The 50,183-nt window shown below is 74.0% G+C and carries 45 protein-coding genes; 15 read left to right on the forward strand and 30 right to left on the reverse strand.

Annotated features, from left to right (window positions below):
- Positions 1 to 123: 123 nt before the first annotated feature.
- The 6 genes from ACFXHB_RS07720 to ACFXHB_RS07745 all read right to left on the reverse strand — a co-directional run bounded on the left by ACFXHB_RS07720 (position 124) and on the right by ACFXHB_RS07745 (position 5,493).
- Positions 124 to 726 carry a hypothetical protein gene (locus ACFXHB_RS07720; RefSeq protein ID WP_380572912.1) on the reverse strand — a complete coding sequence of 201 codons (603 nt, stop codon included), beginning with the start codon at positions 724 to 726 and terminating at the stop codon, positions 124 to 126.
- Positions 723 to 2,000, reverse strand: coding sequence for a hypothetical protein (locus ACFXHB_RS07725; RefSeq protein WP_380572913.1), 1,278 nt, complete (start codon positions 1,998 to 2,000; stop codon positions 723 to 725). Before ACFXHB_RS07725 ends, ACFXHB_RS07720 begins: the two co-directional genes overlap by 4 nt.
- Before the next feature lies 1 nt (position 2,001).
- Positions 2,002 to 2,736: an ATP-binding cassette domain-containing protein gene (locus ACFXHB_RS07730; protein WP_380572914.1), complete on the reverse strand. Its 735-nt coding sequence runs from the start codon at positions 2,734 to 2,736 to the stop codon at positions 2,002 to 2,004.
- 137 nt (positions 2,737 to 2,873) lie between these two features.
- Positions 2,874 to 3,275 carry a hypothetical protein gene (locus tag ACFXHB_RS07735; protein WP_380572915.1) on the reverse strand — a complete coding sequence of 134 codons (402 nt, stop codon included), beginning with the start codon at positions 3,273 to 3,275 and terminating at the stop codon, positions 2,874 to 2,876.
- A gap of 290 nt (positions 3,276 to 3,565) precedes the next feature.
- Entirely contained in the window at positions 3,566 to 4,360 is a 795-nt protein-coding gene (locus ACFXHB_RS07740) for a tyrosine-protein phosphatase (RefSeq protein WP_380572916.1), read from the reverse strand.
- Between the two features lie 80 nt (positions 4,361 to 4,440).
- Entirely contained in the window at positions 4,441 to 5,493 is a 1,053-nt protein-coding gene (locus tag ACFXHB_RS07745; RefSeq protein WP_380572917.1) for a Scr1 family TA system antitoxin-like transcriptional regulator, read from the reverse strand.
- A 171-nt stretch (positions 5,494 to 5,664) separates the two neighbouring features.
- On the opposite strand from ACFXHB_RS07745, the gene ACFXHB_RS07750 reads away from it, so the two are divergent.
- The 3 genes from ACFXHB_RS07750 to ACFXHB_RS07760 are packed head-to-tail and all read left to right on the forward strand — an operon-like array spanning position 5,665 to position 6,745.
- Entirely contained in the window at positions 5,665 to 5,787 is a 123-nt protein-coding gene (locus ACFXHB_RS07750; RefSeq protein ID WP_380572918.1) for a hypothetical protein, read from the forward strand.
- A gap of 27 nt (positions 5,788 to 5,814) precedes the next feature.
- Positions 5,815 to 6,099 (forward strand): hypothetical protein, encoded by a 285-nt coding sequence (locus ACFXHB_RS07755; protein ID WP_380572919.1) that lies wholly within the window; start codon positions 5,815 to 5,817, stop codon positions 6,097 to 6,099.
- A gap of 10 nt (positions 6,100 to 6,109) precedes the next feature.
- The gene (locus ACFXHB_RS07760; RefSeq protein ID WP_380572920.1) at positions 6,110 to 6,745 is read left to right on the forward strand and encodes a tetratricopeptide repeat protein; all 636 of its coding nucleotides are present in this window, start codon (positions 6,110 to 6,112) and stop codon (positions 6,743 to 6,745) included.
- A gap of 40 nt (positions 6,746 to 6,785) precedes the next feature.
- Here ACFXHB_RS07760 and ACFXHB_RS07765 read toward each other — a convergent pair whose 3' ends face one another.
- Together ACFXHB_RS07765 and ACFXHB_RS07770 are read right to left on the reverse strand one after the other, a co-directional pair.
- On the reverse strand, positions 6,786 to 7,931 hold the full coding sequence (locus ACFXHB_RS07765) for a PP2C family protein-serine/threonine phosphatase (RefSeq protein WP_380572921.1): 1,146 nt from the start codon (positions 7,929 to 7,931) through the stop codon (positions 6,786 to 6,788).
- Positions 7,932 to 8,324: 393 nt separating this feature from the next.
- Positions 8,325 to 9,233 (reverse strand): aminoglycoside phosphotransferase family protein, encoded by a 909-nt coding sequence (locus tag ACFXHB_RS07770; RefSeq protein ID WP_380572922.1) that lies wholly within the window; start codon positions 9,231 to 9,233, stop codon positions 8,325 to 8,327.
- A 63-nt stretch (positions 9,234 to 9,296) separates the two neighbouring features.
- On the opposite strand from ACFXHB_RS07770, the gene ACFXHB_RS07775 reads away from it, so the two are divergent.
- Together ACFXHB_RS07775 and ACFXHB_RS07780 are read left to right on the forward strand one after the other, a co-directional pair.
- Positions 9,297 to 9,872, forward strand: coding sequence for a hypothetical protein (locus ACFXHB_RS07775; protein ID WP_380572923.1), 576 nt, complete (start codon positions 9,297 to 9,299; stop codon positions 9,870 to 9,872).
- Between the two features lie 124 nt (positions 9,873 to 9,996).
- The gene (locus ACFXHB_RS07780) at positions 9,997 to 12,474 is read left to right on the forward strand and encodes a Tex family protein (protein ID WP_380572924.1); all 2,478 of its coding nucleotides are present in this window, start codon (positions 9,997 to 9,999) and stop codon (positions 12,472 to 12,474) included.
- A gap of 156 nt (positions 12,475 to 12,630) precedes the next feature.
- Here ACFXHB_RS07780 and ACFXHB_RS07785 read toward each other — a convergent pair whose 3' ends face one another.
- From ACFXHB_RS07785 to ACFXHB_RS07795, 3 genes are all read right to left on the reverse strand, one after another.
- Positions 12,631 to 13,215: an NUDIX hydrolase gene (locus tag ACFXHB_RS07785; protein WP_380572925.1), complete on the reverse strand. Its 585-nt coding sequence runs from the start codon at positions 13,213 to 13,215 to the stop codon at positions 12,631 to 12,633.
- On the reverse strand, positions 13,212 to 14,372 hold the full coding sequence (locus tag ACFXHB_RS07790; protein WP_380572926.1) for a type III polyketide synthase: 1,161 nt from the start codon (positions 14,370 to 14,372) through the stop codon (positions 13,212 to 13,214). The genes ACFXHB_RS07785 and ACFXHB_RS07790 overlap by 4 nt, the downstream gene beginning before the upstream one ends.
- Positions 14,373 to 14,443: 71 nt before the next feature.
- Complete coding sequence (locus tag ACFXHB_RS07795; RefSeq protein ID WP_380572927.1) at positions 14,444 to 15,649, reverse strand: cytochrome P450; 1,206 nt, start codon at positions 15,647 to 15,649, stop codon at positions 14,444 to 14,446.
- Positions 15,650 to 15,918: 269 nt separating this feature from the next.
- Here ACFXHB_RS07795 and ACFXHB_RS07800 point away from each other — a divergent pair, with 269 nt between their 5' ends.
- Positions 15,919 to 16,470, forward strand: a complete 552-nt coding sequence (locus ACFXHB_RS07800; protein ID WP_380572928.1) for a VanZ family protein — start codon at positions 15,919 to 15,921, stop codon at positions 16,468 to 16,470.
- A 155-nt stretch (positions 16,471 to 16,625) separates the two neighbouring features.
- Here ACFXHB_RS07800 and ACFXHB_RS07805 read toward each other — a convergent pair whose 3' ends face one another.
- The gene (locus ACFXHB_RS07805) at positions 16,626 to 18,155 is read right to left on the reverse strand and encodes a carbohydrate binding domain-containing protein (protein ID WP_380572929.1); all 1,530 of its coding nucleotides are present in this window, start codon (positions 18,153 to 18,155) and stop codon (positions 16,626 to 16,628) included.
- A gap of 273 nt (positions 18,156 to 18,428) precedes the next feature.
- The gene (locus ACFXHB_RS07810) at positions 18,429 to 19,058 is read right to left on the reverse strand and encodes a choice-of-anchor C family protein (protein ID WP_380572930.1); all 630 of its coding nucleotides are present in this window, start codon (positions 19,056 to 19,058) and stop codon (positions 18,429 to 18,431) included.
- 440 nt (positions 19,059 to 19,498) lie between these two features.
- Between ACFXHB_RS07810 and ACFXHB_RS07815 the strand changes: the two genes are divergently transcribed.
- A complete protein-coding gene (locus tag ACFXHB_RS07815; RefSeq protein WP_380572931.1) occupies positions 19,499 to 20,119 on the forward strand; it encodes a GDSL-type esterase/lipase family protein in 621 nt (206 codons plus the stop codon).
- A gap of 64 nt (positions 20,120 to 20,183) precedes the next feature.
- Positions 20,184 to 21,140, forward strand: a complete 957-nt coding sequence (locus ACFXHB_RS07820; protein ID WP_380572932.1) for an aldo/keto reductase — start codon at positions 20,184 to 20,186, stop codon at positions 21,138 to 21,140.
- Positions 21,141 to 21,229: 89 nt separating this feature from the next.
- On the opposite strand, the gene ACFXHB_RS07825 is transcribed toward ACFXHB_RS07820, so the two are convergent.
- From ACFXHB_RS07825 to ACFXHB_RS07840, 4 genes are all read right to left on the reverse strand, one after another.
- Complete coding sequence (locus ACFXHB_RS07825) at positions 21,230 to 21,865, reverse strand: GNAT family N-acetyltransferase (protein WP_380572933.1); 636 nt, start codon at positions 21,863 to 21,865, stop codon at positions 21,230 to 21,232.
- Positions 21,866 to 21,941: 76 nt separating this feature from the next.
- A complete protein-coding gene (locus ACFXHB_RS07830; RefSeq protein ID WP_380572934.1) occupies positions 21,942 to 22,616 on the reverse strand; it encodes a nitroreductase family protein in 675 nt (224 codons plus the stop codon).
- Positions 22,617 to 22,683: 67 nt separating this feature from the next.
- On the reverse strand, positions 22,684 to 24,321 hold the full coding sequence (locus tag ACFXHB_RS07835) for an ABC-F family ATP-binding cassette domain-containing protein (protein ID WP_380572935.1): 1,638 nt from the start codon (positions 24,319 to 24,321) through the stop codon (positions 22,684 to 22,686).
- Between the two features lie 133 nt (positions 24,322 to 24,454).
- A complete protein-coding gene (locus tag ACFXHB_RS07840) occupies positions 24,455 to 25,654 on the reverse strand; it encodes a hypothetical protein (protein ID WP_380572936.1) in 1,200 nt (399 codons plus the stop codon).
- 442 nt (positions 25,655 to 26,096) lie between these two features.
- Here ACFXHB_RS07840 and ACFXHB_RS07845 point away from each other — a divergent pair, with 442 nt between their 5' ends.
- Entirely contained in the window at positions 26,097 to 27,704 is a 1,608-nt protein-coding gene (locus ACFXHB_RS07845) for an ABC-F family ATP-binding cassette domain-containing protein (RefSeq protein ID WP_380572937.1), read from the forward strand.
- A gap of 39 nt (positions 27,705 to 27,743) precedes the next feature.
- Here the strand turns inward: ACFXHB_RS07845 and ACFXHB_RS07850 are convergent, their stop codons facing one another.
- The 6 genes from ACFXHB_RS07850 to ACFXHB_RS07875 form a co-directional block, all read right to left on the reverse strand.
- A complete protein-coding gene (locus ACFXHB_RS07850; protein ID WP_380572938.1) occupies positions 27,744 to 28,403 on the reverse strand; it encodes a Pr6Pr family membrane protein in 660 nt (219 codons plus the stop codon).
- A gap of 192 nt (positions 28,404 to 28,595) precedes the next feature.
- A complete protein-coding gene (locus ACFXHB_RS07855; protein WP_380572939.1) occupies positions 28,596 to 29,273 on the reverse strand; it encodes a response regulator in 678 nt (225 codons plus the stop codon).
- The gene (locus tag ACFXHB_RS07860) at positions 29,270 to 30,727 is read right to left on the reverse strand and encodes a sensor histidine kinase (protein ID WP_380572940.1); all 1,458 of its coding nucleotides are present in this window, start codon (positions 30,725 to 30,727) and stop codon (positions 29,270 to 29,272) included. The genes ACFXHB_RS07855 and ACFXHB_RS07860 overlap by 4 nt, the downstream gene beginning before the upstream one ends.
- 125 nt (positions 30,728 to 30,852) lie before the next feature.
- The gene (locus tag ACFXHB_RS07865) at positions 30,853 to 31,941 is read right to left on the reverse strand and encodes a hypothetical protein (protein ID WP_380572941.1); all 1,089 of its coding nucleotides are present in this window, start codon (positions 31,939 to 31,941) and stop codon (positions 30,853 to 30,855) included.
- Positions 31,942 to 31,948: 7 nt separating this feature from the next.
- Positions 31,949 to 34,081, reverse strand: a complete 2,133-nt coding sequence (locus tag ACFXHB_RS07870) for a hypothetical protein (protein WP_380572942.1) — start codon at positions 34,079 to 34,081, stop codon at positions 31,949 to 31,951.
- A gap of 46 nt (positions 34,082 to 34,127) precedes the next feature.
- Positions 34,128 to 34,598, reverse strand: a complete 471-nt coding sequence (locus ACFXHB_RS07875) for a hypothetical protein (protein ID WP_380572943.1) — start codon at positions 34,596 to 34,598, stop codon at positions 34,128 to 34,130.
- 229 nt (positions 34,599 to 34,827) lie between these two features.
- Here ACFXHB_RS07875 and ACFXHB_RS07880 point away from each other — a divergent pair, with 229 nt between their 5' ends.
- The 4 genes from ACFXHB_RS07880 (at position 34,828) to ACFXHB_RS07895 (ending at position 40,781) form a co-directional block, all read left to right on the forward strand.
- The gene (locus ACFXHB_RS07880) at positions 34,828 to 36,054 is read left to right on the forward strand and encodes a CaiB/BaiF CoA transferase family protein (protein WP_380572944.1); all 1,227 of its coding nucleotides are present in this window, start codon (positions 34,828 to 34,830) and stop codon (positions 36,052 to 36,054) included.
- A 10-nt stretch (positions 36,055 to 36,064) separates the two neighbouring features.
- Entirely contained in the window at positions 36,065 to 37,207 is a 1,143-nt protein-coding gene (locus tag ACFXHB_RS07885; protein WP_380572945.1) for an acyl-CoA dehydrogenase family protein, read from the forward strand.
- Positions 37,208 to 37,306: 99 nt separating this feature from the next.
- Complete coding sequence (locus ACFXHB_RS07890; protein WP_380572946.1) at positions 37,307 to 38,521, forward strand: acetyl-CoA C-acetyltransferase; 1,215 nt, start codon at positions 37,307 to 37,309, stop codon at positions 38,519 to 38,521.
- Between the two features lie 88 nt (positions 38,522 to 38,609).
- A complete protein-coding gene (locus tag ACFXHB_RS07895) occupies positions 38,610 to 40,781 on the forward strand; it encodes a 3-hydroxyacyl-CoA dehydrogenase NAD-binding domain-containing protein (RefSeq protein ID WP_380572947.1) in 2,172 nt (723 codons plus the stop codon).
- Here ACFXHB_RS07895 and ACFXHB_RS07900 read toward each other — a convergent pair.
- From ACFXHB_RS07900 to ACFXHB_RS07910, 3 genes are all read right to left on the reverse strand, one after another.
- Positions 40,771 to 41,541, reverse strand: a complete 771-nt coding sequence (locus tag ACFXHB_RS07900) for a MerR family transcriptional regulator (RefSeq protein WP_380572948.1) — start codon at positions 41,539 to 41,541, stop codon at positions 40,771 to 40,773. The two genes, ACFXHB_RS07895 and ACFXHB_RS07900, sit on opposite strands and share 11 nt — an antisense overlap.
- Positions 41,542 to 41,681: 140 nt before the next feature.
- Complete coding sequence (locus ACFXHB_RS07905) at positions 41,682 to 42,734, reverse strand: isopenicillin N synthase family dioxygenase (protein WP_380572949.1); 1,053 nt, start codon at positions 42,732 to 42,734, stop codon at positions 41,682 to 41,684.
- A gap of 350 nt (positions 42,735 to 43,084) precedes the next feature.
- Positions 43,085 to 43,846 (reverse strand): MerR family transcriptional regulator, encoded by a 762-nt coding sequence (locus ACFXHB_RS07910; protein ID WP_380572950.1) that lies wholly within the window; start codon positions 43,844 to 43,846, stop codon positions 43,085 to 43,087.
- A gap of 215 nt (positions 43,847 to 44,061) precedes the next feature.
- On the opposite strand from ACFXHB_RS07910, the gene ACFXHB_RS07915 reads away from it, so the two are divergent.
- Positions 44,062 to 44,574, forward strand: coding sequence for an SgcJ/EcaC family oxidoreductase (locus ACFXHB_RS07915; protein ID WP_380572951.1), 513 nt, complete (start codon positions 44,062 to 44,064; stop codon positions 44,572 to 44,574).
- Between the two features lie 59 nt (positions 44,575 to 44,633).
- On the opposite strand, the gene ACFXHB_RS07920 is transcribed toward ACFXHB_RS07915, so the two are convergent.
- From ACFXHB_RS07920 to ACFXHB_RS07930, 3 genes are all read right to left on the reverse strand, one after another.
- Positions 44,634 to 46,133 (reverse strand): ATP-binding protein, encoded by a 1,500-nt coding sequence (locus ACFXHB_RS07920; RefSeq protein ID WP_380572952.1) that lies wholly within the window; start codon positions 46,131 to 46,133, stop codon positions 44,634 to 44,636.
- A complete protein-coding gene (locus ACFXHB_RS07925; protein WP_380572953.1) occupies positions 46,130 to 46,879 on the reverse strand; it encodes a response regulator transcription factor in 750 nt (249 codons plus the stop codon). Before ACFXHB_RS07925 ends, ACFXHB_RS07920 begins: the two co-directional genes overlap by 4 nt.
- Before the next feature lie 95 nt (positions 46,880 to 46,974).
- The gene (locus ACFXHB_RS07930) at positions 46,975 to 47,910 is read right to left on the reverse strand and encodes a LysR family transcriptional regulator (RefSeq protein ID WP_380572954.1); all 936 of its coding nucleotides are present in this window, start codon (positions 47,908 to 47,910) and stop codon (positions 46,975 to 46,977) included.
- 123 nt (positions 47,911 to 48,033) lie between these two features.
- Between ACFXHB_RS07930 and ACFXHB_RS07935 the strand changes: the two genes are divergently transcribed.
- A complete protein-coding gene (locus tag ACFXHB_RS07935) occupies positions 48,034 to 48,981 on the forward strand; it encodes a DMT family transporter (protein WP_380573044.1) in 948 nt (315 codons plus the stop codon).
- A 146-nt stretch (positions 48,982 to 49,127) separates the two neighbouring features.
- Here ACFXHB_RS07935 and ACFXHB_RS07940 read toward each other — a convergent pair whose 3' ends face one another.
- Entirely contained in the window at positions 49,128 to 50,048 is a 921-nt protein-coding gene (locus ACFXHB_RS07940) for an oxygenase MpaB family protein (protein WP_380572955.1), read from the reverse strand.
- Between the last annotated feature and the right edge of the window lie 135 nt (positions 50,049 to 50,183).

A 50,183-nucleotide genomic window follows, 5' to 3' on the forward strand; every position in this document is an offset into this window, starting at 1 on the left:
CCGCGTGCGTGCTTCTGCGCTCGGGGGGGCGGGGGGCGGGCGGCCGGGCGCTGCCCGGCCGGCGGGTGTGGGGGGGGGGGGGGGGGGGGCCGGGGGCCCCCCCCCCCCCCCCCGCCGGGGTGGTCAGGCCAGGATGGGCAGGTCCACCGGTGGGCGGTGGCGGAGGAGGGCGCAGGTGGTGCCGGCGAGGAGGGTGAGGGCCACGGCGGTGAGGGCGGGTGGGGAGGCCGCAGGGTGGAGGGGCCAGGCCCAGGGTTGGGGGCGGCCGTCGGGGTGCCACCCGGCTGCCGAGCAGAGCAGCGGGACGGCAGCGATCACGGCGGCGGCCGGGCGGTGGCCGATCAGGGGGTGGAGCAACAGCGCCGTACCGAGGTAGCCGGCGATGTTGCGGGCGAGGACGAGGGCGAGGTCGCTCTGGCCGGTCGCGTGGGCGAGCAGACCCGCCGCGATGCCCACCGCGGCGACGGCCCAGACGAGTGCGGCGTCCAGCCCGCGCAGGAACCGCCCGGCGACCGCCTCCGACCGCAGGTCGCCCCGGCCGAGGCCGTGCAGCAGGCACACCGCGGGGAGCAGCGTGACGACGTGTGCCACCAGGAAGTGGCCGGCGTGCCCGCGCAGTGCGGGCACCGGTAGTTCGCCGTCGCCGATGAGCAGGCCCAGCGCGAAGGTCGCGACGAGGACGGCGAGGACGGCGGGCACCGCGCGGGCCTTGCACCACCAGATCACCGGGCACCGCCCGTGGGAGGCAGTGGTGCGACGGTGTCGCAGTGGCGCAGGGCCTCGGTCACGGCCCGGTACCAGTCGAGTTGGGCCTCCCGGGGAAGCCGCAGCACCTGCTCGGCGAGCGCCGTGTCCTCGGCGCCGAATCTCCCGGCGGCGCCGGGTGGCGCCCCGGCCGGCGAGGCCTGCGCGGTGAGCCAGGCGGTCACCGGCCCGGTGGCGGCGCCCGCCGGGTAGGGGGCGCCGGAGCGGGCGCAGTCCGGGGTGCGGGGGAGCAGTCCGGAGACCACGCCGGGTGTCACGTCCCGCACGCGGGCCGTGGTGGGGATGCCCAGCTTGGCCTCGCCCGGCCCCGGTCGGGCCGCCATGGTGAGGGTCGCCGGGACCGGAACGCCGTTCCCGGCGAGGGTGTTGAGGACCCGCCCGGCCTCCTCGCGGATCAGGCCGGCGCGGGTGGTCCCCAGCTCCGGCCAGAGGCAGACCGTCGGCCGGCCGTGGTCGCAGACCAGTGCCGTGGCGGCCCGGTCCACCACCGGCTCCGGGCCGAGCCCCCGGGCCGGCAGGGCGGCGAGCGCCACGCCACCGGCCGTGACCGCCAGCCCGGCGGCGAGCGCGGCCGGCGCGCCCCGGTAGCGGATCACCAGGACGGCTGCGGCGCACACCGCGCCGGAGAACACCAGGGCGCTCAGAACGGCCCGGTGGTCCAGGACCTGGTCCACGGCGCAGCAGTCGGAGAGTCCGCCGCCGACCAGGTGCCGAAGCCAGTAGGTGTCGAAGGAGGCCGGGTAGGCGTTGAGGACGAAGCTGCTGACCAGGGCCAGCGGCACCGCGACCACCGGTGCCAGGACCCGCCCGACGACGGAGCCGACCAGGGTGTTGGCGAGCAGCAGCCCGGCCCAGACGGCGAACACGCCCGGCTGCGGAACACCGCTCACCGTGCCGCCGGCCAGCGTGGTGACACCGAGGGCGGTGACCATGCCGAGCCCGCCCATCACCGCCACCGGGAGCAGGACGGGCGCGGTGATCGCCAGCGGCGACCGCACCGGTGAGCGGTCGAAGACCCGGCCCCGGTGCAGTCGGGCGCCCTCCCAGGCTCCGGCGGCCGCGCAGGCGGCGCAGACGAACGGCAGCGCGAGGCCGGCGTGCCCGGCGGCGGAGAGGCCGTAGGCGGGGGTGACCCAGGCGGTGAGCTCGTCGCCGAGCGCGACCAGGACGAAGCCGAGCAGGAACGGCAGGGCCCGCGGACCGGCGGAGGTGCGCAGGACGGTGCGCAGCAGCACGTCAGGCCTCCCGCTCGACGAGGCGCGAGTAAGCGGCCTCGGCGCCGGCGCCCGGATCGGCGGCGACGGCGTGGAACTCCTCGATGCCGCCCTGGAAACGGACTCGGCCCCGGTCCAGCACCACCACGTGCCGGTAGGTCGCGGCGAGGTCCTCGGTCTGGTGGGTGGAGACGATCACGCTCACCTCGCCGGCCAGGTCCTCGACGAGGGTGCGGAACATGCCGCGCTGCGCCGGGTCGAGCCCGGCGGTCGGCTCGTCCATCAGGATCAGTTCGCTGCGGTGGGCCAGGCAGCCGGCGATGCCCAGCCGGCGCAGCTGACCGCCGGAGAGCCGGTGGCTCCGGCGGTCGGCGAGCGGGGCCAGTCCGACCCGTGCCAGCGCGCCGGCCGATGCCTGCCAGGCCTCGGTGCGCGACATGCCCTTCAACCACCCGCAGTAGGCGACCTGTTCGCGCACGCTGAGCCCCGGCACCGGGGTGACCTGTTGCGGCAGCCAGGCCACCGCCCGCCGGTAGGCCGCCCGGCCGCCCGGCCCGGCGGGGGTGCGCCCCCGCCAGGAGACCGAGCCCTGGCGCGGGGCGAGCTGGGAGGCCGCCAGCGCCATCAGGGTGGACTTTCCGGCGCCGTTGGGGCCGAGCAGGACGGTGGCCGGATTGTCGATCCGCAGACCGAAGCCGGCGAAGAGCCCGGCTTTCCGGGTGTACTGGAAATCGATGCCGTGGAATTCAAGGGTCATGGCGGGGTCGACGCATTTCGCTCGGTGGGTGCGGGGGCGATGCGGGGGAGAAGGCGGTGGGGAGGGGAGCGGTGTGCCGGGGCGGGGGCCTCCGGCACACCGGGAACGCCGGGTGCGGGCCGGTGAACGGGCCGGGCTCAGTACTGGGTGGTCACCGAGTCGACCCAGAGCTTTCCGCCGGAGCGCACGCCCTCCAGCGCGAAGTAGTACTGGCCGGAGCTCTGGTCGCCCCAGACCGAGGTGTCGCACCGGTTCAGCCGGTAGCCGTAGGACTTGTCGGGGCCGAAGACGTCCTTGTAGAGCTGGAGATCGGCGTTCTTGAAGTCGTTGGTGTCGGTGGTGCAGCCCTTGAAGGACACCGCCGTCACGGTGTCGTCGCGGTCGTTGTCCGCCCACCGGCGGGACTCCGAGCCGGGGCCCCAGTTGTTGATGTGGGAGGTCCAGGAGCCCTCCGCGAGGGCCGGCGTCGCGCCGGCGAATCCGAGCAGTGCGGCGGCCACCAGAATGCCGCGCACGAGCGTGCGGTGCTTTGCGTGCATATCCCGTCCGATCTTTTCGGTGACGCCGCGCGGGCGTCATGCAGGCAAAAAGAAACGAGCGGAGGTTCGACTACCATCGGCCATGATCACCCGATCGGACGAGCCGCCGCGGGAATGACCTTAGCGTGCACGAACAGCCCGCCAGCACTATTGATTCCGGCCATTCGGCGGGTGGTGTGGTGGGGCGATGGCTTGGCAAGCCGGTGATTCCAAGTGGTCAATCATTTACGCGATCGAAGGAGTGTCGGCCCAGACCTTTCGCAGATGTCCATTGATGACCGGTGAACTGTTCAGATCCGATTCAGTGGGATAGTCGGTCCGGTGAGGCCTGGCCGATTTCCTTCGTTGGGCGACCAGTTGGTGAGCAGCCGGGCGCGCAGCGAGCCGATCAACTCCTCGTCGACGCCGAGTGTGCCGGTGGCATAGGCACGCACCGAGCCGTGGGCGGCGGTGAGGTCGGCGAGCACGTGCCGGATCACGTCCTCCGGCGCACGCCCGTACCCGGGCCACCGGAGCGTGCGCCCGGGGTTGGCGGTGCGCCAGTCGGCGACGAGCTGCGGGGTGGCCAGCTCGGTGAGCGCGAAGTCGGCCGCGATGTCGTCCTCGGAGGCCCCGAGCAGGGTGAGGACGAGTGCCGCGATCAGCCCGGTGCGGTCCTTGCCGGACGCGCAGTGGAAGACCACCGGCCGGTCCGCCGTCGCGATGAGACCGAGCACCTGGCGGATCTCCGCGACCCCGTCCTCGGCCACCTCGGCGAACCGGTCGGCGAGGTGGCGCCAGGGGTCGACGTCCGGGTCGATCTCCGCCTGGTCGTACGGCCGGTGCTCGATCGAGAGGTTGTGGTGGGCCACCCCGTCGATCTGGGGTATCCGCCCCTTGGCGGCGATCTCCCAGGGGTGGCGCAGGTCGATCACGGTGCCGATGTCGAGCTCCCGGAACCGTTCGAGGTCGGCGGGCGAGGAGAGCTTGCCGAGCGAGTCGGACCGGTAGAGCCGGTGCCACCGGACCGACTGTCCGTCAGCGGTCCGGTAACCGCCCAGGTCACGGAAGTTGTGCAGGGCGTCGAAGGTGAGGTGCCGTGTCATGGACGCACCCTGGCGAGCGCCGGAGGTCGCACGACGATCCCCTCCCCGGTCGGCCGGGGAGGGGATTCGGGGGTGGCGGTTCAGCAGCCGGGGGTCGGAAAGGTGTCGGCGCGGACGGCGTCGACGAAGGCCTGCCAGGCATCGGCGGGGAAGGCGAGGGCGGGGCCCTCCGGGTCCTTGGAGTCGCGGACCAGGCGGCCGGTGCGGTCGCCGGCCACCTCGACGCAGTTGCCGCCGTTGTTGCCGCTGTAGCTGGACTTTCGCCACGGAGCGGTCGGTTCGGTGGGCATGATGTTGAGAAGTCCTTCCCTCACGCTGCGGATCAGAGCGGCGCTCTCGCGACGGGAGAGCGCATCCGCCTGGAGCAGATCATAGGCCCGCTGCCTGCGTTGGACGTCTCTCGGATCCTCGACGAAATGACCCTGATCCAGGCTCTCGGAGTAGATCCTTGTCTTGCCGTCAGGTGAGGTGACCAGCGAGACGATGGTGTCGAAGGGCACGCGCTCTCCGAGGCTGAACGGGGCGACCTGGAGGACGATGTTGGGGAGCTGTCCCATCGTCAGCAGATGGCCGAGCTGCTCGTGCATGACCGCGGGGCTCCCCACCAGGGAGCGGAGCGCGCCCTCGGAGTGGACGACCTTGAAGAGCGGGCCGTCGGGCGCGGCCAGCCGGTGTTGGCGGGCAAGCCGGGAGGCGACGCGTTCCTCGATCAGGGCGGTGTTTCCCGCGGCGTCACCTGAGGAGAGGAGCGCTCGCGCGTACGCCTCGGTCTGCAGGAGCCCGGAGATGTGAGCGATCTGGAACTCGCAGATCGTCGAGGCCCGGTCCTCGAAACCCGCGTAGCGCCGGAACCAGTCCGGATGCTCCACCCGCGCGTACCAGTCGATCTCCTTCCAGAGGTCCATCAGCTGTCCGCCGGTGTCCAGCAGCCGGTCGGCCGCCAGGACGAAGTCCTCCTGCGGATTGCGTGTTCCCGCCTCGATGCGGGAGACGTGCGGGCGGCTGCACGGGACGAGCGAGGCGAGTTCGCCCTGCGAGATGCCCTTCGCGTCGCGGAATCGCCGCAGTACGGCGCCGAACACCGCACCCGCGCTCGATCGGAGATTCGGGCTGACGGACTTCCTGCGTGTCATGGTTCAGGCCCCCCTGTGTCAAGACGTTCCCTGGAACCGGCTGATGGCTCGTCACCGGATTCGGAACCGTCGATGCTCAATCGTGGAACGGAAGAGACGCTCGCACCAGTGAGTGCACGAAGCGTCGTGCCCGCGCACGGAACTCCCCATGCATCAGAAGGTGGCCCAGCCATGCCCGAACCGCTTGACAGCACCCCGACCGACCAGCTCTGCTCGCTCCCGCGTCATCCTTCCTCCGCCATCGCCGCGCGGGTGGTCCTCCGGGGGTTCCTGTCCGACCTCAAGGGCGGCTAACGCTGCGCCGCCGCAGCCGAGTTGGTCGTGACCGAGCTGGTCGCGCACACCGTGCGGCGTCCGCGCGTGCCCGAACACCTGCTCATCGACGTGCTGTTCGAGCACGCCGTGCTCTCGGGGCTGTGGATCGAGGTGCGCGACATCGGGCGTGCCGACCCGGACCGGTGCCCAAGGGGCGGCGCGGAGGCGGGAACGGGCCTCGGGCTGGTCCGGGAGTTCTCCTCCTCCTGGGGCGAGCAGGTGAGCGAGGGCGAAGTCACCACCAGCCTCGTCCGGGCGCAGCTCGACCCGCCGCCGGGCGTCACCGCATAGGGTCATGTCCATGGACGAACGAATCGAGCACGCGCGACGTCTCTGCCACCAGGCGGTGTTCGGGGGCGAGACGGACGTCCTGCCCGTCGCCGACGGCGAGTTGGACGCCGTCGAGGCCGACCTCACGTTGATCCGCGGCCGGGTCCTGCACGCCCGCTTCCTGGAGCAGCGCATCCCGGACGAGCGCGAGCTGGAGCTCTTCCGGCACGCGGCCCACCTCTACCGGAGCCTCGGCGACGGGCGCGGCGAGGCCGAGGCGCAGTTCTGGATCGGCACCTACCACCAGGTGGTCCGGGGCGACGACGACGCCGCGCTGCCCGCCCTCCAGCGCTCCCGCGAACTCGCCACCGCGGCCGGCGACGACCTCACGCTCTCCTATGCCCTGCGCCACCTCGGCATCGCCGAGCACAAGGCGGGCCGGCTGCCCGCCGCCCGCGCGCTGCTGGAGGAGTCGACCCGGCTGCGCCGGGCACTCGCCTTCCCGGACGGCGTGGCCGCCAACCTGGTCGGCCTCGGGTACATCGCCGTCGCGGAGGGCCGCTCCGACGACGCGCGCGGATTGCTCGACGAGGCCGCCGAGCTGGCCGCGTCCGCCGGGGCGAAGGCCGTCCTGGACTCGGTCGACGAGGCGCGCGCCGCGCTCTGAGCCGACCCCGTGGTCGGACCCCGGCCGCCCCGGGGCGGGGCTAGGCGCCGACCTGGGTCGGGCCGGGATCCTCCGCCGGCCGGGCGGGCGGCTCCGCGCCCGGGGTCTCGGCCGGCGTGGGCGCCAGGCGGAGCAGCAGCATCGCGGCGTCGTCGTCCAGGGTGCCTCCGGTGTGGGCGGTGAGGGCGGCGCGCAGGTCGGTCAATGCGCTCGGCAGGTCCGGGTGGTCGAGCAGGTGTCCGTGGTCCTGGAGGGGGAAGAACTCGCCCGCGGCGTCGCGGGCCTCGGCCGTTCCGTCGGTGTAGAGGAGCATCCGGTCACCGGGCCCCAGCCGGACGGTGCAGGTCCCGGGGCCTTCGGAGTCGGTGAACGGCAGGCCCAGCGGAAGGCCGGGCGTGTCCGGTTCGGCGGAGCGGGTGGTCCCGTCGGCGCCGCGGACCAGCGGCGGCGGGTGGCCGAAGTTGAGCACCGTGACCTGCCCGGCTCCGCTGCAGTCGGCGAGCACGGCCGTGACGAACTCGTCCCGCTCGCCGCGTTGTTCCAGGCCGCGTTCGATGTGGTCGGCGACGATCCGCAGGTCTGCCGTGCCCGGGGCGGCCTCGCGGAAGGCCCGCAGCACGGTGACGGCGGTGGTGACGGCGGCCAGGCCCTTGCCCTGGACGTCGCCGACGATGACGCGGATCCCGTCGGCGGTCGGGATCGCCTCGTAGAGGTCCCCGCCGATCCTCGCCCCGGCGGCCGCCGAGGTGTAGGAGACGGCGAGGTCGAGGGAGCCGCTGCGCTGGGGCACGGGGCCGAGGATGAAGCCCTGGGCGACATCGGCCACGGCCTGGACGTCGACGAGACGCCGTTCCGCGCGCAGGCGGCGTTCCTCCGCGCGGGCGCGCTCCGCCGAGGCGTAGGCGGCCGCCGCCGTGACCGCCGTGATCGCGCTGTAGGCCACGGCGCTGCGGGACGTGGTCGGGATGCCGTTGACGGTGGCCGCCGCGACGCAGGAGAGCAGCGCGAGGCCCCCGATCAGGACCACCTCACGGGCCCGGCCGCGCGCGGCGGCGAGGGCCGGCGGCGCGGCCAGCAGGGCGAGCAGGATCGCGGACCTGGCCAGCACGTCGACGACGGTCACCACGGCGATCAGGGCTAAGGGCAGCACGAGCGCGGAGTGCGCGCGGGGGGTGGTGGTGTTCACGAGGTGCTCCCGGTCCGTTGGCTGCGTCGACGGCCGGACAGCTCCTGCCGAGGGGCTGCCGGCGGTCTGCTGCCAGGCCCCCCTTTGCCCACAGGGTAGACAGTGTGCGGACGAGACGGAAGCGACCGCTCCGCCCGTGCGGTCGTCCGGGGCGCCCGGTGCTCCCGCGGCGGCCGGTCATCGTGCCGGGTGGCTGGGCAGGGGGGCCGGGCTGTCGGCCGGCTCGTTCCCACCGGACCCGACGGGACGCGCGCGCCCGCCCGCCCGGACGTCCCGGTGACCGGGGCCGGAGCTTCGGTGACGACGAGTGACGGCGAGTGATGGCGAGTGACGGAAGCGGAGCCGGATTCCGGTCCGTCGCGGCAGTCCGGCCGCCCGGCCGGCGAGGGGGCGTCACACGCCGCGGTCGGCGAGGACCTCGCGGATCACATGGCGGGCGTTGGCGGCCAGGGCCGGATTGGTCGTGCGGTAGTAGGGGAGTTGGATCAGCGCGATGGACAGCGCCCAGGCGCGGCCGCGCTCCCAGGCGGCGTCGTCGGCGGCGAGGGCGGCCCGGAAGACCGGGCGGGCGGCGGCCGGGAGCAGGTTCCAGGCCACGATCAGGTCGACGGTCGGGTCGCCGACGCCCATCAGGCCGAAGTCGATCACAGCGGTGAGATGTTGACGCCTCATCAAAACATTGCCGGGGGAGAGGTCGCCGTGCATCCAGGTGGGTCTTCCGGCGTGCTCCGGCAGTCGAAGGGCCTTCTCCCACAGAGCCGTTGCCGCCCCGGTGTCGATCACCCCGCGCAGCCGGCCGATCGCCGCCCGGGTGGAGGCGTCGCGCGCGGCCAGCGGCACGCCCCGGGGGGCCGGCGGGCCGTCGGCGGGATCGAGCTCGCGCAGCGCGGTCACGAACCCGGCCAGGTCCTGGGCGAGTTGGAAGGGTGCGGTGGTCGCTCCGACGATCGGGTTGGCGCCGTCCAGCCAGCGCAGCACCGACCACTCCCACGGGTAGCCGGCGGTCGGCCGGCCCAGGGCGAGCGGGACGGGAACGGGTAGCGGCAGCCGCGGGGCCAGCCGCGGCAGCCACCGGTGCTCGCGCCCGACGCTCTCGGCCGCCCAGCCCACCCGGGGCAGCCGGACGGCGAGTTCGGGCCCGAGCCGGAACATCGTGTTGTCCGTCCCCGCCGAGGCGACGCGTTCGAGGGGCAGCCCCCTCCACTGCGGGAACTGGCCCGCGAGCAGCCGCCGTACCAGGGCGGTGTCGATGTCCGGTTCGTCGTCGGGCAGGCGGTCGTGCATCCGAGCGGCAGCGCACATGCCCGGCACTGTACTCCCGGGCTCCCCGGCCGTTCGCGGTATTTCGAACACTAGGGTGGGGCCATGGTGGACAGGTGGGGACGTTGGGTCATGTGGGGGGCGCTCGGGGGCGCGACCGCGTTGGTGGGCGCCGCCCTGGTGGGCCGGTTCCACCGGCGGTCGGGTGGACTGCTGGTGGTGCGGGAGTGGTTCGACCAACCACTGCTGTTCGCGACGTCGGCGCTGCCCCTGCTCATCGTCGCGCTGGTGTTCTCGCGGTGGCCGACCTGGGTGCGCGGGGGGCTCGGCTGCGCCGTGGTCGTGCTGGGGGTGGGCACCGTGCCGTTCTGGATCCTGTCCTCGGACGGCCCTCGGACGACGCGCATCGAGGCGGCGCCCGGCCGTTCGGACCGTGTCCTGGTGGTTCGGCAGGACACGGCCGGGTTCGGGCCCGACCCGGTCTCCTGGGTCTACGTCGACGACGGTTCCGGCCTCACCGCCCGCCGCTGGCAGGTCGCCTACGTCGGCGAGCACGACGGCCTCGGCGAGGTCGGGTGGGACGGGCCGGACCGGCTGCGCCTGGTGACGGGCGACGGGACCAGGTGGGTCCGGCTCGGCACCGACGGCCGGCCGGGCCCGGTGACCCCCGACCGGCCCTGACGGAACCCGCCGCCGGGGCCCCGCGCCACGCCCGGCCGCGCCGGGGCCAGCCGGGAGGTGTCGCCGGTCAGTGCCAGAATGCGGGGGTACGGGGAAAGCAACTCTGGAGAAGGTGACCGGCTTCGTGAGCACGCCAGACGAACAGGTGGCCCAGCAGGCCCAGCAGGCCATCGAGCGGAAGATCGCCGAGGAACTGGGCGTCCGCGGCGCGCAGGTGAAGGCCGCCGTCGACCTGCTCGACGGCGGCGCGACCGTGCCGTTCGTGGCCCGCTACCGCAAGGAGGCCACCGGCTCGCTCGACGACACCCAGCTGCGCACCCTGGAGGAGCGGCTGCGCTACCTGCGGGAGTTGGAGGAGCGGCGCACGGCCGTCCTGGAGTCGATCGAGGCGCAGGGCAAGCTGGACGACGCGCTGCGCGGGCAGATCCTCGCCGCCGACTCCAAGGCGCGCCTGGAGGACATCTACCTCCCCTACAAGCCGAAGCGCCGCACCAAGGCGCAGATCGCCCGTGAGGCCGGCCTGGAGCCGCTCGCCGACACCCTGCTCGCCGACCCGACCCGGGACCCGGCGACCGTGGCCGACGCCTACCTGAACGAGACGGTGGCCGACCGGACCGCCGCGCTGGAGGGCGCGCGGGCCATCCTGGTCGAGCGCTTCGGCGAGGACGCCGACCTGGTGGGCTCGCTGCGCGAGCGGATGTGGACGCGGGGCCGGCTGGTCGCGACCGTCCGCTCGGGCAAGGAGCAGGACGGCGCCAAGTTCGCCGACTACTTCGACTTCGCCGAGCCGTACACCAAGCTCCCCTCGCACCGGATCCTGGCGATGCTGCGCGGCGAGAAGGAGGAGGTGCTGGACCTCGACCTCTCCCCGTTCGACGGCGAGGAGGGCGGCGACCTCCCCGGCGAGAGCGACTACGAGCAGCGGATCGCCGCCCGCTTCGGCATCGCCGACCACGGTCGCCCGGGCGACAAGTGGCTCGGCGACACCGTCCGCTGGGCCTGGCGCACCCGCGTCCTGGTACGGCTCGGCATCGACCTGCGCGGCCGGCTGCGCCAGGAGGCCGAGGACGAGGCGGTGCGCGTCTTCGCCGCCAACCTGCGCGACCTGCTGCTCGCCGCCCCGGCCGGCACTCGCGCCACGATGGGCCTGGACCCGGGCTTCCGGACCGGCGTGAAGGTCGCGATCGTGGACGCCACCGGGAAGGTCGTCGCGTACGACACGATTTACCCGCACCAGCCGGCCAACAAGTGGGACGCCGCGCTGGCCACGCTGGCGGCGCTGGCGAAGAAGCACGGCGTCGACCTGGTGGCGATCGGCAACGGCACCGCGTCCCGCGAGACCGACAAACTCGCCGAGGACCTGATCAAGCGCCACCCGGAGCTGAAGCTCACCAAGGCGATGGTCAGCGAGGCCGGCGCCTCGGTCTACTCCGCCTCCGCGTTCGCCTCGCAGGAACTGCCCGAGCTGGACGTGTCGATCCGCGGCGCGGTCTCCATCGCCCGCCGCCTCCAGGACCCGCTCGCCGAGCTGGTCAAGATCGACCCCAAGTCGATCGGCGTCGGCCAGTACCAGCACGACCTGAGCGAGGTGAAGCTGTCCCGCTCGCTGGACGCGGTGGTCGAGGACTGCGTCAACGCGGTCGGCGTGGACGTCAACACCGCCTCCGCGCCGCTGCTCACCCGGGTGTCCGGCATCACCGGCACGCTCGCGGACAACATCGTGGCGCACCGCGACGCCAACGGCCCGTTCCGGACCCGCAAGGCGCTCAAGGACGTCGCGCGGCTCGGTCCGAAGGCGTTCGAGCAGTGCGCGGGCTTCCTGCGGATCCCGGACGGCGACGACCCGCTGGACGCCTCGGGCGTGCACCCGGAGGCGTACCCGGTGGTGCGCCGGATCCTCGCCGGTACCGGCGGGGAGCTGCGCGGGCTGATCGGCAACAGCACCGCGCTGCGGGCGCTGCGGCCGGGGGACTTCGCCGACGACACCTTCGGCATCCCGACGGTGACCGACATCCTCGGCGAGCTGGACAAGCCGGGCCGTGACCCGCGCCCGGCCTTCCGGACGGCCACCTTCAAGGAGGGCGTCGACAAGATCGGGGACCTGGAGGTCGGCATGGTGCTGGAGGGCGTGGTGACCAATGTCGCGGCCTTCGGCGCCTTCGTGGACGTGGGTGTCCACCAGGACGGCCTGGTGCACGTCTCGGCGCTGTCGAAGAACTTCGTCAAGGACCCGCGCGAGGTGGTCAAGCCGGGTGACATCGTCACCGTGCGGGTGACCACGGTGGACGTGCCGCGCAAGCGGATCGGGCTGACCCTGCGGCTGGACGACGAGGTCGGCGCCGAGCGCGGCGGGGACCGGGGCGGCGGTCGCGGTGGCGAGCGCGGCGGGGACCGCGGTGGCGACCGGGGCGGCCGCCAGGCGCGTCCGCCGCGCCAGGACCGGCGCGGCTCGGGCGGCGGCTCCGGTGCGGGCTCGGGCGGTGGCTCCGGCTCCGGCGGCCAGGCCCCGCTGGGCAACGGCGCCATGGCGGACGCGCTGCGCCGGGCCGGGCTGGCCGGCGGGTCCGGCTCCGAGGGCGGCCGTCGCTCCGGGCGCCGCTGAGCGCCGGAACGGGCCGCCGAGGGCGGTGACAGCCGTACGGCGGGCGGTGGACAGCTGGTCCACCGCCCGCCGTACGACTGTCGTCCTCCGGTCGGTGAGCTGCGGTCGGTGAGCTGCGGCCGGTAGCGGCTCGGCCGGTGCGGCCGGGGCCCGCCCTCAGCCGGTGGACGATCGCCCGCGCAGCTCCACGGCGAGGCCGATCAGCTCGCCCCACCACTCCTCATGGCCGCGGACGAGCAGTCGTCGGGCCTCGGCCGGCTCCATCGCCCGGACCTCGACCACCTGCTCGCCGTCGTCGGGGTTGGTCGGGGCGGAGTCCACCGACACCTCCGCCCAGCCCCAGAGCCAGGCCTTCTCGGGGTGCGGCTGCCACGGCCGGTAGGGCTCCGGGTTGTCCGTCACACAGCGGTGGGCCCCGAGCCAGGACGGCTCGCCGAGCAGCCGCGCGCCCGCTTCCTCGGCCAGCTCACGAACCAGGCAGGACTCGATCGACTCGCCGCTCTCCCGGGTGCCGCCCGGCAGGAACCAGTGGTCGCGGTCGTCCCGGCAGAGCACCACCAGCCCGTCGGCGAAGCCCACCAGATGGATGTTGGTGATGAGCTCGTCCGGCGGCATCGCGGTGGAGAACTGGGCGTCGTAGCGGCCCCACGTCCAGTACTGCGGAGCGTGCAACGCGGGGAAGCGTGCGGCCAGTTGGGCCGCTCTGTCGGAGATGTCCGGCCGGTCCGTGGTATCGGTCATTCGGTGATCGTAGTCCCGGCCGGACGTAGCAGGGGCGTGGTCGCCTGGACGAGTGCGAGGTCGGCCGCGTCGATCGCCCGGGGGCGGCGCGGGATGGTCGCCTCAAGCGGAACGCCGGCCCAACTGCCCAGCGACATCTCGGCGGTGATGCCCGGACCGAAGCCCGCGATCAACCCGTGGGTGCCGTCCGCGACCCCGCCCTCCTCGAAGAGCCGGGCGAGGGCGTCGAAGACGACCGCGCTGGCGATGTTGCCGCGCTCGGTGAGGGTCGCGCGGCTGAAGCGGAAGGCCGCGGGCTCCAGGTTGAGGAAGTGGCAGAGGTCGTCGAGGATCCGCGGTCCGCCGGCGTGCACGATGTAGAAGCCCAGGCCCGAGATGTCCCAGCTGTGTTCGGTGGCCAGCGTGCGCAGCGCGGGGGCGAGCATCTCCATGGTGCCGGGGACGCGCTTGTCGAGCTGGAAGTGGAAGCCGGTGTCCTTGACGCCGTACGAGATCCAGTCCTCGGTGTGCGGGACGAGGTGCGAGCCGTTGCGCTCGATGTGCACGCCGGTGCCGCCGCGGCCGCGCATCACGACGGCGGCGACGGCGTCCCCGAACAGGCCGTTGGAGAGCAGCGAGCCGACCCCGAGGTCGGTCGGCTGGTAGCAGAGCGAGCAGAACTCGCAGGCCACGATGAGGACGTTGGCGCCCGGGTAGGCGCGGCAGAAGTCGTGCGCCCGGTTGACGGCCGCGCCGCCCGCCGCGCAGCCGAGCTGGGCGATCGGCACCTGACGGGTGTCGGAGCGGAAGCCCATGCGGTTGATCAGCCAGGCGGTCAGCGAGGGCATCATGAAGCCGGTGCAGGACACGTAGATGATCAGGTCGACCTCGCGCGCGGACAGCTCGGCGTACCCCAGGGCGCGTTCGACCACCTCGGGCACGCGCCGCTTGGCCTCACGCTCGTAGACCGCGTTGCGGGTGGTGAAGCCGGGGTGGCGCAAGGTCTCCTCGATGGGCTGGACCAGATGCCTGGTCCGGACCCCGGTGTTCTCGATCAGGCGCAGTGCCAGGCCGAGTTGCGGGTGTTCGGCGTGCAGGTCGCGGGCCAGGTCGAGGGTCTCTTCCAGGGTGATGACGTGTTCGGGGACGGCGATGGCGGGTCGGCAGAGTGTTGCCATGGGTACGGGTCTCCCCTGGAGGGCCTACGGATGCGTCGGACGGGCGCCGGGCCGGCGCGGCGGGGAGGCGGTCACCAGGCGACCGGCAGGGTGCGCGGGTAGCGCCAGATCGAGCCCGTCCGCCAGTCCAGCTCGGCGGCCGGCACGGCCAGCCTGAGCTCCGGGAAGCGGCGCAGCAGGGTGCCGATGGCCACCTGGAGCTCCATCCGGGCCAGGTGGGCGCCGGCGCAGTGGTGCGTCCCGTAGCCGAAGGCCATGTGGGTGGCCGAGCCGCGGTCGAGGTCCAGCTCGTCGGGCCGCTCGAACATGGCCGGGTCGCGGTTGGCGGCGAGGTAGGAGACGTGGACGGCCTCGCCGGCCCTGATCAGCACGCCGCCGAGCTCGACGTCCTCGGTGGCGACCCGGGCGATGCCGACGCCCTGGCGGAAGGGGATGAAGCGGAGCAACTCCTCGATCGCGCGCGGCAGCAGCTCCGGCTGGGCGCGGAGCTTGGCGAGCTGCTCGGGGTGGGTCAGCAGGGTGTAGGTGATGTTGCTCAGCTGGTAGGTGCTGGTGTCGTGGCCGGTGACCAGCAGGACCATGGCCATCACGGCGAGCTCCTGGTCGTCCAGCAGCTCCTCCTCGTCCCGGGCGGTGGCCAGGGCGCTGATCAGGTCCTCGCCGGGGGAGCGGCGGCGGGCGGCGGTCAGCTCGGAGAAGTAGGCGCGCAGCGCGGCCTTGGCGTCGACCTGGCCGGCGCCGCTGCCGGGGCCCATCGCCATCATCGCGACGGCGTGGCCGCGCAGCTCGGCGCGGTCCTCCTCGGGGATGTCCAGCAGCTCGCAGATGGTGACGAGCGGCAGCCGGCTCGCGAGGTGGTGCACGAAGTCGGCGGGGGAGCCGTGCTCCTCCATGTCGTCCAGGAAGCCGTCGACGGTCCGCTGGGTCTTCGGCCGCAGCTGCTCGACCTGGCGGTTGGTGAACCCCTTGGCGACCAGCCGGCGCAGCCGGTTGTGGGCCGGTGGGTCCATCAGGTTGATCGCCTCGACCTGGGCGATCGGGGCGGGCGTCATCCGGGGCAGGTCGCGGCCGATACCGGCGGCGCGACTGAAGCGGCGGTCGGTGGTGACGACGCGGACGTCCTCGTAGCGGGTGGCCAGCCAGGCCTCGCCCTCGCCGTGCGGCAGCCGGATCCTGGCGACCGGGTCCTCGGTGAGCAACCGCTGGAGGAGGGGGTCGAACTCCAGGCCTTCGGTGTGGTTGAAGGGGCAGTCCCACACGGGGGCGGAGGTAGTCACGGGATTATCCAAAAGGCCGGAGCTGGTGCCGCCCGACCGGGGGGATCGTTCGGGCGCGGACGTGCTGATGTTCCCCCACCAGGAGGCGGAAATGTGGAGAAGGAAGATAGTTCGCTCGATCGAGCGAGATAGATGATTGTCATGCGAAATACGGGAGTTGACGATCCCGATCGCGCCGGGAGAAGGCGGCTCCGCGGGCCGCCGGGGGCGTCCGGGGGTTCGGGCGGCCGGGCCAGAACCGGGCGGGCGTTCGAGGCGTCCGTTCAGGCGTGATCAAAGCTGTCCTCGGCTCCGTGCCGATGTTCTGGCCCGGGCTGTTCTGCTCGCTGGTGCCGGCCGCGCTGCTGAACCAGCCGGTCGGCCGCCTGCTGCGCGCGCACTGGGCGGTCGCGTTCCTGCTGCTGCTGGCCCTCGGTGGAGTGCTGACGCTGACCCTGCTGCCCGACGCCCACGGGCCGGTGCGGGAACTCTCCCGGGCGGCCGTGCGGCACTGCGCCCTGGACGGTGCCGGGCCGCGCACGCCGGGTGCCTGGCCGGCCTCGCGGCACACCGGCCTGGACGTCGCGCTGTTCGTCCCGGTCGGCCTCGCCGCCGCGCTGGCCGGCACCAGGCGCCGGGCGGCGGTCGTCCTGCTGGGCGCGGCGGCGCTGCCCTTCGCGGTCGAACTCGCCCAGTACGCGGTGCCCGCGATCGGCCGGGCCTGTGACGCCCAGGACGTCCGGGACAACCTGGTCGGGCTCGCCCTCGGCGCGGGGATCGGCCTGCTCGCGGGCCCGCTCGTCCGGGCCGGGGCGCGTTCGCGCCGGGAGCGGCGGACCTGACCCGGGTTCGCGGCGTCGGCGGGTGCGCGGCCGGGCGCGCGTGGTCACGGGCCCGGTCGGGCGGGCCGGGCGGGGCGGATCACGGTCGGCCGCCGCCGCGTTGGTGGCGGCTCCCCGAGGGCCTGAGCACCTCGGGGAGCCGCCGGAACGGGGGCTCAGCCGCCGTACTGGGCGAAGATCTTCGCGAACTCGTACGGCTGCTGGGCGATGTTGGTGCACTTGAAGAGCGCGCCGGTGCAGGCGTTGGCGTCCCGGGTGGCGTCCCAGAAGGCCAACTCACCGAGGTGGTGCTGCTGGGCGAAGGCCACCAGCTGCCGGGCGTCGGCCTGGTCGTAGATCTGGTGGTCGTCGTTCTCCCCGATCATCGGGGTGATGCCGACGGCGGCCCAGAGCTGGGCGTCGGTCTTCGCCGGGTAGAGCGCCTTGAGCTGGCCGTAGAGGCCCTGGGCCGCCTGCACGGCCGCGTCGCCGTAGTCGGCGCCGGTGCGGTAGTAGTCCATCGCCATGGCGTTCACCAGGTCGACGCCCACGCCCGCGTCCCGGGCGGAGCGGACGATGGCCACGCCCTCGGCGGTGAGGCCCTCGGGCAGCACCGGCAGGGTGAACGACACCTTCAGGCCCGGGTTGGCCTTCTGCAGCTTGGCGAGCGCGGCCGAGCGGCGGTCGTTGGCGGCGGTGTCGGCGATCGCGGCGCCCTCGATGTCGAAGTCGACGTAGCGCAGGTTGTAGGCCTTGACCACGGCGTCGTACTCGGCGAACAGCGAGTCCACCGTGGTGCAGGCGGCGGCGAGTTCGGTGCCGCTGGCGCCGCCGAAGGAGACCTTGGCGTCACCGCCGGCCGCCCGCAGCGCGTCCACCTGGTCCTTGGCCCAACCGGTGCGCGGGTCGTAGGCGTTGAACCAGCTGGCCTTGCAGCCGACGCCGGTGACGAAGCCCATGGTGAAGGACTTCAGGTTGCCGGCCTGGGCCATCGCGGGCATCGACGGGGTCGGCCAGGCGCCCATGTCGATGTACGGGGCCACCGGGACGGCGGTGTTCGGCGGCGGGGTGGTGGACGTCGCCGTGGCGGTCGGGGTGGGCGTCGCCGTCGGGGTGGCCGAGGTCGGCGGCGGGGTGGTCGGGTCGCCGCCGGGGCCGGTGAGCGTGATGTCGTCGGCCAGGTAGGCGCCCTGCCCGTACCAGCCGTGCAGGTAGACCGTGACGCTGGTGGTGGCCGCGCCGGTGGTGAAGGTGGTGGCGAGCTGCTGCCAGGAGGCGCCGCCGGGCGTCCAGACGGCCGGGTCGGTGACCCCGCTGCCGGTGGCGCCGAGGTAGACGTACTGGCCCTGGACCCAGGCGCTCAGCGTGTACTTGGTGTTGGGCCGGACGGTGACCGTCTGCCCGCACTGCGCGGTGTCGCTGCTGCTCGCGGCGCCCTTCAACGCGTACGAGCCGCTGTGCGCGCCGGTGCTGACGACGCTTCCGGTCGTGCCGGAACAGCTCCACGGGCTCGCCGAGCCGCTCTCCAGGCCGGCGTTGGCGAGCAGGTTGCCGTCGGCCGCTCCGGCGTTCCCGGCGAGGGTGGCGAGCCCGCCGCCGGCCAGCACGGTGGCGGCGGCGAGGCTGAGCAGCTTGACCCGGCCGGCGGGGCGGCGGTGCCGGGCGGGGGCGTCGGGCACGGGGGCGTCGTGGGGCGCGCGTGGCATGGGGGTGCCTCTCGGGACGGTGCCCCCGCGGCTCGCCACGCGAGGGGGAGCGCGGGCGTGCGGCGGGGGCGGTGGGGGCGTGGTCCGGTGCGGGGAGGTGCGCGGTGCAGCTTCAAACTGGACTAGACCAGCTGTGCACGTCAAGCACCTTCGGCACATCAGAGGCGGCTGTGGGGAAGGTTTTAGGAACGGTTTAAGGCGGGCCCTCCGGCCGGGCGGTTCCGGTGGTCCGGGGGCGTGCGGTCCGCCGGACCACCGGAACCGGCGGAGCGGTCAGCAGGTGGGACAGGGCGCGCACTCCCGGACCTGGACGTTGTCGACCACCGGGCCGTAGGCGCCGGTGGCGGTGGTGCTGGCGAAGGTGAGCGTGGTGGAGGCGTTGGCGGCCACGAAGGTGAACTGGCGCCCCACGTACCCCATCGCGGCCCGCGACTTGCCGGTGCTGTCGAAGGAGAAGTCCTGGAAGTCCTGGCCGTCGACGAGGGCCCGGCCGGTCTTGACCGCCGGTCCGCCTTCGGGGTTGGCCGCCAGCGAGTACGTGACCGAGTAGGTGGCGCCCGGCGTCGTGGTGAAGGTCTGGGCGACGGCGCCCGGGCCGCCGCCGTTCAGGTCGACCGACTGGTCGCCCTCGGCGGCCTGCCAGAAGCCGGCGCCGATCAGGTCGACGCTCCCCGTCGTGACGCGCCACGGGCCGATCGACTGCCCGGCCGTGAGGGAGGCGAAGGTGTTCGCCGCGACCTTCGGGGTCTCGAAGCTGCCGTCGTCGAAGCGGCTCAGGGCCCGGGTCTGGGCCGCCGCGCGGTCGGCGGTACCGGCCGCCTGGGCGGGGACCGTCGAGGCGGCGAAGCCACCGAGCAGCAGCACGGCGACGACGGCGGCGGTGCGGGTACGCGGGACCGACATGGGGACCTCCTGGGTGGAAGCGGTGGCGGAGCCCGGACCGGGCCCGCCGGCGCTCATCGTCCGGGCCCGCGGCGCGGCGGGGCCAGGCCGGGGCGCGGGCGCCTCGTGGTGCGGGGCGAGGCCCGTGAGCTCTCGCGCGCCGGTTTGCCGGGCCACCACCCGGCGGGCCGTACCGGGCCGGGTCCCTGGCCAGGGCCTTCGCCCCCGCGACCGGACGGACGACCCGTCGCGCGGCGGCGCGCGGCCGGCCGTCGGGGCGGACGGTCGCTCCGGGCCGCCGTCGCACACGACCCATCGGCGCGCCCCGGTCTCGCTTCGTACGCCCCCTGTCGGCGGCACGGCCCGGCTTCACACCGGAGCCGTCCGTCCTGTTCGCACCGGAGCCGTCCGTCCTGTGGAAAGGTCCGCGCCGCGGCCCGGCGGCTCCCTACGGTGACCCGATGACCAAGGACCTGCGCATCTGTTTCATCGGGGACTCCTTCACCCAGGGCGTCGGGGACCCCGAGTTCCGCGGCTGGGTCGGCCGGGTGCTCCAGGAGACCGGCCGGCCGGAGCCCGCCGGACTCACCGGCTTCAACCTGGGCGTCCGGCGCGACACCTCCTCGGACGTGCTGCGCCGGATCTGGCCGGAGGTCGACGCGCGGACCCGGCCGGACGCGGACAACCGGCTGGTGGTCTCGGTCGGCAGCAACGACGCCACCGTGGAGGACGGCGCCCCCCGCGTGGTGCCGGAGCGCTGCCTGGCGAACCTGGCCGCGGTGCTGGACGGCGCCCGGGAGCGCGGGCTCGGGGTGCTGGTGGTCGGACCGCCGCCGGTGGTGGGCTGGGGGGAGGAGCACCTGGAGCGGCTGTTGGACCTCGCCGGGCGGCTCGCGGCGCTCTGCGCCGGGCGCGGGGTGCCGTTCGTCGACGTGACCGCCGCGGTCGCCGCGCACCGGGGCTGGGCGGCCGAGGCGCTCGCGGCCGACGGGGCGCATCCGGGTGCCGCCGGCTACCGCTTCCTCGCCGGCCTCGTGCTGTCCGGCGGCTGGCCCGCCTGGGTGAGCGGCGCGTGGGCTTGACCTTGAGCGCACTCGAAGGGAGAGGCTGGTGCCGTTGATCGACGACACGAAGGAGTACCGGAAGATGCGTACCACCACGTTTGGTCAGCAGGGCCCCGAGGTCGGCGTGGTCGGCCTCGGCTGCATGGGGATGACCTGGGCCTACGACCCGGGCAACCGCGACGACGAGACCTCGGTCCGGGTGATCCGGGAGGCGCTGGACCTCGGCGTCACCCTGATCGACACCGCCGACATCTACGGCCCGTACAGCAACGAGGAGGTGGTCGGCGCCGCGCTGGCCGGCCCGTACCGGGAGCGCGCGGTGCTGGCCACCAAGGTCGGCCTGGTGCCGGGCACCGGCGACCGGCGGGTGGGCAACGACGGGCGGCCGGAGCACGTGCGGCGCTCGATCGACGAGAGCCTGCGCCGGCTCGGCACCGACCACGTCGACCTCTACCAGTTGCACCGGGTCGACCCCGAGGTGCCGATCGAGGAGACCTGGGGCGCGCTCGCCGAGGCCGTCGCGGCCGGCAAGGCGCTGCGGATCGGGCTCTCCGAGGTGAGCGTCGAGGAGATCAAGCGGGCGCAGGCGGTGCACCCGGTGGCGTCCGTGCAGTCCGAGCTGTCGCTGTGGACCCGGGACGCGCTGGCCGAGGTGCTGCCCTACACCGAGGCCGAGGGCATCGCGTTCCTGCCGTTCTCGCCGCTCGGCCGGGGTTTCCTGACCGGCAGCATCTCCTCCGCGGACGAGCTGCCGGCGGACGACTTCCGGCGCTCGCTGCCGCGCTTCCAGCAGGAGGCGCTGCAGGCCAACCTGGCCCTGGTGGAGAAGGTGCGGGAGGTCGCCGGACGGGTCGGCGCGACGCCCGCGCAGGTCGCGCTGGCCTGGGTGCTGGCCCAGGGGCGGTACGTCTTCCCGATCCCGGGCACCAAGACGCCGCGCTACCTGGCGGACAACGCCGGGGCGGCCGACGTGGTGCTCCCGGCGGCCGACCTGGCCGAGCTGGACGCGCTGCCGGCGCCGACCGGCGGGCGCTACTGACCGTCCTGGGGCGGCCGACGGTCCGGGGCGCTGACCGTCCGGGGCCGCCGGCCGTCCGGCGGGGGCCGGCCGCACCGGCCGGCCCCCGCTCAGCCCTCCTTGACCCAGACCAGCTGCCGGCCGGTCTCGCCGGGTGCCCGCACCGCCGCCTCGGCGATCCGGTCCAGCCGGAAGCCGAGCTTGCGGGGCACGGCGGCGCTGGCGGCGTTGGCCTGGTCGCAGTGGATCTCCACCCGTCCGACCCCGGGCAGCGCGAGCGCGGCCCCGGCCAGCGCCCCGGCGGCGGCGGTGGCGATGCCGCGGCCGCCGTGCCGCGAACCCACCCAGTAGCCGATCTCCAGCGCGCCCGGTCCGATCCGACCGTGCAGGCCGAACGAGCCGATCACGCTGCCGGGTTCGGCGTCCAGGCCGACCAGGTAGATGAAATCGGTGCCCGCGTCCCAGGCGGCCGCGCCGGCCCGGGTGAGCTCGGTGGTCTGCGCCAGGGTGGGGGCCTCGGCCGCCCACTCCAGCCAGGGCCGCAGATGCGCCAGATCGCTCCGGACGGCGGCGTTGAGCGCACGCGCGTACGCGGCCGAGCGGCGGCGCAGGGAGATCCCGCCGGCCAGTCGGAGCAGTTCCGGTGGCCGGCCGGCGGAGATCTCGGCCGCTGCCGGCCCGCGCCGTCGGGCGGCGGGGCGGGGACGGGGGATGTCCTCACCGGGGGGTGGCGTGACGTGTGTCATGACAGCGATTATGGGTGGGCCCCGGAGCGCCGACCACCGGCGAACCGCCGGGGCGGCGGCGCCGCCCCGGGGCGTGTCAGAGGCGTACCAGCACCTCGTCGAGATCCTTGCGCCGCAGGTCGGGGACGCGCGCCCCCGCCGCCGGGTAGCCCACCGGGATGACGTAGGCGGCCCGCTCCTCGGCCGGCCGTTCGCACACCTCGTTGAGGAACTTCATCGGGCTCGGGGTGTGGGTCAGGGTGGCCAGGCCCGCCTGGTGCAGGGTGGCGAGCAGCAGGCCGACGGCGATGCCGACGGACTCCTTGGTGTAGTAGGGGCGCGGCGACCCCGGGCCCTTGTGCACCTCGAAGACGACGATCACGGCGGGCGCGTCCTCCAGGAACGGCTTCTGCCAGTCGGTGCCGATCGGCGCCAGCGCGGTCAGCCACTCCTCGGAGGCCCGGTGCGCGTAGAACTCGCGCTCCTCGGCCTCGGCGGCCTCGCGCAGCCGCCGCTTGCGCTCCGGGTCGGTGATCACCACGAACCGCCACGGCTGGACGTGCGCGCCGCTGGGCGCGGTGTTCGCGGTGCGGATCGCCCACTCGACGACGCCGTCCGGGATCGGGCGGGTCGCGTAGTCGCGGACGGTCCGGCGCCGGGCCATCACGTCGTGGAAGGACCTGCTGCGTGCCTCGGCCTCGTGGGCGGGCACCGTCATCGGGGTCAGCGGGACGGTCGGGTACGGCGTCCCTGCCTCTGCACTGTCAACCATGGCCGACAGCACAGCACATGACGGGCGGTCCGGGAAGGGCCCGGACCGCCCGAATGGACCAGACCACTCAGCTCTCGTGGACGAGCCCGCCGCGGACCTCGATCCGCCGGTCGACCGACACCGTGTCCAGCATCCGCCGGTCGTGGGTGACCAGCAGCAGCGTGCCGGTGTACGAGGCCAGCGCGGACTCCAACTGCTCGATGGCCGGCAGGTCCAGGTGGTTGGTGGGCTCGTCCAGCACCAGCAGGTTCACACCGCGGGCCTGGAGCAGCGCCAGTGCCGCCCGGGTGCGCTCGCCGGGCGAGAGGGTGGCGGCCGGTCGCAGCACGTGCGCCGCCTTCAGCCCGAACTTGGCCAGCAGGGTCCGCACCTCCTCCGGCGTCAACTCCGGTACGGCGGCGGCGAACGCCTCCGACAGCGGCTCCCCGCCGAGGAAGAGGCCGCGGGCCTGGTCCACCTCGCCGACCACCACGCCCGAGCCCAGCACGGCGTTGCCGCCGTCGAGTTCGAGCCGGCCGAGCAGCGCGGCCAGCAGCGTGGACTTGCCCGCGCCGTTGGCGCCGGTGATCGCGACCCGGTCGGCCCAGTCGATCTGCAGGTCCACCGGGCCGAACGCGAAGTCGCCGCGACGCACGGTGGCCGAGCGCAGGGTGGCGACCACGGAGCCGGAGCGCGGCGCGGTGGCGATCTCCATCCGCAGCTCCCACTCCTTGCGCGGCTCCTCGACCACGTCCAGCCGCTCGATCATCCGCTGGGTCTGCCGGGCCTTGGAGGCCTGCTTCTCGGTCGACTCGGTCCGCATCGCCCGGCCGATCTTGTCGTTGTCGGAGGACTTCCGGCGCGCGTTGCGCACCCCGTGCTCCATCCAGCCGCGCTGCATCCGTGCCCGGGCCTCCAGGCCCGCCTTGGTGTCGGCGTACTCGTCGTAGTCCTCGCGGGCGTGCCGGCGGGCCGTCGCGCGCTCCTCCAGGTACGCCTCGTAGCCGCCGCCGTACAGGTTGACCTGCTGCTGGGCGAGGTCCAGCTCCAGCACCCGGGTGACCGTCCGGGCCAGGAACTCGCGGTCGTGGCTGATCAGCACGGTGCCCGCGCGCAGGCCCTTGACGAAGGACTCCAGGCGCTCCAGCCCGTCCAGGTCGAGGTCGTTGGTCGGCTCGTCCAGCAGGAAGACGTCGTAGCGGGACAGCAGCAGCGAGGCGAGGCCGGCCCGGGCGGCCTGGCCGCCGGAGAGCGCGGTCATCGGCAGGTCCAGCGAGACCTTCAGCCCGAGCGAGTCGGCGACCTCCTCGGCCCGCTCCTCCAGATCGGCGCCGCCGAGGTCCAGCCAGCGGTCCAGGCTCGCCGCGTAGGCGTCGTCGGCACCGGGGCGGCTCTCGACCAGACCCTCGGTGGCCTCGTCCAGCGCCGCCTGCGCGGCCGCCACGCCGGTGCGCCGGGCCAGGAAGTCCCGGACCGACTCGCCCTCGCGCCGCTCCGGCTCCTGCGGGAGGTGACCGATGTTGGCGCCCGCCGGGCTGAGCCGCAGCGAACCGCCCTCGGGGGTGTCCAGCCCGGCCAGCAGCCGCAGCAGCGTCGACTTGCCGGCGCCGTTCGCCCCGACGAGCCCGATCACGTCACCGGGGGCGACGACCAGGTCCAGGCCGGAGAAGAGAGTACGGTCGCCGTGGCCGGCGACGAGGTCCTTGACTACGAGTGTGGCGCTCATGATGTCTCCGATTCTAGGAGAGCCGGCGAGCGCGCCGGGGCCCGCGGCGGGAAGGCCGCGGGCCCCGGGGGCCGGACGGCGGCCGCGCGGGCCGCGGGCCCCGTCCGGCGGGCCGGTCGGGACGTGCCCGGGATCACTTCCGCTTGGACATGTACTCCAGCGCGTGCTGGGCGACGTCGTCCAGGTACGGACCGGCCTCCCAGGTGTTGTCGTTGCCGCCGATCGAGGTGTCCGAGACCAGCACCTGCTTGCCGTCCCTGGCCGCGAACCAGCCGCCGCCGCTGTCGCCGCCGGTGCCGTTGCAGCCGATGGTCAGCATCGCCGGGCGGCTCGGGTCGATCGTGTGGCGGACCGGCTTGCCGCTGTCGCAGTGCTCCAGCTCCATGCCGTCGAACGGCTTGCCCGCCGGGTAGCCGAAGCTGCTCACGCCGGTGATCTGGTCGCGCGGGGCGTTGAACCAGACCGGCACGGAGCCGCCGACGACCTCCTCCAGCGACTTGTTGCCGCCGTCCGGGTTGGCCACCCGGATGATGCCGAAGTCGTACTGGCTCCACGGGCCGCCGTACTCCGGGTCGGCCTCGTCGGCCCAGGTCGGGGAGACGATGCCGGCCACCGCGCCCCACTCGCCGTACGGCTCGGCCTGCTGCAGCGGGGCCTGCTTGCCGCCGCTCACCGCACCGGCGCTGTTGAACGCGGGGGCGAAGGTGATGTTGGTGTGCGACTTGCCGCCCTTGCCGCCGTGCAGGCAGTGGCTGGCGGTCCACACCAGATTGCTCTTGCCGGGGTTGGCCGGGTCGGAGACCACGGTGCCGGAGCAGACGTAGTCCTGCTTGCCGTCCTGGAAGAACAGCTTGCCGTTCACGTGGTAGTTCTTCGTGTACGGGTGCGGGACGGGCTTCTCCTGGACCACCTTCGGCAACGGGTCGTCGCCGTTGTCCGCCGGCGCCGGGGAGGCCGGCCGGCTCGGCGTCGCAGCGGTCGGCCGGGCCGTCGGCTGACCGGTGGGCGCGTTGCCCGGGCCGGGCTTGACCGGCTTGGCGTCGAGGATCTTCTGGAGGTCCCAGAAACCCTTCACGGCCGGGGTGATCACGTTCTGCTGGGCCCACTTGTCCCAGTCCTCGAACTTCCACTTCTTCAGTTCGTCGAGGGTGGGCAGTTTGACCGGCGCGGCGCCCGGCGTACCGGCGGCGCTGGTCACGGCGGTGGTCGGCGCCGCCGTCTGGGCCCCGGTGGCGTCGCTGTTGTCCGGACCGCACGCGGTCGCGACCACCATCGTCAGCGCGACGACGGAGGCGCCCAGCGCGGCACGCGTCGTCCGGGATATCGGTGACATGAGTTCAGTTCCCCCTGTGGATACACGCCGTACCGCCCGAACCGCAGGGCGTGGCAGGTGAGGAGTCTGCCACGCGGGCGGTGGCGTCCCCGGCCGCGGAGCGGACCGGAACGGAGCCGTCACGGGATCGGCACGTGATCCGCACCGAATTAATCGGTTGCGAGGGGCCCGGAGGCCTCCGTAGCGTGATCCGAGTCACCCGCCAGAACAGGAGAAGGCCGTTGCTCTACTGAGGTCCCGAGACACCGCCCCCCGCCGCCCCGCAGCCCTGCTGCGCGCGGTGCGTGCGTGTGCGAGTGCGCGATCTCAGTGGTGAGCCGGACCGGCGTCCCTTCGCCCGATTCCCTCGAAGGCCCCAGGCCCCCTCCAGGCTCCCCGCGTACCGCCCGCGGTGTCTCCCGTGTTGCTCCCCAGCTCGTCTGCGACCACCCGGGAGGCCTCCATGGCACAACCCAGCACCGCTGTCCTCTGCACCGACCTCGGTTTCGAATGGCCCGACGGCACGACCGTGCTCGACGGCTTCCACCTCGCCGTCGGCCCCGGCCGGACGGGCCTGATCGGGCTCAACGGCGCGGGCAAGTCCACCCTGCTGCGCCTCGTCGCCGGGGAGCTCACGCCGACCGCCGGCACCGTCAAGGTCGGCGGCGAACTCGGCTACCTGCCGCAGGGCCTGACGCTCGACACCGGGCTGAGGGTCGACGAGGCGCTCGGCATCCGGGCCACCCGCGAGGCCCTGCACGCCATCGAGTCCGGCGACACCGACCAGCGCCACTTCGACGCCGTCGGCGACGACTGGGACGTCGAGGAGCGCGCCCGCGCCGCCCTCGACCGGCTCGGCCTGCAACGGCTGGCCCTCGACCGGACCACCGGCGAACTCTCCGGCGGCGAGGCCGTCCTGCTGCGGCTGGCAGCCCTGCTGGTCCGCCGCCCCGACGTCCTGCTGCTCGACGAGCCGACCAACAACCTCGACCGGTCCGCCCGCGAGCGGCTGTACGAGACGGTGGCCGGCTGGAGCGGGGTGATGGTGATCGTCAGCCACGACCGCGAGCTGCTGCGGCACGTGGACCAGATCGCCGACCTCAGGGACGGTGAAGTCAGCTGGTACGGCGGCAACTTCGCCGACTACGAGCGTGCCGTCGCGGCGCAGCAGGAGACCGCCGAGCGGCTGCTGCGCCATGCCGAGGCCGATGTCGAGCGCCAGAAGCGGGACTTGGTCGAGGCCCGCGGCAAGCTGGAGCGCAGCGCCAGCTACGGCAGGAAGCGCTCGGTCACCCGCAACGACCCGCGGATCGTCGCCGGCAAGCTGAAACGCCAGGGCCAGGAGACGGCGGGGCGGCTCCAGGGCATGCACACCGAACGGCTGGAGGACGCCAAGCAGCGGCTCACCGCCGCCGAGGAGGCCGTCCGGGACGACGCCGAGATCCGGATCGACCTCCCGCGCACCGCCGTGCCGGCCGGGCGCACCGTGCTCACCCTGCAGAAGGTCCGGATGGCGTACGGCACCACCGTCGACCTCGATCTGCGCGGGCCCGAGCGGATCGCCCTGACCGGCCGCAACGGCTCCGGCAAGAGCACCCTGCTGCGTACCGTCGCGGGTGAACTCGCTCCGCTGGAGGGGGAGATCACCACCCCGGTGCCGCTGTGCCACCTGCCGCAGCGGCTCGACCTGCTGGACGACCGGCTCACCGTCGTGGGGAACGTCAAGCTGTTCGCCCCGTCGGCGGGGGACAACGCGATCCGGGCCCGGCTGGCCCGCTTCCTGTTCCGCGGCGGCCGGGCCGACCAGCTCGCCGCCACCCTCTCCGGGGGCGAGCGGTTCCGCGCCACGCTGGCCGCCCTGCTGCTGGCCGACCCGCCGCCGCAGCTCCTGCTGCTCGACGAGCCGACCAACAACCTCGACCTGGCCGGCGTCCGCCAGCTCACCCAGGCGCTCGCCGCCTACCAGGGCGCGCTGATCGTCGTGAGCCACGACCTGCCGTTCCTGCGCGGCCTCGGGATCACCCGCTGGCTGGAGCTGGACGGCGAACTGCGGGCGGTGGAGCCGATGTAGCCGCGGTGGCCCCCTGGCCCGGCCCTGGGCCGGGCCGGGTCAGGCGCCGCCGGGCTCCGTCGCCGGCCGCGGCTTGCCGGCGACCCGCGTACCGAGCCGGTCCAGCCCGATCACCGTCGCCGCGAGGACGACGAACTCCACGGTCAGCAGCGCGATCTGACCCCAGACGTAGCCGTAGCCCTTGGTCGTCGGGTCGAAGAAGAAGTAGGGGTAGGGCATCGGGTAGTTGGAGAACAGCGCGTTGCGGGCGAGCACGATCGCCGCGTAGCCGAGCGGGAAGGCCAGCCAGAGCGGGATGTCGCGCCAGGCGGAGGCGTTGCGCGGCTTCAGGGTCAGCCAGTCGATGATGACCATCACCGGCGTGACGTAGTGGAGGAAGAAGGACGACCAGTGCTGCAGCTTGTCCGGTCCGTCGAAGAGCCCGGGCAGCGGGTTGGCGCCGTGCTCCAGCAGGATGTGCGAGACCAGTCCGGTGATCAGGATGTAGAGCGTGGCGGCCCCGCGCAGCCGGGGGGCGGGCGCGTCCACCGTGCCGCGCTTGACCATCCAGTAGACCGCGCCGATGAAGTAGCCGAGCACGATCACATTGCTCTGGACGGTGAAGTAGACCAGCGGGGCGGTCTGGAGGGTCAGGCCGAGGCCTGCCGAGAGCACGATGCCCATGCGCCACCAGAGCGCGGGGCTGGTCCGGACTGACATGCGGTCACCAGTTCGTTTCAGGCGATACGGGAGGTATCGGGCGGTAGCGGGGGGAAGGTCGCACTCTACTCGCTGGTAGGGCCGGGACGGAAGAAACGTCTCCGCAGGTGGTGGGCACCTGCCCGCCCGCCGCCGCCCGCCGCCCGCCCGGCCCGCAACCGCCGCCGCCCACCGCCCTCCCGGCCCCGGCCGTCACCCCGGCAGGACGAAGCCCGACTCGTACGCGGCGATCACCGCCTGGGTGCGGTCGCGGGCCCCGAGCTTGGCCAGCACGCCGCCGACGTGCGTCTTGACCGTCTCCTGGCTGAGCACCAGCCGCCCGGCGATCTCCCCGTTGCTGAGCCCGGTGGCCATCAGCCGCAGGACCTGACCCTCCCGCTCGGTGAGCCGGTCGATCGGCCCGCGCCCGGCGCCGGCCGGCCGCCGCCGGGCCGGCACCTGGCGCAGCGCGAGCTCCCGCACCGCGGCCGGGAAGAGCAGCGAGTCCCCGCGCGCGACCAGCCGCACCGCCTGCACCATCTCCTCCGCGCCGGCCCGCTTCAGCAGGAACCCGGCGGCGCCGGCCCGCAGCGCGTCGTACACGTGGTCGTCGTGCTCGAAGGTGGTGACCACCAGGATCCTGGGCGGCTCGGACATCCCGCCGACCAGCTGCTCGGTGGCCCGGATGCCGTCGATGCCGGGCATCCGGACGTCCATCAGCACCACGTCCGGGCGCAGCTCGCGCACCAGCGGGACGACCTCCGCGCCGTCGGCCGCCTCGCCGACCACGGTGAGGTCCGGCTCCGCGTCGATCACCACCCGCAGGCCGGTCCGCACCAGTCGTTCGTCGTCCGCGATCACCACGCGGACGGTTCCGGTCGTGTCGTTCATCGTTCCCCTTCCAGGGGCAGCCAGACGGCCAGCCGCCAGTTCGCGCCGTCGTCCGTCGGACCGGCCGCGCACCCGCCGCGCAGCACCGCCGTCCGCTCGCCGATCCCGCGCAGCCCCCGGCCGCCACCGGGCCGGCCGGGCCGGCCGGGGCGGTCCGGGCCCAGCGGGTTGGTCAGTTCGATCTCCAGCCGGCCCGGCGCCCGCCCCACCCGCAGCCCGGCGGGCGCCGGCCCGGCGTGCCGCAGCACGTTGGTCAGACCCTCCTGGACGATCCGGTAGGCGTCACGGGACAGCGCGGCCGGCAGCCGGTCCAGGCCGGGGGCCAGCTCGGCGTCGACCGCGACGCCGGTGCGGGCGAGCTGACGCAGCAGGTCGTCCAGTCCGGCCAGGGTCGGCCCGGTGGGCTCCGCGTCCGTCCGGTCCTCCTCGCGCAGCAGGCCGAGCACGGCGTCCAGCTCGGCGACGGCCGCCCGTGCGGTCTCGCCGATCGCCTGCAGCGCCTCGGCGGCGAAGTCCGGGTCGGACCGCAGCACCCGGGCTGCCGCCGAGGCCTGGATGCCGACCGCGCTGAGCGCGTGGCCGACTGAGTCGTGCAGCTCGCGGGCGAGCCGGTTGCGCTGGGCGAGGACGGTGGCCCGGCGTTCGGCGGCGGCCAGCCGCTCCTCCGGGGCCGGGCCGAGCAGCACGGGCGCCCACCGGGCCAGCAGGGCGCCGAGCCCGGCGCTGACGGCGAGGATCAGCAGCAGGAGCGACAGGCCCAGCACGGGTCCGGGCAGCCAGGAGGGGAAGCCGCGGTCCTGCCGGAAACGCACCACGTGGTCCATCGCGGGCCCGCCCAGCGGGGAGATCGTCAACACCAGCGCGAACGGCGCACCGGCCAGCGTCATCCCGCTGACCAGCCCGCCGAACAGCACGTGCAGCACGTACCAGGCGGCGGTCCGCCGCCGGGCGGCCCAGGAGCGGGCCGGTCCGGTGGCGACCTCCTCGGCCCGGTGCGGCGCGCAGAGCGCCCGGGCCGCCGCCCCCTCCAACGCCCGGACGGTCGGGACCAGCGCGGTGACGGCGGCCATCGGCAGCGAGAGGCCGAGCGCGGCGAAGTAGAGGAGCAACTGGACCACCGGACCGTGCGCCGGGTTCAGCGCGCCCAGCAGCACGGTCGACAGGATCCAGTAGGGCATCAGCAGCGCGCCGCCGAGCACCAGGTGCACCCAGCGCAGCCGGGCCCGCCGGCCGACCAGCGCGCCGCCCATCCGCCGTGCCGTGCCGCCCGTGCCCGCCCCCGTGATCACCGGGCCGACTCTACGGGAGCCGTCCTGGCGCCGGGGGAGAGCGCCGAGACCACCACCGCCGCCCGCTCGGTCGGCGGTTCGAGCGTCGGGTACGGCACCGTGGCGGCGCGGGCGGCCCGGACCGCCCGCGCCGCGCACCCGGTCGGCGGTGGTCTTCGTGGTCATGCCCCCACGTTCCCGCCCGGTACCGGCCCGGGTCGTCCGTCCCGGCGACGATCCGCCTCCCCCGCCGGGGGGAGCCGCCGGCCCGGGTCTCCGGGGAGGAGACCCGGGCCGGCGGCTCCGGCGGCCTACGGGACGATCGGCTCGCAGCCGATCGCCGTGCCACCGGCGGCGAGGAACTGCTTCCAGAGGTCCTTCTCGTCCGGGAAGAGCCCGCTGCCGCCCACCCCGGGGCTGTACTTCCGGTCGAGGTGGAAGTAGGCGGGCTTGCCCTGGCAGGTGGCGACGGCGTTCTCGCCCGAGGACCCGATCCACCGGGCCCGCCCGTAGGCCTCCGTGCGGGCGTCCCGCGGGTCCAGCGCGCTGACCCGGGGGTCGGTGGTGATCGTGAAGGAGGCCACCGTGTTCAGGCCGCTCGGGGAGGAGACCTCGCAGGACCAGACCGGGGCGAACCCGGCGGTCACCGTCTGCCGATACCCCTCGCCGGCCTGCGGGTCCCGGGTCGGCGCCATGCCGGGCAGGCCGCAGACGTTGCCGAGGTCGGCCGGCTGCGGGGTCGCCGCGGCGGACAGGGCGGACGGGGCGGGCAGCCCGCCGCCGCATCCCTTCTTCTCCGCGGCGGTGTTGGCGAAGGCCACGGCCAGCGTCGCCATCCCCGCGGCACGGCCGCCGACCCTGTCGTCCGACCCGAGCAGCCGGACCTCGGCCCGCATGGCCTGGGGACAGCCGTCCGGGAGCAGTGCCCAGGCGCGGGAGTCCAGCACGGCACCGGTGGAACCACCGGCGAACAGCCGGGCCTCCGGCGTCGTCGGCGGCGCGACCTCGTCCCCGGGGAGCGCGAGGGCGAGCGCAGCGGACCGGCCCGTCGGGCCGAACAGCCCGTACGAGACCGTCACCCGGCAGGCGGCGGTCCCGTCGTAGGCGCCGGGCGACCAGCCGTCGCTCTTCTCCTCGCTGATCCGTCCGGGGCCCAGGGCCGCGTGCACCTCGTCCGCCGTCGCGGCGTCGCCGCACACGCTGTCCGGTCCCAGCACGTTCGTCAGGTTGTAGAGCAGCACCCCCGAGACGCCGGCCGTGATCGCCACGATCACGGCCGCCGCCCGAAGGCGCAGCCGCCGGGTGGTGAAGCCGCGCCGGTTGAGGGCCTCGTCCGTGCGGCGCAGCGGGCCCGCGGGCGTGTCCGTGCTCCCGCCCGTGCGGTCCTGTTCTGCCGTCATGCCGTCATCACCCCCTGCCCAGCGCGCCGTTGTAGGTGCGGTCGATCGCCGTCGAGTAGTTCTGCGTGACGCCCTCCATGAGCTGTTGGGTCACGCCGCCGGTGGCGTCGACGTCCCGCTGGGAGACGCCCGACAGCACGGCCTTGTACTCGATCATGGACTTGAGCTGTTCCTCGCCTGCGGAGTAGTTCTTGCTGAGGTCGCCCTGGGCCTTGGTGTCGAGCTCGGCGTTGGCCTTGTTGGCGTAGTCGGCGGTGCCGACGTCGACCAGCCGTTGGGCGATGTCGCCGAACGGGCCGGGGAGGAAGTAGTTCACCGGGGTGCCGTAGATGTGGTAATCGATCTTGGACTGCCAGTTGTTCTTGAACTTCTGGTCCTCGCGGTGGTCGATCAGGACGTCGCCGCGCACGCCGTCGAGGGCGCCCAGGGCCTGGCCGGCCTCCTGGGTGAAGCCGGCGAACTTCGGGTTCACCCGGCCGGTCGCGTCGGGCTTGAAGTCGTCCGGGCCGTAGGTGTCCATCCGGCGGGCGATCTCCTGGGTCTCCGCGGTGTGGATCACCCGGAAGGCCTCCGGGTCCTCGGCGGAGCCGCGGATGGTGCGCAGCAACTGCTCGCGGCCGAAGGTGAGGCCGCTGGGCTCGGAGCCGCCGCGGACCTCCTTGCCCAGGATCTCGTGCACGTCCGGCGCGTAGTCCGCGATCATGTTGCCGAGCGGACGGCGCAGGCCGGCGGGCAGGCCGTTCTCGCCGCCGGCCTTGTCACCGCCGAGGGTCGCGACGGTCTCGTTCATGATCCGGGACATCGCGGGGTCGTGCGGGCGGGGCGGCTGGTTGCCGTGCGGGTCGCGGCCGGTGGCGGCGGCCTCCAGGGCGTCGCCGAAGGCGCCGCGCGAGGAGTCGCGCGCGACGCTGTCGAGCAGCTTGTCCTCGTAGCCCTGGTTGGGCCACGTGCGGTCCTTGAGCAGGTAGTCGAGGTTCTTGTTGGCGCCCGGGTCGAGGAACTCCTTGGAGGCCTCCGGGTTGCGGCTCATCGCCCGCATCAGGCCGCCCATGGGGTCGTCCCGGTCGTAGAGCGGGCCCCACAGCTCGGCGCCCTTGTTCTTGCTGTGCTTCTCGTAGTCGACCAGGTCGTTGCCGACCTTCTCCAGGAACGCCTTGTCGTAGTCGCCCTTGGCGCCCATCAGTTGGGTGAGGACCGGGTAGTTGTCGTTGAACCCGGCGGCCGAACCGCCGGGCCTGCGGGCGGCCTTGAGCAGGCTGTCCTGCCACTCCTTGCCCATCCCGCCGTCCTTGGTGGCGGTGGCGAGCACCTGGGACAGGTTGCCGTAGATGTCCTGGTAGTCCTTGGCGCCGCGGTCCCCGTGCGCGTAGCCGTCGTAGCTCTTGGCGTACACCAGCAGCGCGTCCGGGCCGGTCTTGTCGCCCGCCCCGAGGCTGTTGAGCAGGGTGGTGGAGAAGTCCTTGGAACCGGAGCCGGCGGCCATCAGGTTCCGCAGCCGCAGCCGTTCCTCGTCGGAGAGGCTCTGGCCCTTGCCCAGCAGGTCGGCGGCCCGCTTGGCGTCGGCCACGTCGCCGCCGCCGTACGGGCTGGCGTTGAAGGCCGTGGTGCTGGTGCCGACGTCGGTCTGGAGCGCGGACGAGGCGCGCTGGTCGGCCGCGGTGGCCTGCTCGACGGCCCTGGTCAGCCGGTCGGATATCGCCTGGGCCTTGCCCTTCATGTCGACCTGGTAGGTGCGCAGGAGCTCCTGGTAGTCGGGGTCGTTGTGACCGACGCCCGACATCGGCGGCCAGCTGACCGCGCCGTCGGCGTCCACCACGAGCTGCTGGCCCTGTGCGTCGTGGAGCGTCGCGTCCAGGTCCTTGCGGGCCGCGGTGAAGTCCGAGGCCGCGTCGCGGATGATCGCCGCGAGGGCGGTGGCGACGCCGGAGGCCTGGGTGAAGTCGGTGTCGATGGTCTTGAGGGTGCGGCCCGCGTCGTCGGCGGCCGCGCCCTGCCAGCCCGCCCGCTGCGGGGTGGTGGTGAGGTCCGTGCCGACCCGGGTGTCGAGCGAGGTGAGTGCCTTGGCCATGTTGGTCCAGGCCTCGGCCGTCTCGGTGACGCCGGAGAAGTCGGCCTCGTGCAGTTCCTTGAAGGACACCATGCCTCTGGGGCTCCTCTGTGAGTTCTCGGTTCTCGGGGCCGGGGGCTCAGTGGCCGAACTGGCCGGCGGTGGCCTGCTCGTGGGCCTGGTAGGTGCGCTGGGTCGTGTCGAGGTTGTCGGCGGTGGCGGTCAGCTTGTCGTGCAGGCTCTTGCACTGCTGCAGCCAGCGTTCGGTGGAGCCGGTGAGGGCGGCGCCGAAGGAGAAGCCGCGGATCCTGGTGGCGGCGGTGCTCGCGTGCTCGGCGAGGTTGTTGCCGCCCTTGCCGTTGGCGCTGTCCAGGTCGGTGGCGATCTGCCGGGCGATGCCGGCCGAGGCGTTGAGCTCGTGCGGCCGGTCCAGCCGGGTGGTGGGCGCGGACGGCGGCGGGCCGGGGGAGGGATTCGGGGTGGGGCCGGCCGCGAACGGGGACGTGCCCGGTGCCGAGATCGGGATGACGGTGTCCGGCGACGGGTTGCGAGGTGCGCCCGGCGGGGAGGCCGGCTGGACCGGCCCGGTGGTGAACCCTGGGGAAACCATGTGCGTCTGCTTCCTTTCCTCCGACGAGAGGTCAGAACCCTTGTGGCGGCAGGACGACCGTACCGGCCCGCCCCGTAGGTGTACCGACGCACCCTCCGTCACCCCGGTTGCACGGACCGCGTCAAGGATTCGCCAGGGCCGTGTCGGCGGGCGAAGGGTCTTGTTACCGGCGGGTCGCTTCCCTATCATCGCGAGTGTTACAGCTTTACTGTCAAACCCCGAAGGGGTGGTGGCCGTGCGTGGCCCCAGCAGCCCCGGCCCGCTGGCCGGCGTCCGGGTGGTCGAGCTCGCGGGGATCGGCCCGGGCCCCTTCGCGGGCATGGTGCTGGCCGACCTCGGGGCCGACGTGGTCCGGGTGGACCGGCCCGACCCCTCGCCGCTGACCCAGGAGCCGGCCTACGACGTCACCAACCGCAACAAGCGCTCGGTGCTGGTCGACCTGAAGTCCCCCGGCGGGCCCGGCCAGGTGCTCGACCTCGTCGAACGCGCCCAGCTGCTGATCGAGGGCTACCGGCCCGGCGTCGCCGAACGCCTCGGCGTCGGCCCGGAGGCCTGCCTCGCCCGCAACCCCGCCCTGGTCTACGGCCGGATGACCGGCTGGGGCCAGGACGGCCCGCTGGCCGCCCGGGCCGGTCACGACATCGGGTACGCGGCCGTGGCCGGAGTGCTCGGCCTGATCGGATCCCCCGAACAGCCGCCCGCCGTGCCCGCCAACCTGCTCGGCGACTACGCCGGCGGCTCGCTCTACCTGGTGGTCGGCCTGCTCGCCGCCCTCCACCACGCCGGCGCGACCGGCGTCGGACAGGTCGTCGACGCGGCCATCGTGGACGGCGCCGCCCACCTCACCACCGTGCTCTGGGGCCTGCTCGCGGCCGGCCGGTGGCAGGACCGCCGGGGCGTCAACCTGCTCGACGGCGGTGCGCCCTGCTACGCGGTCTACCGGGCCAAGGACGGCGGCGACCTCGCCGTCGGCGCGCTGGAGCCGCGCTTCTACGCCGAGTTCGCCCGGCTGCTGGAGCTCGGCCCGGACGCGCCCGGACAGTACGACGTGGCCCGCTGGCCCGAACTGCGGGAGCTGATCGCGGCCCGCTTCGCCACCCGGACCCGCGCCGAGTGGGAGGCCGTCTTCGCCGGTTCCGACGCCTGCGTCGAACCGGTCCTGACGCTGCGTCAGGCCGCCTCGTACGAGCACCTGGTGGCCCGCGGCACCTATGTCGAGGCGGACGGCGTGACCCAGCCCGCCCCCGCGCCCCGGTTCTCCGCCACCCCCGGCACGCTGCGCCGCCCGCCGGCCCGGCCGGGCGCCGACACCGCGGCGGTGGCCCGCGACTGGGGCGTGCCCGCCCTGCTGCCCCCGGACGGCCGGACCGCCCCGGACGCCCGGCTCACCCCGGACGGCGCGACGACCCCGGACGCCCGGACCACCCCGACCACCCCGGACGCCGAGGCCCGATAAGGAGCTTGCCGTGGAACGCGACATCTACGCCGAGGAGCACGAGGACTACCGGGCGACCGTCCGGTCCTTCCTCGCCAAGGAGGTGCTGCCGCACTACGACCGCTGGGAGCGGGCCGGCATCGTGGACCGGTCCGCCTGGCTCGCCGCCGGCCGGCAGGGCCTGCTCGGGCTCGCCGTCCCCGAGGAGTACGGCGGCGGCGGCACCGCCGACTTCCGCTACGCCGCCGTACTGGCCGAGGAGTTCGCCCGCGCGGGCGCCTCCGGTCTGGCGATCGGCCTGCACAACGACATCATCGGCCCCTACCTCACCTCGCTCGCCACCGACGAGCAGAAGCGCCGCTGGCTGCCCGGGTTCTGCAGCGGTGAGCTGATCACCGCCATCGCGATGACCGAGCCCGGCACCGGCTCCGACCTCCAGGGCATCCGCACCCACGCCGTCGACCAGGGCGACCACTACCTGCTCAACGGCGCCAAGACCTTCATCTCCAACGGCATCCTGGCCGATCTGGTGGTGGTGGTCGCCCGCACCACCCCCGAGGGCGGCGCACGCGGTCTGAGCCTGCTGGTGGTCGAGCGCGGGATGCCCGGCTTCGAACGCGGCCGCAACCTCGACAAGATCGGCCAGAAGGCCCAGGACACCGCCGAGTTGTTCTTCGAGGACGTCCGCGTCCCGAAGGCCAACCTGCTGGGTGAGGAGCACCAGGGCTTCCTCCACCTGATGCGGAACCTCGCGCAGGAGCGGCTCACCATCGCGGCCGCCGCGATCGCCGGGGCCGAGTACCTGGTCGAGATCACCACCGCGTACGTGAAGCAGCGCGAGGCCTTCGGCCGGCCGCTCGCCAAGCTCCAGCACATCCGCTTCGAGATCGCCGAGATGGCCACCGAGTGCGCGGTGACCCGCGCCTTCGTGGACCGCTGCATCACCGAGCACAACCGCTACGCGCTCACCCCGGCCGACGCCTCGATGGCCAAGTGGTGGGCCACCGAACTGCAGAAGCGCACCGCCGACCGCTGCCTCCAACTCCACGGCGGGTACGGGTACATGACCGAGTACCCGGTCGCCCGCGCGTTCACCGACGGCCGCATCCAGACCATCTACGGCGGGACCACCGAGATCATGAAGGAGATCGTCGGACGCTCCCTGCTGGGCTGACTCCGCTCCCGCCGCGACCGGCCCCGCCGAACCCGCTCGCCCGGACACCCCTCGCCCGGACACCCCTCGCCCGGTCAGACCCCCGAAAGGCTCTCCACCGTGACCACCGAAGCGTACGTCTACGACGCGATCCGCACCCCGCGCGGCCGGGGCAAGGCCAACGGCTCACTGCACGGCACCAAGCCGATCGACCTGGTGGTCGGCCTGATCCACGAACTGCGCCGCCGGTTCCCGGAGCTGGACCCGGCGGCCGTCGACGACATCGTGCTCGGTGTGGTCAGCCCGATCGGCGACCAGGGCTCCGACATCGCCCGGATCGCCGCCATCACGGCCGGCCTGCCCGACTCGGTGGCCGGCGTCCAGGAGAACCGCTTCTGCGCCTCCGGCCTGGAGGCGGTCAACCTGGCCGCCGCCAAGGTCCGTTCGGGCTGGGAGGACCTCGTCCTGGCCGGCGGCGTGGAGTCGATGTCCCGGGTGAAGATGGGCTCCGACGGCGGCGCCTGGGCGATGGACCCGATGACCAACTACGAGAACCACTTCGTCCCCCAGGGCATCGGCGCCGACCTGATCGCCACCATCGAGGGCTTCTCCCGCACCGATGTGGACGCCTTCGCCGCCGAATCGCAGGCCCGTGCGGCCAAGGCGCAGGCCGACGGCCTCTTCGACCGCTCGGTCGTCCCGGTCCGCGACCGCAACGGCCTGGTCGTGCTGGAGCGCGACGAGTTCATCCGGCCCGGCACCACCGTGGAGACCCTGGCCGGACTGAAGCCCTCCTTCGCCGGCATCGGCGAGGCCGGCGGCTTCGACGCCGTCGCCCTGCAGAAGTACCACTGGGTGGAGGCCGTCGACCACGTCCACCACGCCGGCAACTCCTCCGGCATCGTCGACGGGGCCGCCCTGGTCGCGATCGGCAACCGCGGCATCGGCGAGCGCTACGGCCTGCGCCCGCGCGCCCGGATCGTCTCCGCCGCGGTCTCCGGGTCCGAGCCCACCATCATGCTCACCGGGCCGGCCCCCGCCACCCGCAAGGCGCTCGCCAAGGCCGGGCTGACCGCCGCCGACATCGACCTGGTCGAGATCAACGAGGCCTTCGCCGCCGTCGCCCTGCGCTTCGTCCGCGAGCTCGGCTTCCGCCCGGACCAGGTGAACGTCAACGGGGGCGCGATCGCCCTCGGGCACCCGCTCGGCGCCACCGGCGCGATGCTCCTCGGCACCGTGATCGACGAGCTGGAGCGCCGCGACCTGCGGTTCGGCCTGGTCACCCTCTGCGTCGGCGGCGGCATGGGCATCGCCACCGTCGTCGAGCGCGTCTGAGCCTCCGGTCGCCCGCCGCCGCGCCCGCCGGCGGCGCGGTGCGCGCGGCACCTCCCTTGTCCCGGCCCTCACAGGAGATTCCAACCCCATGAGCGACACCACCACCATCCGCTGGGAGCAGGACCAGGACGGCGTGGTCACCCTCGTCCTCGACGACCCCGCCCAGTCCGTGAACACCATGAACGAGGCCTTCACGGCCGACTTCGACGCCACCGTCGAGCGCCTCGCCGCCCTCGGTGACGAGTTGCGCGGCGTCGTGATCACCTCGGCGAAGAAGACCTTCTTCGCCGGCGGCGACCTCCGGATGCTCTCCGCCGCCCGCCCCGAGGACGCCGCCGCCGTCTTCGAGAAGTCGATGCGGATCAAGCGGGCGCTGCGCCGGCTGGAGACGCTGGGCAGGCCGGTGGTCGCCGCCGTCAACGGCAGCGCGCTCGGCGGTGGCCTGGAGATCGCGCTGGCCTGCCACCACCGGATCGCCCTGAACGCGCCCGCTGCCCGGATCGGCCTGCCCGAGGTCACCCTCGGCCTGCTGCCCGGCGGCGGCGGAGTCGTCCGCACGGTGCGGCTCTTCGGCATCACCGACGCCCTGCTGAAGGTGCTCCTCCAGGGCCGCCAGTACCGCCCGGAGCAGGCGCTCCAGCACGGCCTGGTGCACGAGTTGGTCGACACCCCGGAGGAGCTGACCGCCCGGGCGCGCGCCTGGATCGAGGCCAACCCGGGCGCCGTCCAGCCCTGGGACGTCAAGGGGTACCGGATCCCCGGCGGCACCCCGGCCACCCCGGCGCTCGCCGCCAACCTGCCCGCCTTCCCGTCCAACCTGCGCAAGCAGCTGGCCGGCGCGCCCTACCCGGCGCCGCGCAACGTGCTGGCGGCGGCGGTCGAGGGCGCCCAGGTGGACATCGACACCGCGATGGTGATCGAGGCCCGCTACTTCACCGAGCTGGTCTGCGGGCAGACCGCCAAGAACATGATCCAGGCGCTGTTCTTCGACCTGCAGGCGGTCAACGCCGGGGCCGGCCGGCCGCAGGGCGTCGAGAAGCGGACGGTGCGCAAGGTCGCCGTGCTCGGCGCCGGCATGATGGGCGCGGGCATCGCCCACACCTGCGCCAAGGCCGGCATCGAGGTGGTGCTGAAGGACGTCACCGTCGAGGCCGCCGAGCGCGGGAAGGCCTACTCCGCCGCCCTGCTGGACAAGGCGCTGGCGCGCGGCCGCGGCACCGCGGCGCAGCGCGAGGAACTGCTCGCCCGGATCACCCCCACCGCCGAGGCCGCCGACCTGGCCGGCTGCGACGCGGTGATCGAGGCCGTCTTCGAGAACCCCGAGCTCAAGCAGAAGGTGTTCCGGGAGATCGAGGACGTGGTGGCGCCGGACGCGCTGCTCTGCTCCAACACCTCCACCCTGCCGATCGGCCTGCTCGCGGAGGGCGTCGGGCGCACCGCCGACTTCATCGGCCTGCACTTCTTCTCGCCGGTCGACAAGATGCGGCTGGTGGAGATCATCCGCGGCCCGCGGACCGGTGACGAGGCGCTCGCCCGTGCCTTCGACCTGGTCCGCCAGATCGACCGGACGCCGATCGTGGTCAACGACTCGCGCGGCTTCTTCACCTCCCGGGTGATCGGCCAGTTCATCAACGAGGGTGTGGCGATGGTCGGTGAGGGCGTCGACCCGTCCTCCGTCGAGCAGGCCGCCGCCCAGGCCGGCTACCCCGCCAAGGTGCTCTCGCTGCTCGACGAGCTGACGCTCACCCTGCCGCGCAAGATCCGCGACGAGTACCGGCGCGCGGTCGAGGAGGCCGGTGGCACCTGGACCGCCCACCCGGCGGACGCGGTGGTGGACCGGATGGTCGACGAGTTCGGCCGCCCCGGGCGCAGCGGCGGCGCCGGCTTCTACGAGTACGGCGAGGACGGCCGACGCGGCCGGCTCTGGCCGGGCCTGCGCGAGCACTTCACCTCGGCCGGGGCCGCCGTCCCGTTCGAGGACCTCAAGGAGCGGATGCTCTTCAGCGAGGCGCTGGACTCGGTGCGCTGTCTGGAGGAGGGCGTGCTGACCTCGGTCGCCGACGCCAACGTGGGCTCCATCCTCGGCATCGGCTTCCCGGCCTGGACGGGCGGTGTCTTCCAGTACATCAACGGGTACGAGGGCGGCCCGGCCGGTTTCGCGGCCCGCGCCCGCGAGCTCGCCGCCGGTTACGGCGAGCGGTTCGCGCCGCCGGCCCTGCTGGAGCGGATCGCCGCCGAGGGCCGGACCTTCACCGACTGACGCCCGGACGGCTGGGCGGGTCGGCGGGCTCCTCCGAGCGTGCCGCCTCGCCCAGCTCCTCGCGCAGTGACCGCTGGAACGCCGTGACCAGCGCCTGCGCGACCATCGGCTGGATGTGGTCGGTCAGCTCCTTCATCCGCTCCAGCTCGGCCGGTGCCGGTTCGCTCTCCCGGTAGGGCTTCCAGACCGTCTCGCGGAACAGCCGCTGCAGTTCGTGGGCCGTCGCCCGGCTGTGCTCCAGGACCACCGCGCGCGCCGCCCGCAGGGTCTCCAGCGGGATCGGCACGTTCAGGATCCGCACCCCGAGCGGCAGCAGCCCCGGATCCACCCGGAACACCTCCGGGTCCGCCGTCCGCTCCAGCGCGCCCATCGCGGCCAGCCGCGCCAGCTGCTCCGGTGAGAGCCCCCGCCCGGCCCGCCGCTCCAACTGCCCCCGGCTCAGCTCCTCCGCCGCCTCCGGGGTCCAGGAGGCCACCAGGGCCCGGTGGATCGCCAGGTCCAGCGGCGTGCTGTCCTGCGGCAGTGACGCCAGGTAGCGTTCGATCGCCGCCAGGGTGAGCCCCTGGCGCTGGAGCTCCTCGATCAGCCCGAGGCGGTCCAGGTGATCCGCGCCGTAGAGCCCGACCCGGCGCGGTCCGAGCTCGGGCGGCGGCAGCAGCCCCTTCGTCCCGTAGAAACGGACGGTCCGCACCGTCACCCCGGCCCGCGCCGCCAGCTCGTCGACCGTCAGCCGGATCTCGACACCCTCCCGCGCCGCCATCCGCCACCCCTTCGGCCCCGTCGCACCAGTGCTGTAACAGCAGCAGTGTGACAGTGACCGGCCGGCCGGTCCACCGATGTCGTGCGGCGGACCGGCCGGCCGGGGCCCCGGGCGGCGACCGTCGTCGGCCGGGCTCGGCGTCAGCGGGATCCGGCGTCGGCGAGGTCCGGGTGGTGGCGGCGGGTGACCTCGGGGTGGGCGCGGGTGTAGCCCTTCCACTCGTTGAGGCCGAACTCGGCGAAGAGCGGGTTGCCCGGGTCCTGGGTGGCGCCGGGGGCGTGGTGCGCCAGGGGGAAGTCCAGCGGCTCGATGTGGGCGTCCAGGCGGGGGTTGTAGAAGAACGGGACGGAGAAGCGCTCGCGGGCGCCGGCCGGGCTGACCACGCGGTGGTTGGTGGCCTTCAGGTAGCCGTCGGTGGCGACCTCCAGCAGCTCGCCCAGGTTGACCACGAAGGCGCCCTCCAGCGGCGGGACCTCCAGGAAGCTGCCGTCCGCGCGCTCGACCTGGAGGCCGCCGACGGTGTCCTGGAGCAGGAGGGTGATGAAGCCGTAGTCCTTGTGCGCGCCGACCCCCTGGCCGGCGCCGTCGGGCGCGGTACCGGGGTAGCGGACCAGCTTCAGCCGCAGGTGGGGGTGGCCGGCGAAGGCGTAGTCGTAGAACTCGGGGCCGGCGCCGATCGAGGTGAGGAGTTCGTGCAGCAGCCGCCGGGCGACCGCGCCGAGGCGGTCGATCCAGCCGAGCGCGGCGGTCCGCAGCTCCGGCAGTGCCGCGGGCCACTGGTTCGGGCCCTCCAGCCACCAGTAGGGCGGCTCGCCCTGCCCCGGGACGTGCGGCGGCAGCTCGGCGCCGATGTCCAGCTGGTCCCGCCAGTCCTGGCTGCCGCCGGTGAGCTCGTCGCCGGTGCGGGTGTAGCCGCGGAAGTGCGGGGAGTTGAGGTTGCTCACGGCGAGCCGGTCGGCCTGCGGGAGGGCGAAGAACGCCCGCATCGCGTCGATCAGGGCGGCCGTCTCGGCCGGGGTGACGCCGTGGCCGACGAGCTGGAAGAAGCCGACGCCGGTGGCGGCGGCCCGCAGCTCGTCGTGCAGGCGGAGCCGGTCGTCGGGGGTGCCGTCGGCGAGCGACAGGTCGATCACGGGGAGGGCGTTCGCGGGGGCGGCGGCCGACGGGGAGGTGGAGGGGTGCTGCTGCGTCATGGGTGACATCCGCTGTGTCTCGTCCTGGCCGTTCCCGGTGATCGACCGGGGATGCCGGGGCCACGCCTGGTGCGGCGGGAGCCCCGGGGCCAGGAGGGGGGACGCGGTCGGTCAGGACCGCGTGAGGGTGGGAGGCGCGAGGTTCAGCTGGAGCGTCGACAGGACATGCTCGTCACGCGGAGCAGGTCCACATGGCGGCGGCGAACGAGTATGAGCACGTCACCAGCCTAAATGACGGTAGGAGCGGCGGGGAGATCCGTGCGGCAGGGCAATGTCGTGCTCCTGACAATCGGTGGGCGGGGAGCCGGCCGCCGCCCCGGCCCCGTCCGTCCGGGGCGGCGGCCGGCGGTTCAGGCGAGGCGTGCCGTGGCGTAGGCCTCGATGGCGTCGCGCTGGTACGCCGCGAGGCCCGGGGCGATCGCCTCGTAGGCGTCGCGCCACAGCGCGTTCTCGACGCAGGACCGTCCGATCGCGCGGTACTCCCCGGCGCTGACCGGAGCGAGCGCGGTCAGCGCCCGGTACTGCCCGTCGATCTCCGCCTGCACCGCGTCGGCGTCGACGGGCGTGCCGGCCGCCATCAGCTCGGCCAGCCGGATCATCAGCGCGGTGCGTTCGCGCTGTCCGGCCTCGATCTCGGCCTCGCTCATCGTCGCCGCGGCCCGTCGGCCCTGTTCGGCCAGCTCCGGCCAGTCGCGCAGGGTGTCCTCGTAGTCGGCGGGCCGGGCGCCCTCGAACAGGTTCTCCGGTCGGTTGATACCGGTCATGGGAATGCCGTCCTTCCTGGACTGCTCCAGTTCGACGATCGTGCGGGAGACGGTGGCGGCCAGGGTGTCCAGCCGGTCGCGTTCGGCGAGCAGCCGCTGCCGGTGGCCGCGCAGGGACTCCAGCTCGTCCACCTGCGAGGCCAGGACGCGGCCGATCTCGGACAGGCCCACTCCGAGCGCCCGCAGCACCAGGATCTGCTGCAGGCGCAGCAACTGGGCCTCCTCGTAGTACCGGTGGCCGTTGGAGCCGATCCGGGCGGGCGGTAGCAGCTCGATCTCGTCGTAGTGCCGGAGCGCGCGGGCCGTGACACCCGACATTCGTGCGACCTCCGCGATCGGCCAGGCCATCGCCGTCTCCTCACGCCTTCGTCTCATCGGGCCGGTCTCTCCGGCCCTGAACAGGACGGTAGAAGCTGCCGCTGCGGCAGCTTCAAGTCCGGCGGCCCGCCGATTTTGGCAGAGCGTTGTCCGCGCCCTTGCCGTCCGCTGTACGGGTGCTAACCCGTCGGCCGCGAGAGTGAATCCAGATCCGGAACAGCCGACTCTCCCGAGCAGGAGCCCTGATGAAGCCTAAGATCCGCACCCGCGTCGTGATCGCCGCGGTGGTCGCCGTCACCGCCGCCGGCACCTTCACCGCCGGCGTCGCGGTCGCCCGGGCCGGTGACGACCAGGGCCGCCGCGACAAGGTCGCCGAGCCCGAGATCGCGGGGCTCTTCGACCAGTGGAACGCGGCCCTGCAGACCGGGGACCCGGCGAAGGTCGCCGACCGCTACGCGGCGGACGCGGTCCTGCTCCCCACCGCGTCGCCGAAGATCCGCACCAACCGTGCGGAGATCATCGACTACTTCGAGCACTTCCTGCAGAAGAAGCCGCGCGGCGAGAAGGTCCGTTCGGTGGTCAACATCCTGGACTCCGACTCGGCGGTCGACGCCGGCGTCTACCGCTTCCACCTCACCGACCCGGCGACCGGCGCGACCAAGGCGGTCGAGGCCCGCTACACGTACGAGTACGAGAAGCGCGGCGGGAAGTGGCTGATCGTCAACCACCACTCCTCGGTGCTGCCCGCCGAGGGCTGAGCCCGCCGTGCGCCGGACCGCCGTGCGCCGGACCGCCGCCGCGGGCCCCGGCCGGCGGCTCAGAACCCGGCGGGCCGGGCACCCGACGCCCGGGGCCCGGCCGGCCGCTGGGAGGCCTGCCGCGGCCCCGGGCGGGTGTCGGTCCGCAGACCGATCCGCACCGCGAGCCCGCCGCCGGGCGCGTCCCGCAGGGCCACCGCGCCGCCGTCGTCGGTCACCAACTGCTTGACGATGGCGAGCCCGAGGCCCGAGCCGGACCGGCCGGTCAGCCCCTGGCCGCGCCAGAACCGGTCGAACGCGCGGGACTGCTCGGCGGCGGACATCCCCGGTCCCTGGTCGAGGACCTCCAGCACCACCTCGTCGCCGGTCGCCGTCTCCAGCCGGACGGTGATGGTGGCGCCGTCGGGGGAGACCTCCAGCGCGTTGGAGAGCACGTTGTCCAGCACCTGGTCGAGGTTGCCGGGGCCGGCCAGCACGTGCAGGCGCTCGTCGGCGTCCCCGGTGAGGGCGATGGTCACCCCGCGCTCGTCGGCGGCCGGCCGCCAGACGCTCAGCCGTGCCTCGACCAGCTCGCGCAGCGCGAGCGGCTCCGGGGCCGAGACCTTGGCCTCGGCCCGGGCCAGCACCAGCAGCCCGCTGACCAGCCGGCTCATCCGGACCACCTCGGCGGTGGCCTGTTCGACGTCCTCGCGCACGAACTCGTCGTCCACGCCGTCGGCGATGTTGTCGAGGGACAGCCGCAGCGCGGTCAACGGGGTGCGCAGCTGGTGCGAGGCGTCCGCGACGAAGATCCGCTGCGAGGCGACCAGGGTGTCGAGCCGTTCGGCACCCTGGTTCAGCGTCCGGGCCAGGGTCTGGGTCTCCTGCGGGCCGGTGACGGGGGAGCGGGCGGTGAGGTCACCGTCGCTGAACCGGCTGGCCATGTCGTTGAGCAGCCGCAGCGGTTTGGTGAGCAGCCGGGCCACGATCGTGCCGAGCCCGGCGGCCACCGCCAGGACGCCGACCGCGAGGACCGCCCGGAAGCCCCAGATCCGCCAGAGCCGGTCGCTGAGGTCGGCCGTCGCGTACCGGATCCGGACCGCGCCGACCACCGGCCCCTTGTCGGCGGCGTCGGCCCGGGTCGCCTGATCGGCCCGGGCCGCGGCGTCGGGGCGGATCGCCCGGGCGTGGGCGGGCACCGTGACCACCAGCTCCGGCCCCCAGACGAGGGTGGACCCCCAGTCCGCGGTGCTCCGCCCGTCGCGCAGCGCGGCGGCGAAGGCCCGGTCCCCCGGGTGGGCGGGCAGCGGCAGCGGCGGGACGGCCGCCCCGTCGGCGGCCACCACCTCCACCGTTCCGGGCGTCTCGTCCGCGTACGCCCCCGCGACCCGCGCCAGCGCCTGCCGGGCTGGCGCGTCGCCGTCCCCGAGCAGCAGCGCCATCGTGGTCGCCTCGCGCCGGACCGACTCCTCGGTGTCCCCGCGCAGTTGCGCGGTCAGCGTGAACGCCACCGGCACGGTGAACGCCGCCAGGGCCACCCCGACCAGCAGCACGTAGCTGACGATCAGCCGGCGGATCATCCCGCGCCGCCGGCGTCGGTGTCGGTCCCGCCCGAGGGACCGGGCGGGCCCCCGTCGGCGCTCGGGTCGGGCACCGCCGGGGGCGCCACGACGAGCCGGAAGCCGACCCCGCGCACCGCCTCGACCGTCACCGCGCCGGCGAGCTTGCGCCGCAGCGCGGCCACGTGCACGTCCAGCGTCTTGGTCGGGCCGAACCAGTTGGCGTCCCAGACCGCCTCCATGATCTGCTCGCGCGACATCAGCGCGCCCGGCTCCTCGGTGAGGAAGGCCAGCAGGTCGTACTCCTTCGGCGTCAGCGCCACCTCCGCCCCGTCCAGCCGCACCCGGGCGGCCTTCCGGTCGACGGTGAGCCGGTGCCCGTACCGGTCCGGGCCGCTCCGCTCGTGTTCCTTCGGCCGGACCCGCCGCATCACCGCCCTGATCCGGGCGATCACCTCGCGCACCCCGAACGGCTTGGACACGTAGTCGTCCGCCCCGATCTCCAGCCCGACGACCCGGTCCGTCTCGTCGCTGCGCGCGCTGATCACGATGATCGGCACGTCGCCGCGCTCGCGCAGCACCCGGCAGACGTCCAGGCCGTCGGTGTCGGGCAGCCCGAGGTCGAGCAGCACCAGGTCGTAGGGCGTGCCGACGGCCAGGGCCGCGGCCCCGGTGGTCACCCACTCGACCTCGAAGCCGTACCGCACCAGCCCGCGCCGCAGCGACTCCGCGACCGGCTCATCGTCCTCCACCAGCAATACACGCACGAGGCGAACCCTATGGCCGGGCCGGAGCGCCGTCACACCGCCACCCGCCCGAGCGCCCGCACCTGGCGCCGGACCGGGCGCCGCACCGGGCCGCGTCACCGGCTCAGGCGCGGGCCGCGCCCGCCCTCCCCGCTGCCCGCGCCGCCCCCCGCCGTCTCCCGCAGGGCGGTGACCAGGTGGGCCAGGACGGGCCGGCTCCGGGCGCTGTCACGGACGGCGGCGTGGATCGCGCGGACCGGCTCCGGCGTGCGGACCTTCCGTACCGTCACACCGGGGTGGGGCCGGGCCAGGCCCAGCAGCGGGACCAGTGCCACCCCGAGCCCGGCCGCGACGAAGCCCTGCGCGGTCGGGTAGTCCTCGCTGTCCACCGCGAAGCCGGGGCGGAAGCCGGCCGCGGCGCAGGCGTCCAGGACGGCGTCGAGGCACGGGCCGGGCCGCTCGCTGCCGACCCACGGTTCCCCGGCCAGGTCGGCCAGGTCGAGGACGCGCTTCGTGCCGAGCGGGTGGCCCTTCGGCAGGACGGCGCGGTACGGATCGTCGAGCAGGTGGACGAGGCGCAGCCCGCGGTGCTCGCTCCGGTGGGGCCGGACCACCAGCGCCAGGTCGGCCCCGCCCCCGAGCACGTCCCGCAGCGGGTCCTCGGGGTCGGTCATCCCGAGGTCGAGCCGTACCCGCGGGTGCTCGCGGCGGAAGGCCGCCACGGCGGGCGCCACGAGGGCGGCGCCCGCCGTGGCGAAGTAGCGGACCGTCAGCGAGCCGCTGCGCCCGGCCAGCAGGTCGGCGAGCGCCGCCCCGGCCTCGGCCAGCTGCCGTTCGACGACGACGGCGTGCTCGGCGAGCAGGTGCCCGGCGGCGGTCGGCCGTACGCCCCGCCCGGCGCGTTCGAGCAGCGCCGTCCCGGTCTCCTTCTCCAGCGCCGCCACCTGCTGGCTGACGGCGGACGGGGTGCAGCCGAGCGCGGTGGCGGCCGCGCTCACGGAGCCGCCGGTGACCACCGCGCGGAGCACTTGCAGACGTCGCACATCAAGCATGCAGGCCAGCTTAACGATGATGCAGAACATTTCACTTGTCCTGCTCTGTCCCGGCACGGCAGCGTTCGTACCGGGGCCCCTGCGAGGGGCCGACGAACGAAAGGCAGGTGTCCCGTGCCGCGGATCGCCGTCCTCGCCCTGCTCTGGGGCTCGGGCTTCCTGTGGACCAAGCTCGCGCTGCGGAACGGGCTGACCCCGCTGCAGATCACCGTGGCGCGCTCCGCCCTCGGGGCCGCCGTACTGCTCCTGCTCGCCCGTTCCGCCCGTCAGCGGCTGCCGCGCGGCGCCGCGATCTGGCTCCGGCTCGCCGTGGCGGCCTTCTTCTGCAACGTGCTGCCCTTCTTCCTGGCCGCCCTGGGGGTGCGGACCGTCGGCTCGGGGCCGGCCGGGGTGCTCAACGCGACCACCCCGCTCTGGTCGCTGCTGATCGGCTTCGCGCTCGGGACGGAACGCGGCTGGCACGCGCGGCGTCTCGGCGGTCTGCTGCTCGGCTTCGCGGGGGTGCTGCTGATCTTCTCGCCTTGGCAGGGCAGCGGTCCGGCGCAGCCCGGCGGTACTCCCGGGTGGGGCGTCCTCGCCCTGCTGGGCGCGGCCGCCAGCTACGCGGTGGCCTTCACCTACATGGGCCGCGTGCTCACCGGCACGGGTACCGCCCCGCTCGCCCTCTCCGCCGCCCAGCTCACCGTCGCGGCCGGCCTGGGCACCCTGGCGCTGCCCGCCGCCACCGGCACCGCGGACGGGATCAACCTCCGCGCGCTGGCGGCGGTCGGCGTCCTCGGGGTGGTCTCCACCGGGCTCACCTTCCACCTCAACTACCGGCTCATCGCCGCCGAGGGCGCCACCGCCGCCGCCACCGTCGGCTACCTGCTGCCGGTCGTCTCCACCGGGCTCGGCGCGCTCGTCCTCGACGAGCCAGTGAGCCCGCGGACCGTCGCGGGAATGATCGTGGTGCTGGCCGGGGTCTTCCTGACCCGCCCGCGCCACCCCCGGGAACGGGTGGTCGCGGTCTCCCCACCCGCGCCGGCGGCCCCCGCGTCCTTCGTCCCCACCGACCGGGCGAACGGCGCGTGAGCTCCGAATCACCCTGGTGGACCCCCGACTTCCGCGCCCTGCCCACCGCCACCGCGCTCACCCGGCCCGGTACCGACATCGGCTGCGTCGCACTGCCGCTGATCGCCGTCGCCGCCCTCGACGCGAGCGCCGGGCAGCGCGCGGGGTCAGCCCTCCGTACGGGCGGCGGGCCCCTCCGTACGGGCGGCGGGCGGGAAGGGACAGCGGCGGGCCGGGCCGCCGCCGTCCTCGAAGGTGCCGAGCTCGGCGACGCGGTAGCCGCCCGGGTAGCTGCGCACCTGCCGGCCGTCGCGGGCCAGGCGCGGGCTGCGGCGCGGCGGCAGGAGACGGACGAGCCTGCCGCGCAGCCGCATCCCGGCGCGGACCGCGCGGCGCAGGGCGGCCGGCGGCCTGCGGTAGCCGAAGGCCTCGCGCAGCGGGTCGTCGAGCAGGCAGACGGACGACATCCGCAGGGAGGGCCGCAGCGGGGCCGGGTACCAGGAGGCCATCAGGCCGAGGGTCGCGTCGGAGACGTCCCGGCCGCCCCGGTCGTAGCCGAAGTGGGCGCGCTCGTAGTCGTCCAGCAGGCGCTCGAACCCGTCGTACGTCTCCGGGATGCCGCTCAGGCCCATCCGGCGGCCCAGTTCGCGGTAGTAGTTGGTGGTGGCCCGCACCTCGTGCGGCGAGTACGGGCGCCAGCCGTAGTCGTCCAGCCAGCGCTTGGGTACCACGACGAAGGTGGCGAGCACGTACCGGAAGTCGTCGTCGGAGATGTCGTACCGGCGGTGCATCCGGTTCATCCGGCGGACCGCCTCCCGGCCCTGCTCCGAGTCGAAGCCGTGCTCGACCACGGCCTCCAGGATCAGCACGGTGTCGTCGTAGCGCTTCTGCGGGCGGCGGGTGAACTCACCCGTCCGCGCGAGCAGCCGGCCGATGCTGGGTACCGCGTACGTGCGGTAGAGCGCGAAGCCGAGCGACTGCACGGTGTCCCACGGGAACTCGTACCAGCTGCTGATCCGGTAGATCTCGGTGAACTCCGTCTCCGGGTCCAGCTTCTGAATGTCCTTCAGCCAGTCGTATCGCTGCACAGGCCGACTGTAGGGACCGGTCCGGGGGCGGGTCAACGAGGCGGGTGGCCCGGGCGCCGGGCGTGGGGGGGGGCCCCCCCCCCCCCGGCGCATAAAAACATAAAAAGCGGCACCCGACCAACAAAAAGTAGATGA

The sequence above is a fragment of the Kitasatospora sp. NPDC059327 genome (genome assembly GCF_042752535.1).
Classification (GTDB): Bacteria; Actinomycetota; Actinomycetes; order Streptomycetales; family Streptomycetaceae; genus Kitasatospora.

Excerpts from the sequence above, each read along its gene's own strand:
- ACFXHB_RS07730 (WP_380572914.1), bottom strand. The coding sequence starts at position 2,736 with ATGACCCTTGAATTCCACGGCATCGATTTCCAGTACACCCGGAAAGCC.
- ACFXHB_RS07735 (WP_380572915.1), bottom strand. The coding sequence starts at position 3,275 with ATGCACGCAAAGCACCGCACGCTCGTGCGCGGCATTCTGGTGGCCGCC.
- ACFXHB_RS07740 (WP_380572916.1), bottom strand. The coding sequence starts at position 4,360 with ATGACACGGCACCTCACCTTCGACGCCCTGCACAACTTCCGTGACCTG.
- ACFXHB_RS07745 (WP_380572917.1), bottom strand. The coding sequence starts at position 5,493 with ATGACACGCAGGAAGTCCGTCAGCCCGAATCTCCGATCGAGCGCGGGT.
- ACFXHB_RS07750 (WP_380572918.1), top strand. The coding sequence starts at position 5,665 with ATGCCCGAACCGCTTGACAGCACCCCGACCGACCAGCTCTGCTCGCTC.
- ACFXHB_RS07760 (WP_380572920.1), top strand. The coding sequence starts at position 6,110 with ATGGACGAACGAATCGAGCACGCGCGACGTCTCTGCCACCAGGCGGTG.
- ACFXHB_RS07770 (WP_380572922.1), bottom strand. The coding sequence starts at position 9,233 with ATGTGCGCTGCCGCTCGGATGCACGACCGCCTGCCCGACGACGAACCG.
- ACFXHB_RS07775 (WP_380572923.1), top strand. The coding sequence starts at position 9,297 with ATGGTGGACAGGTGGGGACGTTGGGTCATGTGGGGGGCGCTCGGGGGC.
- ACFXHB_RS07785 (WP_380572925.1), bottom strand. The coding sequence starts at position 13,215 with ATGACCGATACCACGGACCGGCCGGACATCTCCGACAGAGCGGCCCAA.
- ACFXHB_RS07790 (WP_380572926.1), bottom strand. The coding sequence starts at position 14,372 with ATGGCAACACTCTGCCGACCCGCCATCGCCGTCCCCGAACACGTCATC.
- ACFXHB_RS07805 (WP_380572929.1), bottom strand. The coding sequence starts at position 18,155 with ATGCCACGCGCGCCCCACGACGCCCCCGTGCCCGACGCCCCCGCCCGG.
- ACFXHB_RS07810 (WP_380572930.1), bottom strand. The coding sequence starts at position 19,058 with ATGTCGGTCCCGCGTACCCGCACCGCCGCCGTCGTCGCCGTGCTGCTG.
- ACFXHB_RS07815 (WP_380572931.1), top strand. The coding sequence starts at position 19,499 with ATGACCAAGGACCTGCGCATCTGTTTCATCGGGGACTCCTTCACCCAG.
- ACFXHB_RS07820 (WP_380572932.1), top strand. The coding sequence starts at position 20,184 with ATGCGTACCACCACGTTTGGTCAGCAGGGCCCCGAGGTCGGCGTGGTC.
- ACFXHB_RS07825 (WP_380572933.1), bottom strand. The coding sequence starts at position 21,865 with ATGACACACGTCACGCCACCCCCCGGTGAGGACATCCCCCGTCCCCGC.
- ACFXHB_RS07830 (WP_380572934.1), bottom strand. The coding sequence starts at position 22,616 with ATGGTTGACAGTGCAGAGGCAGGGACGCCGTACCCGACCGTCCCGCTG.
- ACFXHB_RS07835 (WP_380572935.1), bottom strand. The coding sequence starts at position 24,321 with ATGAGCGCCACACTCGTAGTCAAGGACCTCGTCGCCGGCCACGGCGAC.
- ACFXHB_RS07840 (WP_380572936.1), bottom strand. The coding sequence starts at position 25,654 with ATGTCACCGATATCCCGGACGACGCGTGCCGCGCTGGGCGCCTCCGTC.
- ACFXHB_RS07845 (WP_380572937.1), top strand. The coding sequence starts at position 26,097 with ATGGCACAACCCAGCACCGCTGTCCTCTGCACCGACCTCGGTTTCGAA.
- ACFXHB_RS07850 (WP_380572938.1), bottom strand. The coding sequence starts at position 28,403 with ATGTCAGTCCGGACCAGCCCCGCGCTCTGGTGGCGCATGGGCATCGTG.
- ACFXHB_RS07855 (WP_380572939.1), bottom strand. The coding sequence starts at position 29,273 with ATGAACGACACGACCGGAACCGTCCGCGTGGTGATCGCGGACGACGAA.
- ACFXHB_RS07860 (WP_380572940.1), bottom strand. The coding sequence starts at position 30,727 with ATGACCACGAAGACCACCGCCGACCGGGTGCGCGGCGCGGGCGGTCCG.
- ACFXHB_RS07865 (WP_380572941.1), bottom strand. The coding sequence starts at position 31,941 with ATGACGGCAGAACAGGACCGCACGGGCGGGAGCACGGACACGCCCGCG.
- ACFXHB_RS07870 (WP_380572942.1), bottom strand. The coding sequence starts at position 34,081 with ATGGTGTCCTTCAAGGAACTGCACGAGGCCGACTTCTCCGGCGTCACC.
- ACFXHB_RS07875 (WP_380572943.1), bottom strand. The coding sequence starts at position 34,598 with ATGGTTTCCCCAGGGTTCACCACCGGGCCGGTCCAGCCGGCCTCCCCG.
- ACFXHB_RS07895 (WP_380572947.1), top strand. The coding sequence starts at position 38,610 with ATGAGCGACACCACCACCATCCGCTGGGAGCAGGACCAGGACGGCGTG.
- ACFXHB_RS07900 (WP_380572948.1), bottom strand. The coding sequence starts at position 41,541 with ATGGCGGCGCGGGAGGGTGTCGAGATCCGGCTGACGGTCGACGAGCTG.
- ACFXHB_RS07905 (WP_380572949.1), bottom strand. The coding sequence starts at position 42,734 with ATGACGCAGCAGCACCCCTCCACCTCCCCGTCGGCCGCCGCCCCCGCG.
- ACFXHB_RS07910 (WP_380572950.1), bottom strand. The coding sequence starts at position 43,846 with ATGGCCTGGCCGATCGCGGAGGTCGCACGAATGTCGGGTGTCACGGCC.
- ACFXHB_RS07915 (WP_380572951.1), top strand. The coding sequence starts at position 44,062 with ATGAAGCCTAAGATCCGCACCCGCGTCGTGATCGCCGCGGTGGTCGCC.
- ACFXHB_RS07920 (WP_380572952.1), bottom strand. The coding sequence starts at position 46,133 with ATGATCCGCCGGCTGATCGTCAGCTACGTGCTGCTGGTCGGGGTGGCC.
- ACFXHB_RS07930 (WP_380572954.1), bottom strand. The coding sequence starts at position 47,910 with ATGCTTGATGTGCGACGTCTGCAAGTGCTCCGCGCGGTGGTCACCGGC.